Annotated in this window: 42 protein-coding genes (1 of these 42 running past the window's edge); 28 read left to right on the plus strand and 14 right to left on the minus strand. The window is 66.3% G+C overall.

Annotated elements, in window-relative coordinates; all coding sequences use genetic code 11:
• The first annotated feature begins 153 nt into the window (after nt 1-153).
• The gene (locus IEY58_RS00005) at nt 154-7,218 is read left to right on the plus strand and encodes a filamentous haemagglutinin family protein (RefSeq protein ID WP_229743360.1); all 7,065 of its coding nucleotides are present in this window, start codon (nt 154-156) and stop codon (nt 7,216-7,218) included.
• 22 nt (nt 7,219-7,240) lie between these two features.
• On the opposite strand, the gene IEY58_RS00010 is transcribed toward IEY58_RS00005, so the two are convergent.
• Complete coding sequence (locus IEY58_RS00010) at nt 7,241-9,769, minus strand: ATP-binding protein (RefSeq protein WP_189041144.1); 2,529 nt, start codon at nt 9,767-9,769, stop codon at nt 7,241-7,243.
• Nucleotides 9,770-10,229: 460 nt separating this feature from the next.
• On the opposite strand from IEY58_RS00010, the gene IEY58_RS00015 reads away from it, so the two are divergent.
• Nucleotides 10,230-10,934, plus strand: coding sequence for a PEP-CTERM sorting domain-containing protein (locus tag IEY58_RS00015; protein ID WP_189041146.1), 705 nt, complete (start codon nt 10,230-10,232; stop codon nt 10,932-10,934).
• A 154-nt stretch (nt 10,935-11,088) separates the two neighbouring features.
• Here the strand turns inward: IEY58_RS00015 and IEY58_RS34270 are convergent, their stop codons facing one another.
• On the minus strand, nt 11,089-11,337 hold the full coding sequence (locus tag IEY58_RS34270) for a PucR family transcriptional regulator (protein ID WP_229743363.1): 249 nt from the start codon (nt 11,335-11,337) through the stop codon (nt 11,089-11,091).
• A 262-nt stretch (nt 11,338-11,599) separates the two neighbouring features.
• Here IEY58_RS34270 and IEY58_RS34750 point away from each other — a divergent pair, with 262 nt between their 5' ends.
• Nucleotides 11,600-11,809, plus strand: a complete 210-nt coding sequence (locus tag IEY58_RS34750; RefSeq protein WP_407648375.1) for a cupin domain-containing protein — start codon at nt 11,600-11,602, stop codon at nt 11,807-11,809.
• Between the two features lie 18 nt (nt 11,810-11,827).
• Here the strand turns inward: IEY58_RS34750 and IEY58_RS00030 are convergent, their stop codons facing one another.
• From IEY58_RS00030 to IEY58_RS00040, 3 genes are all read right to left on the minus strand, one after another.
• On the minus strand, nt 11,828-12,769 hold the full coding sequence (locus IEY58_RS00030) for an aldo/keto reductase (protein ID WP_189041148.1): 942 nt from the start codon (nt 12,767-12,769) through the stop codon (nt 11,828-11,830).
• A 131-nt stretch (nt 12,770-12,900) separates the two neighbouring features.
• Entirely contained in the window at nt 12,901-14,385 is a 1,485-nt protein-coding gene (locus IEY58_RS00035; protein WP_229743364.1) for an MFS transporter, read from the minus strand.
• Nucleotides 14,382-15,410 carry an HlyD family secretion protein gene (locus IEY58_RS00040; RefSeq protein WP_229743366.1) on the minus strand — a complete coding sequence of 343 codons (1,029 nt, stop codon included), beginning with the start codon at nt 15,408-15,410 and terminating at the stop codon, nt 14,382-14,384. The genes IEY58_RS00035 and IEY58_RS00040 overlap by 4 nt, the downstream gene beginning before the upstream one ends.
• Before the next feature lie 353 nt (nt 15,411-15,763).
• Here IEY58_RS00040 and IEY58_RS00045 point away from each other — a divergent pair, with 353 nt between their 5' ends.
• The 9 genes from IEY58_RS00045 (at nt 15,764) to IEY58_RS00085 (ending at nt 25,322) form a co-directional block, all read left to right on the plus strand.
• A complete protein-coding gene (locus tag IEY58_RS00045) occupies nt 15,764-16,450 on the plus strand; it encodes a TetR/AcrR family transcriptional regulator (RefSeq protein ID WP_229743367.1) in 687 nt (228 codons plus the stop codon).
• An 88-nt stretch (nt 16,451-16,538) separates the two neighbouring features.
• On the plus strand, nt 16,539-17,444 hold the full coding sequence (locus tag IEY58_RS00050) for a LysR family transcriptional regulator (RefSeq protein WP_189041153.1): 906 nt from the start codon (nt 16,539-16,541) through the stop codon (nt 17,442-17,444).
• A 141-nt stretch (nt 17,445-17,585) separates the two neighbouring features.
• Entirely contained in the window at nt 17,586-18,704 is a 1,119-nt protein-coding gene (locus IEY58_RS00055; protein ID WP_189041154.1) for an alkene reductase, read from the plus strand.
• A 336-nt stretch (nt 18,705-19,040) separates the two neighbouring features.
• The gene (locus IEY58_RS00060) at nt 19,041-20,150 is read left to right on the plus strand and encodes an alkene reductase (RefSeq protein ID WP_189041156.1); all 1,110 of its coding nucleotides are present in this window, start codon (nt 19,041-19,043) and stop codon (nt 20,148-20,150) included.
• Nucleotides 20,151-20,174: 24 nt separating this feature from the next.
• On the plus strand, nt 20,175-20,576 hold the full coding sequence (locus IEY58_RS00065) for a nuclear transport factor 2 family protein (RefSeq protein WP_189041158.1): 402 nt from the start codon (nt 20,175-20,177) through the stop codon (nt 20,574-20,576).
• Between the two features lie 29 nt (nt 20,577-20,605).
• Complete coding sequence (locus IEY58_RS00070; protein ID WP_189041160.1) at nt 20,606-21,364, plus strand: SDR family oxidoreductase; 759 nt, start codon at nt 20,606-20,608, stop codon at nt 21,362-21,364.
• A 60-nt stretch (nt 21,365-21,424) separates the two neighbouring features.
• Nucleotides 21,425-22,177 carry a hypothetical protein gene (locus tag IEY58_RS00075; RefSeq protein ID WP_189041162.1) on the plus strand — a complete coding sequence of 251 codons (753 nt, stop codon included), beginning with the start codon at nt 21,425-21,427 and terminating at the stop codon, nt 22,175-22,177.
• Nucleotides 22,178-23,452, plus strand: coding sequence for an MFS transporter (locus IEY58_RS00080; RefSeq protein WP_189041164.1), 1,275 nt, complete (start codon nt 22,178-22,180; stop codon nt 23,450-23,452).
• Nucleotides 23,453-23,807: 355 nt separating this feature from the next.
• The gene (locus tag IEY58_RS00085; RefSeq protein ID WP_189041166.1) at nt 23,808-25,322 is read left to right on the plus strand and encodes an acetyl-CoA hydrolase/transferase family protein; all 1,515 of its coding nucleotides are present in this window, start codon (nt 23,808-23,810) and stop codon (nt 25,320-25,322) included.
• A gap of 159 nt (nt 25,323-25,481) precedes the next feature.
• Here IEY58_RS00085 and IEY58_RS00090 read toward each other — a convergent pair whose 3' ends face one another.
• Complete coding sequence (locus tag IEY58_RS00090; protein WP_189041168.1) at nt 25,482-27,017, minus strand: hypothetical protein; 1,536 nt, start codon at nt 27,015-27,017, stop codon at nt 25,482-25,484.
• Nucleotides 27,018-27,399: 382 nt separating this feature from the next.
• Here IEY58_RS00090 and IEY58_RS00095 point away from each other — a divergent pair, with 382 nt between their 5' ends.
• The 5 genes from IEY58_RS00095 to IEY58_RS00115 all read left to right on the plus strand — a co-directional run bounded on the left by IEY58_RS00095 (nt 27,400) and on the right by IEY58_RS00115 (nt 33,830).
• Nucleotides 27,400-28,713 carry an adenylate/guanylate cyclase domain-containing protein gene (locus IEY58_RS00095; RefSeq protein ID WP_189041170.1) on the plus strand — a complete coding sequence of 438 codons (1,314 nt, stop codon included), beginning with the start codon at nt 27,400-27,402 and terminating at the stop codon, nt 28,711-28,713.
• 227 nt (nt 28,714-28,940) lie between these two features.
• The gene (locus IEY58_RS00100) at nt 28,941-29,240 is read left to right on the plus strand and encodes a YtcA family lipoprotein (RefSeq protein ID WP_189041171.1); all 300 of its coding nucleotides are present in this window, start codon (nt 28,941-28,943) and stop codon (nt 29,238-29,240) included.
• A 16-nt stretch (nt 29,241-29,256) separates the two neighbouring features.
• The gene (gene mdtN / locus IEY58_RS00105; protein WP_189041172.1) at nt 29,257-30,285 is read left to right on the plus strand and encodes a multidrug transporter subunit MdtN; all 1,029 of its coding nucleotides are present in this window, start codon (nt 29,257-29,259) and stop codon (nt 30,283-30,285) included.
• On the plus strand, nt 30,269-32,302 hold the full coding sequence (locus IEY58_RS00110) for an FUSC family protein (RefSeq protein WP_189041173.1): 2,034 nt from the start codon (nt 30,269-30,271) through the stop codon (nt 32,300-32,302). Before mdtN ends, IEY58_RS00110 begins: the two co-directional genes overlap by 17 nt.
• Nucleotides 32,280-33,830, plus strand: coding sequence for a TolC family protein (locus IEY58_RS00115; RefSeq protein WP_189041174.1), 1,551 nt, complete (start codon nt 32,280-32,282; stop codon nt 33,828-33,830). Before IEY58_RS00110 ends, IEY58_RS00115 begins: the two co-directional genes overlap by 23 nt.
• A gap of 27 nt (nt 33,831-33,857) precedes the next feature.
• On the opposite strand, the gene IEY58_RS00120 is transcribed toward IEY58_RS00115, so the two are convergent.
• Nucleotides 33,858-34,817, minus strand: a complete 960-nt coding sequence (locus IEY58_RS00120; protein ID WP_189041175.1) for an ion channel — start codon at nt 34,815-34,817, stop codon at nt 33,858-33,860.
• 191 nt (nt 34,818-35,008) lie between these two features.
• Between IEY58_RS00120 and IEY58_RS00125 the strand changes: the two genes are divergently transcribed.
• Nucleotides 35,009-35,629 (plus strand): ParB-like protein, encoded by a 621-nt coding sequence (locus IEY58_RS00125; protein WP_189041176.1) that lies wholly within the window; start codon nt 35,009-35,011, stop codon nt 35,627-35,629.
• 14 nt (nt 35,630-35,643) lie between these two features.
• Here IEY58_RS00125 and IEY58_RS00130 read toward each other — a convergent pair whose 3' ends face one another.
• A complete protein-coding gene (locus IEY58_RS00130; protein WP_189041177.1) occupies nt 35,644-37,368 on the minus strand; it encodes a SulP family inorganic anion transporter in 1,725 nt (574 codons plus the stop codon).
• Between the two features lie 172 nt (nt 37,369-37,540).
• Nucleotides 37,541-37,894: a hypothetical protein gene (locus IEY58_RS00135; protein WP_189041179.1), complete on the minus strand. Its 354-nt coding sequence runs from the start codon at nt 37,892-37,894 to the stop codon at nt 37,541-37,543.
• A gap of 277 nt (nt 37,895-38,171) precedes the next feature.
• On the opposite strand from IEY58_RS00135, the gene IEY58_RS00140 reads away from it, so the two are divergent.
• The 5 genes from IEY58_RS00140 (at nt 38,172) to IEY58_RS00160 (ending at nt 45,981) form a co-directional block, all read left to right on the plus strand.
• Complete coding sequence (locus tag IEY58_RS00140; RefSeq protein WP_268237547.1) at nt 38,172-41,537, plus strand: ATP-binding protein; 3,366 nt, start codon at nt 38,172-38,174, stop codon at nt 41,535-41,537.
• On the plus strand, nt 41,534-42,790 hold the full coding sequence (locus IEY58_RS00145) for a YcaO-like family protein (protein ID WP_189041183.1): 1,257 nt from the start codon (nt 41,534-41,536) through the stop codon (nt 42,788-42,790). Before IEY58_RS00140 ends, IEY58_RS00145 begins: the two co-directional genes overlap by 4 nt.
• Complete coding sequence (locus IEY58_RS00150; RefSeq protein ID WP_189041185.1) at nt 42,787-43,905, plus strand: TfuA-like protein; 1,119 nt, start codon at nt 42,787-42,789, stop codon at nt 43,903-43,905. Before IEY58_RS00145 ends, IEY58_RS00150 begins: the two co-directional genes overlap by 4 nt.
• The gene (locus tag IEY58_RS00155) at nt 43,902-45,332 is read left to right on the plus strand and encodes a gluzincin family metallopeptidase (RefSeq protein WP_189041187.1); all 1,431 of its coding nucleotides are present in this window, start codon (nt 43,902-43,904) and stop codon (nt 45,330-45,332) included. The genes IEY58_RS00150 and IEY58_RS00155 overlap by 4 nt, the downstream gene beginning before the upstream one ends.
• A gap of 70 nt (nt 45,333-45,402) precedes the next feature.
• Nucleotides 45,403-45,981 (plus strand): hypothetical protein, encoded by a 579-nt coding sequence (locus tag IEY58_RS00160; protein ID WP_189041189.1) that lies wholly within the window; start codon nt 45,403-45,405, stop codon nt 45,979-45,981.
• 57 nt (nt 45,982-46,038) lie between these two features.
• Here IEY58_RS00160 and IEY58_RS00165 read toward each other — a convergent pair whose 3' ends face one another.
• Entirely contained in the window at nt 46,039-46,455 is a 417-nt protein-coding gene (locus IEY58_RS00165; RefSeq protein WP_189041191.1) for a hypothetical protein, read from the minus strand.
• A 387-nt stretch (nt 46,456-46,842) separates the two neighbouring features.
• On the opposite strand from IEY58_RS00165, the gene IEY58_RS00170 reads away from it, so the two are divergent.
• Entirely contained in the window at nt 46,843-47,271 is a 429-nt protein-coding gene (locus IEY58_RS00170) for a response regulator (protein WP_189041193.1), read from the plus strand.
• Nucleotides 47,272-47,288: 17 nt separating this feature from the next.
• On the opposite strand, the gene IEY58_RS00175 is transcribed toward IEY58_RS00170, so the two are convergent.
• The 3 genes from IEY58_RS00175 to IEY58_RS00185 are packed head-to-tail and all read right to left on the minus strand — an operon-like array spanning nt 47,289 to nt 52,315.
• Nucleotides 47,289-48,293 (minus strand): response regulator, encoded by a 1,005-nt coding sequence (locus tag IEY58_RS00175; protein ID WP_189041195.1) that lies wholly within the window; start codon nt 48,291-48,293, stop codon nt 47,289-47,291.
• 3 nt (nt 48,294-48,296) lie between these two features.
• Nucleotides 48,297-51,740 (minus strand): response regulator, encoded by a 3,444-nt coding sequence (locus IEY58_RS00180; RefSeq protein WP_189041197.1) that lies wholly within the window; start codon nt 51,738-51,740, stop codon nt 48,297-48,299.
• Nucleotides 51,740-52,315 (minus strand): YfiR family protein, encoded by a 576-nt coding sequence (locus tag IEY58_RS00185; RefSeq protein ID WP_189041199.1) that lies wholly within the window; start codon nt 52,313-52,315, stop codon nt 51,740-51,742. Before IEY58_RS00185 ends, IEY58_RS00180 begins: the two co-directional genes overlap by 1 nt.
• A 309-nt stretch (nt 52,316-52,624) precedes the next feature.
• On the opposite strand from IEY58_RS00185, the gene IEY58_RS00190 reads away from it, so the two are divergent.
• Both IEY58_RS00190 and IEY58_RS00195 read left to right on the plus strand, forming a co-directional pair.
• Nucleotides 52,625-54,574, plus strand: a complete 1,950-nt coding sequence (locus tag IEY58_RS00190; RefSeq protein WP_189041201.1) for a TonB-dependent receptor plug domain-containing protein — start codon at nt 52,625-52,627, stop codon at nt 54,572-54,574.
• Nucleotides 54,575-54,785: 211 nt separating this feature from the next.
• Nucleotides 54,786-55,475, plus strand: a complete 690-nt coding sequence (locus IEY58_RS00195) for a type 1 glutamine amidotransferase domain-containing protein (RefSeq protein ID WP_189041203.1) — start codon at nt 54,786-54,788, stop codon at nt 55,473-55,475.
• Nucleotides 55,476-55,549: 74 nt separating this feature from the next.
• On the opposite strand, the gene IEY58_RS00200 is transcribed toward IEY58_RS00195, so the two are convergent.
• Nucleotides 55,550-56,221 carry a TetR/AcrR family transcriptional regulator gene (locus IEY58_RS00200; RefSeq protein WP_189041205.1) on the minus strand — a complete coding sequence of 224 codons (672 nt, stop codon included), beginning with the start codon at nt 56,219-56,221 and terminating at the stop codon, nt 55,550-55,552.
• A gap of 152 nt (nt 56,222-56,373) precedes the next feature.
• Between IEY58_RS00200 and IEY58_RS00205 the strand changes: the two genes are divergently transcribed.
• Together IEY58_RS00205 and IEY58_RS00210 are read left to right on the plus strand one after the other, a co-directional pair.
• Nucleotides 56,374-57,372 carry an HlyD family secretion protein gene (locus tag IEY58_RS00205; protein ID WP_189041207.1) on the plus strand — a complete coding sequence of 333 codons (999 nt, stop codon included), beginning with the start codon at nt 56,374-56,376 and terminating at the stop codon, nt 57,370-57,372.
• Nucleotides 57,369-57,671 carry the 5' portion of an ABC transporter ATP-binding protein gene (locus IEY58_RS00210; RefSeq protein WP_189041209.1) on the plus strand. It continues 612 nt past the right edge of the window, so only the first 303 of its 915 coding nucleotides appear in the window; its start codon is at nt 57,369-57,371; its stop codon lies beyond the right edge, outside the window. The genes IEY58_RS00205 and IEY58_RS00210 overlap by 4 nt, the downstream gene beginning before the upstream one ends.

Consider the following 57,671-nt stretch of genomic DNA (forward strand, 5'->3'; position numbering starts at 1 on the left):
CAGCTCGGCGCCGCGGCACTCGACCAGCTCGGGGCGGGGAGCCTGCTGATCGGCGGCACCAGGAGCCCGACCAGCACGGGCGAGACGATCCATGCCACGGCGAACAGCGTCGTGGTCGCGAACGACGCCGCCGCGCCGCTGACCGGCCCGGAAGTGATCCTGGTCACCAAGGCCGACTCCACCGGCACCGATCCGAACGCCGCGACCGGCCTGCTGGTCAAGAGCGGCAGCGTGATCACGGCCGCGGGCGGTTCGCCGGGCAAGCCGGTCGCGATCACGATCGGCCAGAACGCCGACAGCACGACCGCGAACAGCACGACCGCGAACAGCACGACCGGGGCGGCGGCGGTCAGCGGCGACGGTGCGCTGCTCGCGGTCTCCAACGGCGGCCCCCTGCAGATCAGCCGCAACGACCTGCCCGCCGCGGCGCAAGGGCTGCTGACGGTCGAGGGCGGCGTGACGCTCGCCGGCGGCCAGGGGCTGACGCTCGATGCCGCGGGCAACACGCGGGTCGACCCGAGCGCGACCTTGAGCGGCCAGGCGATCGTGGCGGACAGCGGGCTCATCACCTTCATCCCCAGTCTCTCCGGCCCCAGTCTCTCCGGCATGGTGATCGGCGCCGCGACGCTCGCCCAGTTCGCGACCGCGAGCCAGGTGATCCTGCGCAGCTATGGGGCGATCGACTTCGAGGGCGGCATCGCCATCGACGTGCCGAACAGGCTGACCTTGAGCGCCGGGGCGTTCACGAGCGGCACCGCGGGCCATGCCGGCAACGTCTCGATCCATGCCGGGGTGCTGACGCTCTCGAACGACCTTAGCGTGCCGGCGCCGGCAGCACCCGTCGCCGGGGCGAGCAGCCTGACGCTGACGGCGGACGAGATCGACTTCGGCACGGTCGGGCAGGGTGCCGGCACGGCGGCGTTCTCCGGTTTCGGCGCGGTCAAGGCCACGGCAGCGAACGGCATCGTCGGGCAGGGCGTCGGGACGTTCGACTTCGGCGCCCTGCCGGTGACCTTGACCGCCCCGGTGATCGTGGCCGGCGCGGGCGGCAACGCGACGCTGAAGACGACCGGGGCGCTGGTGTTGAACCCGGCTGTGGCAGGAAGCGCCACCTCGGCGGCGGGCGCGTTCGGCGGCGCCATCACGCTCATCGGCGGCGCGGTCGCCGACAACACGCTGATCCAGGTGCCGGCCGGCAATGTGACGCTCCAGGCCACGACCGGCGATATTTCGGTCGGCAGCGGCGCGCATCTGTCGGCGGCGGGCGTGAACAAGACCTTCTACGACACGATCACCTACGCCCCTGGCGGCACGCTGACGCTGAAAGCCGATCACGGCGCCATCGCCATCGCCGGCGGCGCCACGCTCGACGTCTCCGGCGCCGCCCAGGGCGGCGACGCCGGCAGCCTCGTGCTGAATGCGGCGGGGAACGTCACGCTCGACGGCGCCCTGGCGGGCCAGGCGAACGGCGCCAGCTATCGCGGCGGCATCCTGCAGCTCACCTCCGGCGGGGCGGTCGACCTGAACCGCATTGTGGATCTCGCCAGCGCCGGCGGCATGACCGGCGCCATCGTGGTGACCAGCGGGCAGGGCAATCTCGTGCTCTCGGCCGATCGCACGCTCAAGGCACGCAACGTCTATCTCACCGCCAACGGCGGCGACGGTCATCCCGACCCGAACAACGGCAATCTGGTCATCGACGGCGTGATCGACATCTCCGGCCAGGCGGCCGGCATGGTTACCCTCTACGGCAGGAGTGGCGTCGACATCGAAGGCAAGGTGCTGGCGACGAGCTCGATCCCCGAACAGATGGGCGGCATCGTCACCATCGGGACCAGCGGTGCGCCCGACGGCACGATCAACGCCGCCTACGGCTATGAGAATTTCCAGCCCGGCGGCAGCGGCTCGATCACGCTCGGCGCCAACGCCGTGATCGACGTCTCCGGCGGCTCGGCCGACAGCGGCGGCACGGTCAGCTTCCGCGCGCCGCTGCTCGCCAACGGCGACGTGAACATCGTCTTCAACGGCGGCGGCGCCAACATCAGGGGTGCTAAGCAGGTCACCCTCGAGCCCTATGCGGTGTGGAGCACGACCGACGCCTATACCAATGCCGCCAAGCACTTCGACGGCCTCATCGATCCCTCGGGCTACTATCAGGACGGCACAGGCTCGGCACCGCAATATGTCTCCGGCACCTGGACCGACGCGACAGGCAACATCCTGCCGGCGCCCACCGACGCGGCGACGCTCGCCACCTACCAGAGCAACGACTACTTCACGCCGAATACGGCCAATGCCGACCACCAGACCTTCTATGGCTATGTGAAGGGCGACGCCGGCGCGGCGCAGCCCGGCACCCTGATGGGGTATGTCGAGAACCCCGGCTACAGCTTCGGCAACCGCTATGCCGGCATCGCCAATGCGCAGGTGGCACCCGGCATCGTGCTGGAGAATCCTGATCTCAATAACAACAAGGGCGCCATCTCGATCCTGACCAACTGGAACCTGGGCGCCGGCACCGACGACGGCCAGGGCCATGTCACGCAGGTCTTCCGCTACAACGGCGTCGCCCCGATCCTCTCCGTCCTCGCCGCCGGAAATCTCGATATCCGGGCGTCCATCACCGACGGCTTCTATCAGCAGAACGGCGGCGTCGCCCTGGCCGATCCGGTCCAGGCGCCTCCGTCGGCTTATGCCGCCGCTAATCAGGCCTATAACGCCACGTCTAGCTATTTCAATCTAAACTATTGGAGCGGCCAGACCTTCGACATAAACGGCAATCAGTACGATCTCACTGTGGATCCATACTACCAGCCACTGATTGCGCCCCTACAGGGGCAGACCCAGGCCTATTACAACAATTACATGAAATACATCGGGGACTGGGGCGCCGGACAGCCCGGCACGTTCTCCTATCTGGCCGGCTTTACCTACAATAATGTCCTCTATGCGGGCTATACCAATCCGGCGACAGAGGCGATCACCGCCACCGCGCCGCAGCCGGCGAATTTCGCCTCATATGCCCAATACGCGGCCGCCTATCAGACATGGCTTCAGAACAACTTCAACGCGACGACAACGGAAACGCCGCCGCCGTTGCTGCAGCCGCTTCTTGCCAGCAATTACACGCAGTATCAGTACACTCAGTATTCGTCGAATTACGCAATCTATGCGGCGGACTACCTCAGTTATATGAATTACGTCGCCTATCTGTACGGTGATCCAACGCAGTTCATCCCTCCGCCGGTGTTCTATGCGCCGTTCGCGCCCGCCTCCAATCCTGGCCGGCCGACTGGTGATACAGGTTATGCAACCGCGCTGCAAAATTACACTACGACGGAGGCCGGCCTCGCCGCCTATAACGTCGTTTGGAACGGTACCATCAATATCGCGCCTTACTACGGAGGGGGCACCGCGAACATTGCGGCTGATCCTTATTACAAACCCATCCAGGCGCCGCTGCAAAATCAATCGGATAATTATTACACGAACTATGATGGATATATTGCGGCGGTCGGCACTCCGGATGCCTCGGGGACCAACTGGTCTAAAGTCTATCACTTCAATTCCGGCTTCATGCCCTACGCCCCCACGACACTGGTGGCGCCGCAGCCCGGCAGTTATTCGAGTTATGCCGATTATGCGACGGCATATCAAAATTGGCTGATGGGCAATTTCAATATCAATACGTATAACAGCAGTCACCTCGGATATTATCCAACGCCATCACCAATCCTGTTGCCGCTAAACAATAGCGGCTATACACAGTACACATCCGATTATGCCGAATACATCAATGGTTATGGCGCATATCTCAATTATTTCCCCTACATTGGCGGGAGTATAACCCCATTGGCCTATGCGCCGTTCGCGCCGGCCGCCAATCCCAGCAACACGATCGACCTGGGTTCGATCCCAGTCGCGACGGTTGGCCCCAACAACAATCCGGACAATCAGCCGGTGGCGGGTAATCCGATCCCGCTCTACGCCGCGACGCTGCTCGGCGGTTCCAGCACCAGCTATCGTCTGGTCGCGGGCGCGAATTTCACGAGCGCCGATCCGCTCGCCGTCAATCCTCTGGCCGCGAACGGCTCGGTCAATCTGAGCGGCCATCTCGCGGTTCAGGACACGGTTACGGTCGATGCAAACGGCAATCCGATTTCGACCGATGAGATTTCCGGCAGGACGCTGCTCTTCCCGACGACGGTGCGGACGGGCACGGGCTCGATCGACATCGCCGCGGCGGGCGACGTCGACTGGCTCGATACCGCAGCGCCGGCGGCGGTCTATACGGCAGGCGAGCCCGCGCCCGGAACGACCGCCGACACCTCGGCTCAAGTGCTCCGGCCGTCCACGAGCAGCGCCTACCAGGGCGAACTGCTTGTCACCGGCCCCGTGCAGCCGGTGAATGCGGGCAACATCACGATCAGCGCGGGCAGGAACATCGCCGGCAGCGAGGAGGTCTACGACACGACCGGCAATGTGACCGGAACGGCGGGCACCTTTATCGCCCAGTTCTGGTGGCAATGGATGGAAACCAACAATGTCACCAATAGTACCGGCCTGGTCACGCAAAGCTCGATCAATTTCGCGGCGTTCGACCAGGGCGTGATGTCGGCCGGCGGCAACGTGAGCGTGGTGGCGAAGGGCGATATCCGAGAGCTCTCCGTCTCGCTGCCGACGACCTGGAACATTTCCAATGGTGCGGTCAATACAGCGGGCGGCGGCAATCTCGCGGTCAGCGCCGGCGGCGACATTCTGGGCGGCGCCTATTTCGTCGCGAACGGCACCGGATCCTTGACCGCCGGCGGCGAAATCGGCTCCGCCTTCACCCTCTCGACCACCGCAGTTGGACCAGCCGGGGGGTTCAACGCCTTGACACCAATGGCGCCGCTGCTCGGCTACCAGAATACGAACTGGACGGTGACCGCGCGGCAGGACGCCAATATCGGTGGCGCCTATGACCCGTCCTACTTCAGTCTCTTCGGGATAGGCGCGGGCGATTTTCAAAGTCCGAGCAGCACCTCGTCCTTGTCGATCCTCTCGACGGTCGGCAATGCAGCGCTCGACACCATGACCGCGTCGAACAGCGCGTTCCTGGGCTCGGTCGTTGCCGGTGTCCTCCTGCCCGCCTCGCTCAGCATGACCGCGCTTGGCGGCGGGATCGAGATCGACAATGCCGGTGAGCTCTATCCCTCGGTGAACGGACAGCTCACCCTGCTCGCCGATCAATCGATCAGCTTTGCGAACAACATTGCGGCCGGTTCCTACTATGACACATATTTCGGTCTGCTCGACATCGACCCGTCGACGCTGCCCTCGCCGCTCAATCAGCAAGCGTCGTTCTTCTTAACAACCGGTTCCGACCCGTTGGCGTTGACCCCGAATGGGCTCGAGCGCTACGAGCACACGGTTTCTCACGCGCAGAATGCCAATCCGGTGCGGATCTACGCGCTGAACGGCAATATCACCGACGGCTCGCAGGACAATCTCGGCTTTTACTATGACGAGCTCGTGCTGGAGCCCAACAAGCCCACCTTCATCCAGGCCGGGAATGACATCGTCAACCTGACGTTCCTCGGCGAGAATTTCTATGCCTCGGATGTCACGCGGATCGTTGCCGGGCACGACATCTACGATCCGGTGCTGGGCAGGGCAGCGATCGATCCGACGTGGGCGAACTATCTGACGCCGGCGCTGGAACTGGCCGGTCCCGGCTATTTCGACATCCAGGCGGGCCGCAACATCGGGCCGCTCACCTCGGCCAATCAATCCTATCTAATGTTTGGGAATTCAGCCGCCGGTTCGGGTTTGAACGGCACGATTGCGACCGGCATCCAGACCATCGGCGACCTCGATAACGCCGCTCTGCCCGCAGAAAGCGCCGACATCTCGATCCTGTTCGGCGTCGGCAAGGGCATCAACGATACGGGCTTCGCCGCGACCTACATCGATCCGGCGGCCGTACCGATCCCGGGCATACCGAACCTGTCTTCCGGACTCGTGACCTATGTCGAGCAGATCGAGGCGGACAAGCTCAAGCGGAGCGGCGGGAACGGTGGCATCGCGCCGCTGACGCCCGATGAAGCCTGGACCCTGTTCGAGACGCTGCCGCAGTATCAGCAGCAGGCCTTCATCGATCGGCAGTTCTTCGCGGTCCTGACCCAAGTCGGCGCCGACTACAACAATCCAGCGAGCCCCTACTACCACCAGTACATCCGTGGCTATCAGGCGATCAACACGCTGTTCCCGGCGAGCGACGGCTACACGCAGAACAACCTGGAGGGCGGCACCAACGGCGCCAATCAGCTGGTCGGCACGGGCTACTTCGACATGCGCGGCGCCACGGTGCAGACGCAGGAGGGCGGGAACATCGATATCCTCGGCCCCGGCGGCCGTGTCCTGGTCGGCAGCGCGTCGGCACCGCCCTACGTCGTCGACAGCAATGGCGACACGGTCATCGGGCCGAACCAGCAGGGAATTCTCACGCTGGAGACGGGCAATGTCTCGATCTTCAGCGACCAGAGCCTGCTCCTGGCGCAGAGCCGCATTTTCACCGAGCAGGGCGGCGAGATGACGATCTGGAGCTCGAACGGCGACATCAATGCCGGCGAGGGCGCCAAGACCACCGCCGCGCCTCCGGCGCTGTCGTACAAGGAAGACCCGGACGGCTATTTCACGATCGATACCAAGGGGGAGGTGACCGGCGCCGGTATCGCGACGCTGCAGACTATCCCCGGCGCCCCGCGCGGCAACGTCTACCTGATTGCACCGCGCGGCACGGTCGATGCGGGGGCGGCCGGCATCCGCGTCTCGGGCGACCTCGCGATCGCAGCACTCCATGTCGAGAACGCCTTCAACATCCAGGTGCAGGGCATCACGACCGGCGTTCCGACGGCTGCGGCACCCAACATCGGCGCGCTGACCACGGCCTCCAATGCGGCGGGCGCCGCGGCCGAGGCGGCGCAGGCTGCTGGCCGGTCGGGCAACCGCTCGCCCGTGCGGGATCTGCCCTCGATCATCACCGTCGAGGTCCTCGGCTATGGCGGCGGTGATGCGACGCCGACCCAGCAGCCGCAGAACGATGACAATCGACGCCGCCAGAATCAGGACAGGCGGACGCAGAACCCCAATAGCGCTGTGCGGGTGCTTGGATACGGAGATTTGAATGAAAATCAGAAGCGGCTGCTGACTGCAGGTGAAAGGGAGCATCTGTAGAGGACACACGACTGGCATGAGGTCAGCCGAACGGTCGCAACTGGCCCATCGCTGCCAAAAGGACCTCGTCGTTCCAGCGCGCCCCGACCTGGCGGCAGGTCGCGAATGTGCTCGGGTCGAGTACGCCTTCGAGCTTGAGCACCAGCGCGTCGTACGACGCCCGCTCCTCCGGCGCCCGCGCCTCGGGATCGTCGGCATAAAAGGCCTCGCTGTGTCCGAGAAGCAGGGCGGCATTCTCGGCGTCGCCCTCCGCCGCGACGATGCCGGCCAGCGTCTGCACGATGACGGCCACGCCGGCGCGATCGTCCACTTCGATCGCGATGGGCAATGCCTCGCAACCCGCTTGCCAGGCGACCGCCAGGTTGCCGCGCGCCACTTCGTAGGTGGCGATATTGCTTTGGGTCAGCTCGACCATGTAGCGGTTGCGTTCCTCTCGGCTGAGCGCCAGTGCTTCCCGAGTGGCCTCGATCGCCTCCGCCACCCGGCCGGCGCCGAAATCGTCGTTCGCCTGCCGGATGAGGCACGCGAGTGTGCCGACGGTATGGCCGGTCGCTCGATAGCGTGCCAGCGCATCGGCGTTGAGGATACGCGAACGGGCGAGTTCGCCCTCGTGATAGCACACGATGGCAAGCTGCTGGCTTGCTTCGGCGCCGCTTTTGACCGCCTCTTCGGCCTGCAAAAGCGCCGTCGCCTCGTCGAGCAACGCGGCCGCTCCGGCCCAGTCGTGGGTGCGGCGCAAAGCCTCCGCGCGGATTGTCAGCGCCCGGCCGAGCGTCGCGCGATCGCCTACCGCCCGGGCGAGCGTCTCGGCTCGCCCGCTCGCCTCGAGCCGCACGGCGACGCTCAACAAGCTCCGCGCCTCGGCGAGCGCAAGCCGGGCGGCAAGCCTGGCGTCCTCGCTCGGCGGCTCCGGCAGGGCGCGCTCGACCCAAAAACGATACTCCGCGACGAGGCACAGCCCGTGCCAGAAACGCTGCGAGGCGGCGCAGAGCGCCTGGCCGATCCGGCGCTCGCCTTCGGTCTCGAAGCTCCAGCCGAGCGCCGCGCGCAGATTGTCGATGTCGGGAAGCAGCCGCGCGAGCCAGGGCCGGGTCGGTTCGAGCTCCCAGGCCGTGGCCGCAGACTCGAACAGCTCTGTGAAGTAGCGCGCGTGTACGCATCGCGCGGCGACGGCCTCGCCCGCTTCGACCAGGCGCTCGGCAGCATAGGCCTTGGTCGATTCGAGGAGCCGATAGCGCGAGCGTGCAGCAGGTGAAACGCTCGTCACGAGCGAGCGCTCGACCAAGAGCGTCAGGTCCTCGAGCATTGTCGTATCGGCCGCATCGGGGGCCGCGAGCGCGCGTGCCGCCGCCAGATCGAAGCTGCCGGCGAACACGCTCAAAAGGCGTAGGACCCGCTGGGCGCGTAGCGACAACAGCCCGTAGCTCCAGGCATGGGCATTGGCGAGTGTCTGATGGCGCGGCGCCCCAAATCGCTGGCCTCCGACGAGAAGGCGGAAGCGTCGAGAGAGCTCGTCGCGGATCTTCTCCAGCCCCAGAATCGATTCGCGGCCGGCGGCGAGCTCGATCGCCAGCGGAATGCCGTCGAGGTTCCGGCAGATCTCCGCAATCAGCGGTGCATTGCCGCCATCGACAACGAAGCGATGATCGAGTGCCTTGGCGCGCTCGACGAACAGTTCGCACGCCGCAAAATTCATCAGCCCGATAGGAGTGACCTCTGACTCGGCCGGCGGCAGACTCAAGGGTTCGATCCGATGCACGCGCTCTTGGGGCAGGCCCAGTCGTTCGATGCTGGTGGCGAGAATGCGGACGTCCGGGCAGGTCTCGAGCACCGTCGAGGCCAATGTCGCCGCCGCCGTCAAGAGATGCTCGCAATTATCGAGGATGAGCAGCAGCTTGTACGCCTTGAGCTGCTGCGCCACCGTGCCGGCCGTCACCGCACCGGGACCGACGGCGAGGCCGAGGGTGGCCGCGACCGTGCTTGCGACCGTGTCCCCGCTGCCGAGCGACGCCAGGTCGACCAACCAAGCGCCATCGGCCATCCCATCCTGCAGGCTCAGCGCCATTGCCTGGGCAAGGCGCGTCTTGCCGATGCCGCTCGGCCCGACGAGCGAGCAAAGCCGCGTTTGGGCAAGCGTTTCGAGTCCGGCGGCCACGGCACTCGCGCGGCCGATCAAGCGGTTCGCCAGCAGGGGAACATTTCCGTGCTGTCGCCCGGGGGCGGCCGTGGCCACGCGGCCGTCCTCGGCGACCACGGGCACCGCCAAACGAAAGCCGCGGCCGGGGACGGTCGTAATGTAGCCCTCTCCGAGAGCGCGACGGAGCGCCGACATCTGCACTGCCAGGTTGTTTACGTGGACCCGAGTGCCGGGCCAAACGCGCTCCATCAGCGTGTCTCGCGACACCATTTCGCCTCGACCCTCGACGAGCGCCAGCAGCAGCTCCAACGCTCGCGTGCTGAGCCGAAGCTCGAGGCCGTCGCGATGCAAGCGACGCGCGGTGGAGGACAGTCGATAGGGTCCGAAAAGATAGTCGAGGCCCGCAATGCTCATGATCGACCGCTCAGCCTTGGCCGCTTCCGTCTCGGGTCCGCCGGCGGCCGACGGAGCCAGTCGCCAAAATACAAGGGAAGGGAGGCGAAGGCATGACGCCGACTGTCCGCGCGACGGCTGGAAAGGTCGTTACGCTCTCCTTGGTCCCCCACCGGCATAGCATATCTCTGCAACTTTACGGAGGGTTTTGGTAAAAAGTCGCATCCAGATAGAAGGTCCTTCTTCCATCCGGACTCGGAACTCCAGTGCAAGCAACCGCCGATATGCCTTTTCGGAGTCGCGCAGATGCTCATGATGTGCCGACTGTGGCGTTGCCGACGTAGATGTGTAGAGCGATTCTGTAGTATATAAATGAAATTTATAAATATTTATATTGATCGATGCAGCCTTTAATGATTGTGTTTGATGAAACTTTTCCTTGAATTCAAAAATTAACGCTCTATCTCCCGAGGAATTCATTATGAAAATTCTGAAGATCATTGCGATTACCGCGACTTTCGGGCTCGCTGTGGCGCTCGGCGCGAAACCTGCGCGAGCTGATATAATTACCTATGACGTGAATCTGAATTTTGATCCGGTAACCGGAAATCAGCCGGGGCTCGGCACCGTGACGGGAACAGTCACGATCGACACCAGCATTCCGATTCAGGGCAGCAGCAACCCGGGCCCCGTTCAGCCGACCGATGTCACCGCGGTCGATCTGACGGAGAACACGCACGGCTTCGGCACGATCGGCGGGGCCTTCGGCTCGCCGACTGAAACGAGTTTCGTCTTCAATCAAGTCGCCCCTTTCACGACCATCTTCTTCGGCCAGCCGCAGGTGTTTCAAACCTCGACGGCCGCAATCTCCCAAAAGAGCGACGAGTTCAACGGCAATCCTTTCATCACGCTGTTCTTTCGGACGGATTGCTGCACCTTCGATGCGCAGCCGATCGGGCCGACGATCACCTTCGATTTCCCGTTCCCCGATGGGGGATCCATACAGCCCGGCATTTTCGACTCGATCACATCCGAGAACCGCTACCTGTTCGGTACCGTCACGGTGGCGTCGGATGAGGGCGGGAGCACGTCGGTACCGGAGCCGGCCAGCTGGGTAATCGCCATCGTGGGCATCGGTTTGCTCGGCGTCCTGCGCGCCCGACAGAAAGGGATAGTTGCCGGATAAGGGGCAACCACAAGGTTTGTGCGCTAAACCGCGCGTAGCCGAACATAACGGGCATAGCGCACGCGACTTCGTAAAGCCGGTCGTCAGCGCTTCGAGGCGGCCGGCAGGCCGGCGTCGGCATCATTCCTCATGCAGCGGTATGAGGGAATTGCCATCATTCGGGCAGAATGCCCGCCGCCCGGCCGGCTTGCACTGCAAGCCAAAGGGCCGCGGTTCCCGAGGTCGAGGCTGGCTTCAGTCCTGTCAGCTGCTCGATCATGCGCAGCCGGTAGACGAGCGTCTGCCGGTGAATGCCCAACTTTGAAGCCGCAACCTTCCAGCCGCCGTCGTTGGCAAGAAACGTGGCGAGCGTGCGCAGCAGCGACGTATCGTGGTCGCGGTCGTACTCGATCAGCGGGCCCAAGTATCGATCGACCAGCTCGCGCGCCTCGGCGAGCGTCTTGGGCGCCAGGCCGGAGGATGTCCTCCTCGTCCCATATCTGACCAGCTGGATTTGGCTTTCGCGCGCCTGGGCGAGGGAGAGCCTGGCCTGATGGACGCTTTCCAGGAAGGCGGAAGTTACCTCCGGTCCTCTGCCCCCTGCCGGTCAACGGCCCGGCGCGGATGCGGGCGACCCGCAGCTTGGCCTGCTGAGGATCGCTCCGAACGCCGGCGGCAACATCGGCATCTGGGAATGCCAGCCCGGCGGCTGGCCCGTCCACAACCGCCCCGACACCGAGGTAGCGTTTATCCTGTCGGGCACCGCCACCATCACGGATGCCACCACCGGCATCGCCCACACCGTCACGGCGGGGGATCTCGTCGTCCTGCCCCCGGGCTGGACCGGCCGCTGGGACGTCACCGAAACGGTTCGCAAGGTCTACGCCATCTTCTGAACGCTCCGCCGCGCCCAGCTACCCTGCCCGCGGAATGAATCCGGGCACGCCGGTCTCCACCACTCCATTGAACCGGACGCTCGTCCTGATGTTGTGCCGAATCTCCCATAGGGCGTCCTCGGGCAGGCTCGAAACCGCGAAGTTCTCGCGGATCCGGTCGGGTTTGGTCGAGGTCGTGAGGAACGCCGTGCCGCGCTGCACCGCCCAGGCCAGCGCCACTTGGGCCGGCGTCTTGCGGACACGCGCCGCAATGGACGTGATCACCGGATCCTCCAGCATTCTCGGCTCCATGGCGTGTCCCAGCGCCGCGAACGCTTGAACGACGATCCCATGCTCCCGGCAAAACTCGAGCAGATCCCATTCGGGGAGATAGGGATGGGATTCGACCTGCACCACGGCGGGCTTGATCCGCGCGGCGGCGACAATCTCTTTCAGCGTCTCCAATTTGATGTCCGACAAGCCGATCGACCGGCACCGACCTTCGTCCACAAGCTGCTCGAGCGCCCGCCACGTGTCGATCAGCGTCACCCCGGAATCGTAGATTACGTTGCCCTGCTCATCCCGCGGGTCCTGGTCATCACCGGGCCGAAAGGCAAAGGGAGTATGGATGAGGTAGCAGTCGATATAGTCGAGCTGCAGGCGCCCAAGGCTCGCGTCCAAGGCAGGCTTGACCCGCTCGGGCCGATGATTGGTGTTCCACAGTTTCGTGGTGACGAAGACGTCCTCGCGCCGGACAGTCCCCGCCTTGAACACTTCCTGCATCGCCTCGCCGACGGCTGCCTCGTTACGGTAGCGCTCTGCAGCATCGAGGTGCCGAAACCCCGCTTCCAGCGCGGCCTTGGTCGCTTGTTTGGTCACGAGCGGGTCGGGGATCAGCGTGCCGAACCCGACGGCCGGGAGCGAACCCGTCCCATGGGCGAGGGGAATTCTCGTATAGCGAAGCGTGTCGGGGTCTACCATGATCATACTCCTTGGTTTCAAGGCCGGCGCCGCACGAGCGGCGGGAAGGCGGAGTGCCGCGAGACGGCAAAGAAGGTGTTTCGGTGTCCCGGCCTGGATGGGCAATCCGGCGCACTGAGGCGCCGCGTGTGTTAGTTGGCCGGGCGCGGTTTGCGTAGAACCAGGACAAGCGGGCTTACGATCAGCATGGCGATCATCAGGATCTTGAACTGGTCGATGACCGCGACGAAAGCCGCCTGGCCGGTGACCGCCTCGTTGAGCGCGGCAAGCCCCGGCTGGGTGATTGCCCCCGTGATGTGGGCGGCAGTGCGGTAGGGTGTCAGGTTCTTGGCGAGGGCCAAGTGGACCGCCTGGGTATTGTTGTAGAAGAACACCTGGACCACCGCGATGCCGATCGTGCTGCCGTAGAGGCGCGACAGGTTGAAGAGCGCGGTGCCTTCCGGGCGGAACTGTGGATCGAGCGTCGCGAATGCCGCCTTGCCGAGCGCCGGCAACGCGATGCCGAGCCCGACGCCCTGGAGCAGGCCCGCCGCGGCCACCGCGCGCCAGTCCATGGCGGGCGAATATCCCAGCATCCGCCAGTTGGCGTAGACCACGAGCGCCATGCCACCGATCACGAACAGCCGGCTGTCGATGCGGGCCGGGACGAAGCCCATCAGCACCAGCGTGCCGACGAGTGCCACACCGCGCGGAATGGTCATGTAGCCGGTGGTATCGACCGGATAGTTGAGCAGCGCCTCCAGCATTGGCGAGGTCAACGCCAGGGTCGGCAGCAGAACGAAGCCGAGGGCGAAGTACATGACCGTCGAGAGGACGAAGTTGCGGTCCTTGAACAGCGCCTTGTGGAGGAAATGGCTCTCTGCCGTCAGGACATGCACGACGAAGAGATAGAACCCCAGCACCGAGGCAAGGGCTTCGGCCCAGATCTCGGCCGAGGCGAACCATTCGAGACGCTCCCCGCGGTCGAGCAGCATTTGCAGGCCGGTCAAACCGAGCGAGAACGTCGCCCAGCCGAAGAAATCGAAGGGCGCGTTCTGCGCCGGCTTCTTCTCAGGCAGCGAAAGCGCCATCGCGAGGAAGATGAAACCCGTCATCGGCAGGCTGAAATAGAAGATCGAGTGCCAGCCGTGATATTCGCTGAGCCAGCCACCGATGCTGGCACCTGTGGAGATGCCGAACAGGACGGTCACCGCCGCCACCAGATTGATCCGGGCGTGGCGTGCCGGCGGTAGCACGTCGAGCAGGATCGCCACGGACAGCGGAGCGAGCGGGCCGCTCGCGGCGCCCTGAACGATCCGGGCGAGCACGAACTGGACGGGCGTCGTCGCGCCCATGTCGAGCACGAGGCCAAGCGCGAAGGCGGCTATGGAAAACTGATAGACCGCCTTCCGGCCATAGCGTCCCGCGAGCCGGCGCGTCAGCGGCATGGTGCCGGCGCTTGCCGCCATATATGCCGTAAAGACCCAGCCGATCTCGTCGTCGGCCATCGACAGCGTGCCCTGAATGTACGGCAAGGCCGCATTCGGGAGCGAGATGTTGACCGCCTGCATGTAGGTCGCCATCAGTGCCGCGACCGTGATCGCGCGATGGCCGCCGGGTGCGGGGGCGGCGCTCACTTGGCCGTCTCCGCCGCGAGCACGGCCTGGAGCGGGTGCCGCCACGTCCGGCGAAAGCCCGTATCGACCCGCGCCGTGACGCTGATGCCGGAGAACAGCGGCCGGTTCGGATCGACCTCGTCGAGCTCGAGGCGCACGGGCAGACGCTGGACGACCTTCACCCAATTGCCGGTCGCATTCTCGGGCGGCAGGACCGCGAAATCCGAGCCGGTGCCCGGGCTCATACTGACGACATGCGCCTTGAAGGCGCGGCCCGGAAAGGCGTCGACGTCGATCGTCGCTTCCTGGCCCGGGCGCATGTGGGTCAGCCCGGTTTCGCGGAAATTCGCCTCGATCCAGATGCGCTGGCTCGACAGCAGCGAGAACAGGGCGGCGCCCGGATTGACGTAGTCGCCGATCTGCAGGTCATCCACCTGGGTCACGATGCCGTCGTCGGGGGCCAGCACCACCGCATAGGAGAGATTGAGCCGGGCCCGGTCGAGCTGGGCCTCGGCCATGCGCACGGTCGGATGGCGATCGACCTCGATATTCGGGTCGCCGTTCAGGGCGACGACGGTATTGGCGATCTGCTGCTCGATGGACGCGATGTTCTGGCGGGCGACCTTGAAGTCGGTCTCGGCCCGATCATAGGCCGCCCTCGAGGTGAATTCGGCGGCGACCAGCACCTTCTTCCGATTGTACTCGTTCTCGTAAAAGCTGGCCGAATCCCTTGCCGACTGCAGCTCTGCCAGTTGCTGGCGATATTTCGTCTTGAGCGCACCGATTTCGAGGCGTGCGTTGCTGAGGCTCGCCTCCGCCTGCTGGATGGCAATCTGGTAGGGCTCCGGATCGATCCGGAACAACAGCTGGCCCTTCCGGACGCGCTGATTGTCCTTGACCGCGATCTCGACCACCTGGCCGGAAACCCGGGCGTTGATCGATTCCTTCGCCGCACGCACGAAGGCGTCGTCAGTCGAGACGTAAGGCTCGTCCGCCAGGTACTCGGCAGCGCCGACCGCGGCCAGCACGAGCGGGAATGCGGCCATCAGAGGCCAGCGTAGCCGCTCCCTGAGTGTCTTGCGGGGCATCCCAGCGGGCCGGGCGGCAGCGGGCCGATCAGCCAGTCCAGCGAATTGCGTATCCATCTTATGACCTGCCTTATGACCTGCCACAGTGGCGGGAATTGCTTCGACTTCCGCTGTGCCGCCACCGACGGACGATGTCGGCGCGCCAGTCTCTCTTGCTTATTTTGTACTGTTTCGTACAAATATGCTCGCCCGATCACGCCGTCAATCTTTTTGTGCGGTATGGTATAAAAATAAGCGACGCGAGGCCGGAGCACTCTGGGACGGCTGCGCGACTGCGACCCGCGGGACAAAACCGCAGACCTTCACATCTATTGAATTTCGTACTGATCCGCACAAATATGTGCAGGACAGTCGGCATTCAGAGTTTTTGCGAAATGGCACAGAACAAGAGCAGTGCGGAGCCGAGGCCTCGGGGCAGGCCCCGCGCCTATGACCCGCAGGCGGCGCTTCTGCATGCAATGGATACCTTCTGGAGGACCGGCTATTCCGGTACGTCGCTCGACGAGATCTCTGCCGCGACCGGCATGAACCGGCCGAGCCTCTATGCGGCATTCGGCGACAAGCGGGCGCTCTATCTCAAGGCGCTTGGCGATTATTGGCAGCTCACCTTTGCCGATATGCGTGAGGCTCTCGCGGGCGACCTGCCCTTGGGCGAGGCGCTCATGCGCGTCTACGAGGGTGCCCTGTCGATTTATTTTTCGGGTGACGGCCGCCCGCGCGGCTGCTTCGTGATCGGAACTGCGGTAACCGAAGCCGTCGAAGATCCTGAGATCCGGGACAGCCTTGCGGCCGGGCTCCATACGTTCGACACCGATTTCGAGGCCCGTCTCCGAACGGCGCGCGAGAAGGGCGAACTGAAAATGGATGCCGACCCTGCAGCGCTCGCGATGCTAGCAACCGCCACGATGCACACCATCGCCATCCGTGCCCGCGCCGGGTTCCCCCGTGCCGAACTGAGAGAGCTTGCGCGCAAGGCGGTCGGCGTGATCTGCGGATGACGGATCCACACGAGACGACCGGGCACGAGACGACCGGGGCATCGAGGCTCAGAACGTCAGGCGAGGCGATCTGGATAAGGGGCGGCGGGTGAAGGACATCTTCGCGCTCAAGCTTTATACGCGCGTGGCGCGGCTCGGCAGCTTTTCCGCAGCGGCGCGCGAGTGCGGCCTGTCCCAGCCGCAGGCATCGCGCATCGTCGCGGACCTGGAGGCAGGGCTCGGCGCCCGGCTGCTTACACGCACCACGCGGGCAGTCGTGCCGACCGAGGCCGGCACCGATTTCCTGGAGCGGGTCGAGATGATCCTCGCGGCGCTCGATGACGCCGAGCAGAGCGTGCGCGAAGGCAAGGAACTGCGCGGGCTGGTCCGGGCCAGCATGCCGACGAGCTTCGGTGTCCATACCTTGATCCCGCTGCTCGCAGATTTCACCGATCGGCATCCCGATCTTCACGTCCAGCTGCTGCTCGAGGACCGGCGGCTCGATCTGGTGCGCGACGCGGTCGACGTGGCGATCCGCCTCGGCAGCACGGCCGGAGCGACCGCCACCGTCAGGGCGATCGGCACCATCCCCCGCGTTATCGTCGCGGCGCCGGCCTATCTCGACCGCGCCGGCGCGCCCGAGACGCCGGACGACCTGGCCCGGCACCGGATCGTCGGCGGTCCGGCCTCGGCCGTGCCGACAGCCTGGGTGTTCGAGCGCGACGGCGAGACGACGGCGGTCGATTTGCAGCCGCATTTCTCGACCAACGAGAACGAAGGAGCGGTCGCCGCCGCCGTCGCCGGCCTCGGCATCACGTCGACCAGCCGATGGGCCTGCGCCCGGGCGCTCGCCGAAGGCGCGCTGGTGCCGCTGCTGACGGCGTGGCGCATGAAGGACATTCCAGCCCACGCCTATTTCCCCATGGGGGCAGCGACGCGCGCGGCCGCACGCGCTCTCGTCGACCACCTCGTGACCGAGCTGCGGCGAGAGGCGAAGGCCGCTCGGGGCTCCTGACGGCGCCCTGCTGGCCCATGTAGCCCTGCCGGTTTTATGTAATCGATACATAAATCATATCGGGATCCGCCCGCTACCGGGGGCAGCTGGCCGGGATGATCTTTCCTTCACCAGAAAGACAACCAGACCAGGAGACAACTCGTGTCCAGCTTGTTCACCCCGATCCGTGTCGGCGCCTTCGACCTTTCGCACCGGGTCGTCCTGGCGCCGCTCACGCGCATGCGCTCCGAACTGCCGGGCAATGTCCCCGGCCCCGCGATGGTCGAGTATTACGAGAAGCGGGCGACACCCGGGGGCCTTCTGATCGCTGAAGCCACCTTCGTGTCGCGGCAGGGCAACGGCGGCTTCGGTTCGCCGGGCATCGAGAACGATGCGCAGGCGGCCGGCTGGCGCGAAGTCGTCAACGCGGTCCACGCCAAGGGCGCCACGATCCTGCTGCAGCTCTGGCACGTCGGCCGTGTTTCCCATGCGAGCCTGCAGCCTGATGGCGGCGTTCCAGTCGCCCCCTCCATGCTCGATGCCGGGGCGGGGCTTGGCGTGCTGCTCGAAGGGCAGCCCGGTCCGGCAACGCCGCCCCGCGCGCTTCGGACCGACGAGATCCCCGCCATCGTCGAGCAATATCGGGCCGCCGCCGAACGAGCGAAGGGCGCCGGTTTCGACGGCATCGAGATCCACGCGGCCAATGGCTACCTGATCGACCAGTTCCTCCAGGACGGGTCGAACAGGCGGACCGATCGCTATGGCGGCAGCACCGAGAACCGCGCGCGCTTCCTGTTCGAGGTGGTGGACGCGGTGACGACGGTCTGGCCGTCCGATCGTGTCGGGGTCCGCGTTGGACCGAGCAATAGCTTCAACGAGATGCATGACAGCAATCCCGGGGCATTGTTCGCTCGCGTGGCTGCCGGCCTCAGCGAACGAAAGATTGCCTATCTCCATGTGATCGAGCCGCGGGTGAAGGGCAGTGCCGTGGTGAACGACCTGCCGCCGGTTGCCGCTGCCAATCTGAAGCCGATCTTCGGCGGTCCGATCATCGCGGCCGGCGGCTTCGATGGTCAAAGCGCCGAAGCCATCCTTCGATCGGGCGCGGTCGATCTGGTCGCGTTCGGCCGTCACTTCATCGCCAATCCGGACTTGCCGCGGCGTCTCAAGGAAGGCTTGGCGCTCAACCCGTATCGCCGGGAGACGTTCTACTACGGCGGGCAGAGCGGGTATCTCGACTATCCGACGTTCGATGCGCCCGAGGCAGCGTCGGCCGCCTGAGGGAGCTCGAGCGCGGGTGGAGGCGGGCGTCTGAGACGGAGCCAGTCCAGATGTCCGCCTCCCAGGCGGCGGCTCGTTCGGATTCATGTATTTGGTGCATAAATCATATGGAAAACGGCCTGCTACCGGACGCGGCTGACCCAAACGATCTTTCCTTCATCGAATAAGTCCCGAGAAGGAAGCCGAAAAATGCCGCGTTCAGCCCGCCTCGATACGCTCGGGGGCCTTGATGCGCCACGCATAGAAAACCCAGCCGCGCCCTATCGGATGATTTTCGCACCGGCCGAGACTGTCGGCCGGCCCGCTGTTTCCCGCTGATCCTTCGGGAGTACCACCATGTCCGTCCAACCGCTCTTCACGCCCCACCGCATGGGCGACCTCGTGCTGCCAAACCGCGTCGTGATGGCGCCGCTCACCCGCATGCGTGCCGGTTCGGCCGATCATGTGCCAACCGGGCTGCAGGTGACCCATTACGCTCAGCGCGCCTCGGCCGGCCTGATCATCGCCGAAGGCACGGCCATCAGCCCCGACGGCTTCGGCTGGGCCGGCTCGCCGGGCCTGTGGAGTGCAGAGCAGGTGCGCGGCTGGCAGCGCGTCACGGATGCCGTGCATACGGCCGGCGGCCGGATCGTGACGCAGCTCTGGCACACCGGCGCCCTGTCGCACCCGGACCTCTTGGACGGCCGGACGCCGCTGTCCGCTTCGGCGGTCGATCCCGAGCAGCTGTCGGCCACGGCCGCGGGACGCAAGCCCACCGTGGTGCCGCGCGCCATGACCCGGGCGGAGATCCGCCAGACCGTCGCCGACTATGCCAATGCGGCCCACAACGCCATGGAGGCGGGGTTTGATGGCGTGCAGATCCAGGCCAACTACCTCTACCTGATCGCCCAGTTCCTGAACCGCACGACCAACCGGCGGACCGACGCGTACGGCGGCGGCCACGAAGGCCGCGCGCGCTTCCTGTTCGAGGTGATCGAGGCGGTGCTGGACGTGGTCGAGCCCGGCCAAGTCGGCGTCAAGCTCAGCCCGATGCACGAGGGCGGCGCCTTCGCCGCCCATGACGAGACCCTGCCGATGGCGGAATACGCCATCCGCGAGCTCAACGGCTACGGCCTGTCGCACCTCCTGATGATGGGGGCCTCGACCGACTTCACCGGCACGCCGCTCGAGCCGCTCAAGGGCGATGGCATGTTCGAACATTTCCGGCCGATCTTCCGCGGCACGCTCATCGCCAACGTCGAGATGGACCGCGAGCGCGCCAACCGCCTCATCGAGCGGGGCGTCGCCGACATGGTGGCCTTCGGCCGGCCCTACATCGCCAATCCCGACCTGGTCGAGCGCCTCAAGACGGGCGCGCCGCTCGCGGCGGTCGACTGGGACACCGTCTATGGCGCCGGCCCCGAAGGCTACACGGACTATCCGGCGCTCGAACCTGCATTCAACTGACCCGCAACCCCAAGGAAATCCATCATGTCCAAGACCACGCCTGAGCAGAACAAGGCGCTCGTGCTCGAAGCCTTCGACACGCTGTTCAATAAGCGCGATTACGCGGCGGCCGAACGCTTCTGGTCCGACCGCTATATCCAGCACAGCGCCCATATCGGCCCCGGCCGCGACGGGCTGTTCAATCTGGTCCGCACCCTGCCGGACACGCTCAGCTACGAGAACCAGCTGATCGTGGCCGAGGGCGACTACGTCATCGCCCACGGCCGCTTCTCCGGCAGCGGCCGCCCGGCCGCCTGGATCGCGGCCGACGTCCTGCGCATCGAGGACGGCAAGTTCGCCGAGCACTGGGACGTGCTGCAGGACGAGGCGACCGAGGCCCAGTCGGTGAGCGGCCTGCCGATGTTCGGCGACAAGTTCCCTGCCTGATCCCATCCCCCTTGTCAGAGAGAGCCATCATGAAACTCAGCGGCAACACCATCTTCATCACTGGCGGCGGCTCCGGCATCGGCCGCGGCCTGGCCGAGGCGTTCCACAAGCGCGGCAACCAGGTGATCATTTCCGGCCGGCGGGCCAGCCATTTGAAGGCCACGACCGACGCCAATCCGGGCATGGCGGCGATCGAGCTCGACATCACCAATCCCGCGAGCGTTGCCGCGGCGGCCGGGCGGCTGATCAAGGCGTATCCGGCGCTCAACGTGCTCATCAACAACGCCGGCATCATGCAGATCGATAACGCGGCGGAGCCTATCGACGACGCGCTTCTGACCGCGACGCTCGCGACCAATCTCGCCGGCCCGATCCGCATGACCTCGGCGCTCGTCGAGCATCTGAAGACGAAGGACGACGCCGTCATCGCCAACGTCAGCTCGGTGCTGGGCTTCGTGCCAATGGCGGTCTCGGCGGTCTATTCCGCGACCAAGGCGGCCATCCACTCCTACACGCTGTCGCAGCGCTACATGCTGAAGAACACCAAGGTCAGGGTGCTGGAGATCGCCCCGCCCTGGGTCAGGACCGAGCTGCTCAACAGCAGCGAGGAGGAGCGCGCCATGCCGCTCGACCAGTTCATCGCGGAGACGATGGCCGTGTTCGCGACCGACGCGGACGAGATCCTGGTCGAGCAGGCGAAGCCCATGCGCGCCAATCCCGGCCCGGCCGAGCACGCCTGGGTCAACCAGTTCAACGATCTCCTCCTGTCGGGCGCCAAGGCCGCCTGACGACCGGCGCGACCGCTCCTCCCGAGGAGCGGTCGCCGTAACCAGTCGGATGTCAAAAAAATGAGCAATCTCTTGGACATCGCCGTTGCGGCGCACGGCGGCCTGGAGCGGTGGAACCGTATCCGCACCATTGGGGTCGACCTGTCCGTAGGCGGAGCGCTTTGGGCCGGCAAGGGGCAGGCCGGCGTGTTCCAGGACGGCCGCTACGAGGCCGAGACGCATACGCAGCGCGCGACGCTGAGGCGGTTCGGCGCTCCCGACTACAATGTGCGCTTCAGCCCGTCTCGCCTCGTGCTGGAGACGAGTGCCGGCAAAGTGATCGAAACCCGCGACAATCCCCGCGCGGCCTTCGCCGGGCACGTCAACGAAACGCCATGGGACCGCTTGCATGCCGCCTATTTCAACGGCTACGCGCTCTGGACCTACCTGATGCAGCCGTTCCTTTACACGTACCCTGGGTTTGAGGTCGAAGAGATCGAGCCCTGGTCCGAGAGCGGCGAGACATGGCGCCGGCTCAAGGTGACCTTCCCACGCGACACCGTCAGCCATACCCGTGAGCAGGTGAGCTACGTCGGGCCCGACGGCCTTATCCGCCGCCATGATTACGCCGTCGATGTGCTGGGCGGCGCGTTCGGCGCGCAATATGTCGAGGATTACCGCACCGTTGAGGGCATCGTCGTGCCCCATCGCCGGATCGTCTATCCGCTGGGTCCCGACAACCACAGGGTCGCCGAGCCCGTGCTCGTCTCGATCGGGATCGGCAAGGTAGATTTCGGCAGCGGCCAATTCACCGCTTCGCGATCGGAGGCGTAAATGTCGACCTCGAATTCGTGCGGGGCCGTGGCCGCCGATCGGGTGAACGCTTCGGCTATCGCCCGTCAGGACGACGCGCCGGCCGTTCACACCGGGCCACTCTACTCTCTGGCGCTCGGCGCGTTTGCCGTCGGGACGGAAGGCTTCATGATCGCGGCCATCCTGCCGCGGATTGCGGATGATCTCTCCGTCAGCCTGCAAATGGCCGGGCAGCTGGTCACCGCATTCACGCTGGTCTATGCGCTGAGCTCCCCGATCCTGACGACGATCACCAGCCGCCTTGACCGGCGCAAACTGCTGCTCATGAGCATCGGCGTGTTCGTGGTCGGAAACGTGGTCGCCGCCTCGGCCGCCGGCTACGGGTCATTGCTGCTGGCACGCGTGATCATGGCGCTCGCCTCGGGGCTCTACGGACCGAACGCGAACGCGCTCGCCGGCGCGCTCGTCCCGAAAGAGCGTCGGGGGCGGGCGCTGGCCATCGTCAACGGCGGCACCAGCGTCGCCGTCGCTCTCGGCGTTCCGCTCGGCGCCTTCGTCGGCAGCCATCTCGGCTGGCGCATGACCTTCGCCGGCGTGGCCGTTCTAGCGGTTGTCGCCTTTGCCGGCCTGTTCGCGGGAATTCCGAAAGGGGTGGCGCAGGGCCAGTCCCCGGCAACGCTCGAACAGCGGCTGGCGGTCGTTCGGCAGCCGGCCTCGCTTGCGGCCCTGTTCGTGACCACGCTCTGGGCCGTCGGCGGCTATACGGTATACACCTACATTGCCGCGTTCCTTTCCGCCGTTGTCGGGGTCGAAGGGGCACAGACGGGATATTTCCTGTTCTGCTGGGGGGCTGGAGCCTTCGTCGGGCTGCTGATCGGCGGCACGGTCAACGACAAGATCGGCTCGCACCGGGCCATCATCGTCGCGTTGCCCCTCATGGCGGTCACCCTGGCGAGCCTCTCGGTCACGGCCGCCTATGCGACGCCTGCGGTCGCAGCGCTGCCCGTGCTCCTCGCGATTGCCGTCTGGGGCTTGACGGCCTGGGGGTTCTTCCCGCCGCAACAGGCGCGCCTCATCGGGATTGCCGGACTGCAGAACGCGCCGATCATCCTCTCGCTCAACGGCTCGTTCATGTATCTGGGGTTCTCGCTCGGTGCCGCCCTCGGTTCGGCGACGCTCACCTTCGGCGGCGTCGCCGATCTCGGCTGGGTCGGCGGTCTCTGCGTCGTCGCGTCCTTCCTCTTGTTCCTCGTCACGGACCGGCACGCGCGGGCGTCCGCATTGCCGGAGACTTAAGTTGGACCGAGGCCGCTGGCGAAATCGGCGATGAGCCTCGCCAGTTCGGGCGGTGATTCCAGCGGCGACAAATGCCCGGTATCGGGCAGGACATGGAGTACGGCCCGCGGAATTCGCGGCAGCAATTCTGCTTTGAGCGTCTCAACGCTATCGACCCGATCGCATTCGCCGGCGCTTCCTTGATTCGACGCAAGAGCGCTTATCTCTCAAAGCATGCTCAGCACAATTGCCGATCGCGGAATTTGGTGGCTGGCATAGCCGGTTGTCGGCCGCAGCCGGTCGTTCGCACTCTGATTGGCCCCCAATGCGGCCCGCAGAACGAGCGCAGTGGGATGCTTGTTTCAAGGAGAGGGATATGACGGAGGCGAGCCGGATCGGCAGTGCTGCGCTGCGCGGCAAAATCATGTCGGCGGAAGAGGCGGCCGTCCTCATCGAGGCAGGCACCACGATCGGCATGAGCGGCTTTACCGGCTCGGGCTATCCAAAGGCGGTGCCGCTGGCGCTCGCCCGCCGTATCGAGGCCGAGCAGGCCGCCGGCAACCCGTTCCGGGTCAAGGTCTGGACCGGCGCTTCGACCGGCCCGGAGCTCGACGGGGCGCTGGCGCGAGCCAACGGCATCGAGCTCCGGTTGCCCTATAACTCGGACCCGATCGCGCGCGACCGGATCAACAAAGGCGAGATGGAATATCTCGATATGCATCTCTCCCAGGTGGCCCCGGTCGCCTGGCAAGGATTCCTGGGACCGCTCGACACGGCGGTCATCGAGATCTCGGGCATCCGGCCGGACGGCAGCCTCGTGCCGTCCTCGTCGATCGGCAACAACAAGACCTGGCTCGACCGGGCGAGCCAGGTCATCCTCGAGGTCAATGCCTGGCAGAGCACAGCGCTCGAGGGCATGCACGACATCTATTACGGCACGGCGTTGCCACCGAACCGCGTGCCGATCCCGCTCGTCAAGCCGGACGACCGGATCGGCGAGCAGACCTTCCGCTGCGATCCGGCGAAGATCGTTGCCATCGTCGAGACCCACGCGCCCGACCGCAACGCGCCGTTCGATGAGCCCGATGACGCCGCCCGCGCCATCGCGGGGCATCTGCTCGAGTTCTTCAGGCACGAGGTCGCGAAGGCACGGCTGCCGGCGTCGCTCCTGCCGCTGCAGTCCGGCGTCGGCAATGTCGCGAATGCCGTGCTTTCGAGCCTCGCCCAAGGGCCGTTCCATGACATGACGGCCTATACCGAGGTGATCCAGGACGGCATGGTCGAGCTGCTCGACTCAGGCCGGCTGCGCGTCGCCTCGGCGACAGCCTTCTCCTTGAGCCCCGGCGCCGCGGCCTCGATCAACGCCCGCATGGCGAGCTTCCGCGACAAGATGATCTTGCGCCCCCAGGAGATCAGCAACCATCCAGAGCTCATCCGCCGGCTCGGCTGCCTCGCGATGAACGGCCTCATCGAGGCGGACATCTACGGCAACGTGAACTCGACCCAGCTCATGGGCTCGCGCATCATGAACGGCATCGGCGGCTCGGGCGATTTCGCGCGCAATGCCTTCATCTCGATCTTCATGATGCCGTCGACCAAGAAGGGCGGGAAAATCTCCGGCATCGTGCCCTATGCCTCCCACGTCGACCACATTACCCAGGACGTGCAGGTCATCGTGACCGAGCAGGGGCTGGCCGACCTGCGGGGCCTGTCGCCGAAGCAGCGGGCGAAGGTGATCATCGAGAATTGCGCGCACCCGACCTATCGGCCGGCGCTCACGGACTATTTCAAGCGCGCGCAGCGAGGCTCCTATGGCCAGCAGTCGCCGACGCTGCTGGACGAAGCCTTGTCATGGCACCAGCGGTTCGTCGAGACCGGCTCGATGCTGTAACCGGGCACGGGGCCGCCGACGAAAGCTAGGCCCGACGATCGGAGCGCGCAGACCGACCAGCCTGACCGATCGGTCAGGCTGGTCGGTTGCCGGCGTCAGTCGGCGCCGGCGTCAGTCGGCGCCTGCGTCAGTCGGCGCCTGGGTCAGTCGGCGCCTGGGTCAGTCGGCGTAAGCGACGCCGCGATAGACCGTGCCGTAGGTCGGCCCGGCGACCGTCCGGAACGTCTCGTGCGCCGCCCAGCCGGTCAGGCTCTTGGCCGGCAGGTAATCCGTGATTACCACCACCTTGTTCGGATCGGCGCCGTTATCGCCAGACGCGCTCGAGGTCGATGTCGTGGCCCAGAGCGTCACCATGCCGTCCCGGCCGACGACGCCGGTCAGGTTGCGCAGGCCGATCGTGGTCACGGCAGGATAGGGGCCGGCCGGCCCGTTCAGATGGCTGTCGACGGCACCGATCAGGCCCTGGGTCAGCACATAGTCGAGCTGCCAGACGCCATTGACCAGGCTCCATTTCTGCAGACCGCCGTGGTTGGCGAGGTCGGTCGCGTTGCCGGTGCCTTCATCCGTGACGTACATCGTCGTGTCGTTCGCGAAGAACACGGCGAACGGCGTGAAGTTGCCGCCGGTCACCTTGGCCGAATCGGTCGGGAAGCCCGGCACGACCGAGATCTGGGCCGCCGCCGCGTTAGCGATCGTCGGCAGCGAGTTCACGGTATAGACCGTGTTGATGCCATTGCTGCCGCTGCCCTTGGTGAAATAGAGCGCGCCGCGATGCTCGGTCACGCCGCGGAAATTGTCATCCTTGCCCGGTTTGTCGAGCTTGCCGTTGGAGACCATCTGCAGCAGCGGATCGACTTCGGCCGAGGAGGCCGGCGTCACATAGGGCGTCGGCGCGTCGAGCGGAGCGACGACCTCCAGGCCCGTCGTCTCGGTAACGTCGGGATTGGTACCGTTGCTGGCGCCGAACGTCTTCGCATCGCCGTTATTGGCATTGCCGACCGAATAATAGAGACCGTTTGAGCCGAGCAGGGCCGCGCGGCCGTTATTGCCGCCATAGTTGATCGTCGGCGTGTAGGCAAAGCGGCCGTGCTTGTCCATCGAGACGATCGTGCGGGGGAACGCGTGCTCCGACCCGAACGCGAAGGTGACGGGGTTCGTCGGGTCCTGACCCGGGACGGCGTCCGAGTTCGACACGTCGAGCGCGCCGACGCCGGCCCCGGCATAGCCGACGAAGACGAGACGGTGCTCGTCCCGATCTCGGACGAGATGGAGCCCCAGCTCGGACTTCGAGGAAAAGCTGGTGACGACCGCCTCATCCGGCACGCCGATCGTGTGCTGGATGCGACCGGTGAATGCATCGAGATCGGTCAGCTGGATCGGCGAGGTGACGCCGAACGAGCCGTCGACCGACGCATTGTTCCAGACGGTCACATAATTGTTGCCGGAGACGGCCGTGGTCGTCGCCTTGGCGGTGTTGGGCAATACCGAGCCGGGCACCAACGTAGCGAGCGCGCCCCGCGTCGGGTCGTAGGTGCTGCTGCTGATCACCAGCGAATCATGCTCAATCTTGAAATGGTCTCGATCGCCGTGATCGTCGTCCCGAGCCTGGGCGGTCCCGGCCAGCAGGCCGAGCGCGAAAACACAGCACCCGGTGAGCCGTCGAATGTGATTGGTCGCCATATTGTCGGTGCGCATGGTCCCTCGGATGATTCTGTTGGTTGAATCTGCTCAAGAAAAGCGTATGGAAAATATTCCGTTAATATTTCAATTCTGCGATCGATGAGCGGCCGTTCGGCGATGGCGAGAGAAAGATTCGGGCAGGCTGGAGTCGAGTGCGAGCGGGATTATTTGCGGTATTATGCTCCCTCTCGCTACGGTGGTTGGTATGCGCCAAAGAAATGACGGTTCGCTACGGTTCAGCAGTCAGAATTCTTGCTTTATGACTATCTGTGATTGAATTATTGATCGCTGCCGCCGCAGCGCCCGGTCCTGTCGTGCTAAGCTCCGTTCTCAAGCGAATTGCGGCGGCCGTGTCCAAAGCGGGACATTTTCATCCCCGGTTTCAGCAGCGCCTATAATGCCCGGGACCAACGCGAGCCGTTTTGAGGCACTCGGGGAAACCCGCGCGGAAAATCCAATGCCAGCCCAAGCTCGGATAGACGATCAACTTGCCAATGCAACGATCGACTGGCTGATCGCCCAAACGCTTGCTGGGACAACCGAGCCGGAAATCATCGCCGGATTGTGCGGGCGTTTGGTCCAGGCGGGCGTTCCCTTGCTCCGCGTCTCGAGCGCAGCCGAAGTCTTGCACCCCATGCGCGGCGGGCAGGGAATCGTGTGGTGGCGGCGTGATGCCGTCGAGCAGGCATACTACCCGCGCCGGGCGACGCCGGAGGGGGCAGAAATACGGCGGCGCAGCCCGTTCGACTATCTGTTCGAAAACGGGTTAACCCGACTGCGCTGGCGATTGGACGACGCCGACCGATCGGAGGCGTTTCCGCTCTTTGACGAGCTGAAGGCGAAAGGTGTCACCGATTACCTCGCCATGGTCTCGAAAATCGATGCGCAGGCATCGCTAAGCGCCGCCCGGGATGTCGCCTTCTCTTGGGCCGTAGACCGGCCCGACGGGTTCGTCGACCGCGAGTTGGCCCTGTTTGAACGGCTTGCCCCAGCCTTGACGTTCGTCATCAATTCCATCCGGAGCATTGCGATCGGGCGGACGCTGCTTGAAATCTATCTGGGAACGGATGCTGCGGCCCTGGTGCTCGCCGGCAACGTCGTGCGCGGTCAGGCCGAACGCATCCGCGCGGCCATCTGGTTCAGTGATCTCGCGGGTTTTACGCGGATGTCGGACAGTACGCCGCCCCAGGCGATGCTGGCGCTCCTCAATGATTATGCGGGCTGTCTAAGCGGCGCCGTTCACGCGGCCGGCGGGCATGTGCTCAAGTTCATGGGCGACGGCATCCTGGCGATCTTCCGCGATCAGGATCCTGAGCGCGCCTGTTCGCGCGCCCTTGATGCAGCGCTGGAGGCGCTCCGCGAGGTCCAGCACCTCCACGATAAACGCGCGGCCGCCGGGCTGCCGGGGACGGAAGTCAAGCTCGCCCTTCATTTCGGCGAGCTGTTGTACGGCAACTTCGGCGGTCCCACGCGCCTCGACTTCACCGTGCTCGGGCCTGCGGTCAATGAAGCCAGCCGCATCGTGGGCCTCTGCGGCTCGCTCGATCGGAGGGTGATCGTCTCGTCCGCGTTTGCCGAAGCGGCGGGCGGCCGTCGCGCAGAGCTTGTCTCGCTTGGACGCTATGCGCTGAAGGGCGTCGGCCGGCCTCAGGAGCTGTTTGCGCTCGATCCCGAACCCCTGCCGCCGTCCGCACCCGATCGGCATGGTTAGGGAACGAGCTTGGCCTGCCGCGGTGGCGGGTTTTTATCGTGGCGCGAACCGGCGCGCCCATGCGGATCGGATCCGACCATTTCGGTTGGCACCCATTCCGCCCTTTCGATGGAGAGCTCGCCGCATCCCCCATCGTCCCGGTTTTGCCCCCCTTGCGCAAATCGCCCGACGACCGATCTGTTCGCCTAATTCTATGGTACGGTGAGGAAAAAGGAGGGGGCCGTCTGATGCACGATCGGGCGACGAGGGGGTTTGAAGGGCGACATCTATCCATTTACGCGTGTTGCGCGGCATTCTTCTCGCTCCTCGGATTGACGGGGTGCAGCACCGCGCCTTCGCAGAATATTCTCGGATCCTATTTCCCATCCTGGATGCTGTGCGCGTTCGCCGGCATCGCGGCCGCGGTGGTCGTTCGGCAAATTCTGGGTGCGGTCGGCCTCGACAAGTCGCTGCCGGCACCGCTCGTCGTCTATCTGGCGCTGACGGTCGCCTTCGCCTTCGGGAGCTGGCTCCTATGGCTGGACTGAGCCCGAGGCGGTGGCGATGACCCAGATACGCTCCTTGCTCGGACGCCTCATCGCTATTGCCGCCATCGTTGCGGCGGTCGGGCTCGGCTATGTCACGCTCGATCGGCTCGATCGCCGGCCGCGCACGCACGACGCCTTTCTCTATGCCGACAGCGCCGGGCTCGCACCTGACGTCAGCGGCCGGATCGTGGCCCTGCATGTGAAGGACAATCAGCGCGTGACCAAGGGCCAGCCGCTGCTGGAGATCGATCACGAGCCGTTCGAACTGCATCTCCGCCAGGCGCGCGCGCAGGTCGCGGCCCTGGAGGCGCAGATCGCGCTCACGACGCGGCAGGTCGCGGCGCAATCTTCCGGCGCCGACGCCGCTGCGACGCAGGTGGAGCGCGCCCGCTCGCAGCTTGCGTTCGCCCGAGACACGGTCGGCCGGCTCAGCCCCTTGCTGAGCAAGGGCTATGTCACGGCCCAGCAGGTCGATGAGGCGCGGACCAACGAGCGGACGGCCGAAGCGGCGCTCACCGCCACGACCCAGCAGGCCCAGCAGGCGCGCCAGGCGGTCGGCGACACGGAGAGCCTGCAGGCGCAGCTCGCAGGCGCGCGGGCCGCGGTTGCCTTGGCGGAACGCGACCTGCGCAATTCGACGGTGCCGGCCCCGTTCGATGGGCTGGTGGTGGGCCTCGACATTGCCGAGGGCGCCTATGCCGCGGCCGGGCATCCGCTCTTCACGCTGATCAAAACCGACGAATGGTATGCCGTCGGGAACTTCCGCGAGACGGAGCTACCGGCCATCGCGCCAGGCGATCCCGCCACGGTCTGGTTGATGTCCGATGGCAGCCACCCGATCAGCGGTCACGTCGAGAGCATCGGCTGGGGCGTTCGGCCAGCGGATGGCGGCGGCCCGGCCCTGCCCGCGGTCGGCCGGGACCTGAGCTGGGTCGTCGTCGCCCAGCGCTTTCCGGTCCGCATCCGGCTCGATGCGCCGCCCGAGGCCGCCATGCGGATCGGCACCACCGTTTCGATTCAGGTGCGCCATGACGGGGCTCGCTGAGGCGACGCGGGCGGAGCGGCCGACGCTGCTCACCTTCCTCCGTGACGAGCTGGCACCGCGCCCCGGACGGCTCGCCGCCGTCGCGCGCATCGCGGGCTGCTGCACCCTGGTCGTGGCGATCGGCATGCTCTACCAGATCCCGCTGGTCGGCTACAGCGCCTACGCGGTCTTCCTGCTCGGCAGCCGCGAGACGGTGGGCACGCTCCTCGTCGGCGTGGTGGCGGCGCTCGCCTTCACGATTGCGGTCGTGCTGTCGCTGCTGTTCTACACGCTGGATGCGGCGGAGCCGGCCCTCCGGCTGCCGCTCATGGCGGCCAGCACCTTCGTCGCGGTCTTCCTGACCCGCACGATCGCGCTCGGACCAGTCGCCTTCCTCGCCGGCTTCGTGCTCGTGCTGTCGCAGACGCTGATCGACCGGATCCCGTCGCTCGAGGCGCTGACGCGCGCCGTGCTTTGGCTTTGGGTCGTCGTGATGGTGCCGGTCACCGTCTCGATCCTGGTGAATTTCGCGATCGGCGTGAGCCCGGGCCAACTCGCGCGGCGCACGGCAGCGCGTCTGCTGCACACGCTCGCCGACGCGCTCCGGGGGCATAGCGCCGAGCCGCTCAAGCATGCCGGCGCCGAAGCCATCGAGCTGCTGGAAGTGCGGGAGCATGCTGGCAAGCTCGACCCTTCGCTCCGTAGCCGGAGCGCGATAGACACCATGCTGATCGAGACGCTGGCCGAGCTCCTGGTGCTGCTTCGGCTGCTTCCCCGCAGCACGCCAACCGCCGTGCGCCGGCAGCTCGCCGGGACGTGCGAGGCCTGTGCGGCGGCACTCGAGCAGCGCGGCGCACCGGCGTCGGCCGGCATCGATCCCGCCCCCTTCGATCAAGCTGGCCTTGCGCCGGAGGTGCTCCCAGTCGTCGTGGCGATGGCCGCCGCGGTGGAGCGATTGCGGGCCGGTCTCGTCAGCCGAACGACGACAAACGAGCCGCCGGCGCCCGCAGCGGCCAGGAAGGGCATCCTCGTGCCCGATGCCTTCAGCAACCCCGGCTACGCGCGCTTCGCCCTCAAGACGACCATCGCCGTCATGGCCGCCTACATCATCTATAGCGGTGTCGACTGGCCGGGCATCAGCACCTCGATCACGACCTGCTTCTTCGTGGCGCTGGGCAGCCTCGGCGAGACGATCCACAAGGCGACCCTGCGCATGACCGGCGCCCTGGTCGGCGGCCTCATCGGCGGGCTCTGCGTCGTCTATGTCGAGCCGCAGATGACCGATATCGGCCAGCTCTGCCTGCTGGTCGCCGCCGTGTCGGCCGTTGGCGCGTGGGTCGCGACCGGCAGCGACCTCATCTCCTATGCCGGCATGCAGGGCGCCTTCGCGTTCTTCCTGACATTGCTCCAGGGCTATGCTCCGGACACGGATCTGACGGCACCGCGCGATCGCATTGTCGGCATCCTGCTCGGCAATCTGCTCATGACGCTCGTGTTCAGCCTGCTGTGGCCGACCAGCGCCGTAGACCGGGCGCGCGTGTCGCTCGCGGCGGCATTTCGCGCGCTCGCCGGTCTGATGCGTGACGAGAGCGAGGCCAAGGTCGGATCGCGCCTGGCTGCGATCCGGGCGCTCGGCGAGGCACGCCGTTTCGTGACCCTCGCCGCCTTCGAGCTGCGCATGCTGCCGGCGCGCGCCTGGCTGGAACGCAGCGGCGGGGTGTCGCTCGAGACGCTGGACCGGGTCGCAGCGGCGGTCTTCGTGGTCGTCGATCAGCAGACGGTGCCCGATTGGCAAACAGCGCCCGAGATCGCCGACGCGGCCCGCCGGCACGACCAGGCGGTCGCGGCCTGGCTCGGAGCCTGTGCGGACCGGGTGGCGCCGGGCGGCCAAGCCAAGCCGCTGCTTCCGGAGCCCCCGCGTCCGGACATTCCGTCCGAGCGCTCATCCATGGAGGCAACGACATCGCTGCACACGGCCCTGGAAGCACGCGAACTGCTTCGATCGGAACTTGAGAATGCCATTGCCGTACCGAGCTAGACGAATCCGGCGGTACGGCCGCGCGGCATCGGCGATCGCCTGCCTGTCGCTCGCGGCATGCGCGACCGACCGGCTGGCGCTCGCCCCGGCGACGCCGGATCGACCCTGGGAAATTCCGCCCTCCTTCGACAACTTGCCGGAGCCGGGGACCCACACGGCTGCCCGCACGCCGTCGGAGGGTGGAACCGCGCCTGCCGTAGCGGCGCCTGCCTCGACGGCGGAGCGCCGGGTGCCGCGGGGAAACAGCGTACAGATCGATCCGACCCGGCGCTACGATCTGGCCGGCCTCATCGATCTTGCACAGCGCAACAATCCCGAAACCCAGGGAGCCTGGGAACAGGCACGGCAAGCGGCCCTCGCGGTCGGGCTGACGGAGACGAGCTACGTGCCGCAGATCTCCGCGGAAATCGTCGGCGGCTATCAGCACACGCCGCTGCCGATCCCGACCACCCTCGTGCGCAAGGGCTACTTCACCTCCGATACGCGGGAACTGCTCCCGACCCTGACGGCGAAATGGCTGCTGTTCGATTTCGGGCGTCGCGAGGGGAGCGTGGACGCCGCGAAGGCCAATGCCTTCGTCGCCAATGTCGCGTTCACCGGCGCCCATGAGAAGCTGATCTATGCGGTCAGTCGGACCTATTTCGCCATCGGCGCCGCACGCGGGCGCCTGCGCGTCGCGGAACAGGCGCTGAAATCGGCGGGGATCGTCCAGGACGCGGTCGAGAGCAAACGAGCGCATGAGCTTGCGACGGTCGTGGAACTCGCTCAGGCCCGGCGCCAGACCGCCCAGGCGCGCTACAATCTGGAACGGGCGAGGGGCGGGCAGAATTCGGCCTATTCGAGCCTGGTGGCGAGCGTCGGCATCGCCCCTGACGTGCCCGTCCAAATTGCGGATAGCTCGGAAATGAGCCTGCCCCCGGCGCCGTCGGGGGATGTCGAGCAGATGGTCCGGGACGCGCTCGCCAACCGGCCGGACATCATTGCGGGCTTGGGCAAGGTGCGCGCGGCCGAGGCGACGCTCAGCAGTGCCGAGTCCGCCTTCTACCCGACGGTCGGCCTCGAAGCGCAGGCCTATCAGAACATTGGCGGACTCAGCACGGAGGGCAGCCGCTATTATTCGGTCAATGAGCCCGGCGCGAACATTCTCCTGAAGTTGAGCCTGCCTCTGTTCGACGGCGGTGCCCGGGACGCCCAGATCTCCATCGCCCATTCCGAGGTGGCGGCCGCGCGGCACTCGCTCGACCAGGCGCAGGATGCCGCGGTTCAGCAGGTCACGGATGCCTATGACGCGCTCAAGACCGGCTATGCGGAGTACGAGGCGGCGCTGGCACTGACCAAGGCGGCTGAGATCGCCTATGACGCGGCGCTCGACGCCTATCGTCACGGCGTCGGCAACTACACCGACCTTGCCAACGCCCAGACGGCGCTGAGCCAGGCGCAATCCGAGCGGGAAGACGCCCATTCCAATGTCTTTACCGCCGCTGCGGCGCTGGCCTTCTCGACGGGAACCATCCTGTCGCATTCGTGACCAGGCTCGGGGCGGCGTGCAGGCCGGCTAATCCGGCTCTTCCTCGCGCTCCGTCCAGCCCTGCTCGATATAGTCTTCGCCGCTGTCCGGCTCCAGCGCGCCGATTCTGGTCAGATCCACGGCCAAGACGTCATCCGGGGTGGTGGTGATCGCATCCGCATAACGCATGCCGAAGCGGATATCTCGAGGGGTGTAGTTACGGATCTCCTGCACCGTCGTCGCGAGCATGGGGTCACTTGCCTCGACCGTCACGAAGATACGCGCGGCCCGAGCGATCGCCCGCGCTGCGTCGAAGCCGTGAAGCGGGCTGCGCTCGTCCAGCACATGCATGAGCGTCCAGGACAGCGGAAAGGCGGGTATCTGCGCCCGCTCGAGCCGCAATTCGTGCGCGCGGTGCAACAGCCTGCCGTCCGCGGTCTTGTCGCAGAGCAGGACGTTGAGCTTTGCGGTCGCGTCGGTCAGCATGCCGGCGCGCCCGTTGCCGACCCGCACCATCAACGTCGGCTTGCCCTTATACGTCGCTACGACCGGGTTGGCGGCGAAGACCATCTTGGCCCGCGGGCGCGAGAAGCGCACGAAGGTGAGGCCGGTCAGGATGGCGGTGAAGGCGAGCCCGCAGACGATCTCGCAGCCCGCGATCCAACGGCCGTAAACCGTCGCCGGATACATGTCGCCATAACCGACGGTCGCCAGCGTCTCCATGCTGAAGAAGAAGACATCCCCGAAACTTCCCGCCCGAGCGTTTGCAACCGAACCCGGCGCCAGCCAGTAGAGCATGGCAAAGACGAGATTGACGCCGGAATAGAGGGCAAATAGCGCGGCAAGGAATTGCGGCCAGGTGAGCGCGATGGCGAGATGATAGGGATCCCGCAGGTCGAAGCGGGAAATGCCCTTCTTCTCGAACTCATACGAGCCGAGACGAACGCGCGCCGATCTTTCGCGGCGCGGGCGCGCAGCTCTGATGGATGGATCCGGCCTGTCCTGCATCCCCGTTGTTTTGTCTCCCCCGACGGGCATCGGGTGCCCTGCGTCAGTCGGCAGGTTTCTTGAGTGTAATCGGCAGCTTGGATAGTGCCTGATCATTGCGGCGGCGTCATCGCGCTTTCCCGCAAAAGCCTTTGCTCCTAGGCTGCTGCGCTCGCGACCAGTCCCCGCTTCTCCAGAATGAGGGCTATCCGATGGTGCCGCATCGTGAACCTATTCTACATCCGGTCGATATCGCAGACCTGCGGCCGACCCAGATGACGGTCGGAATGCGCGAGGTCGAGGCCAAGCGCAAGGCTTGGCGCTCGAAGGAGGGCGACCAGGGGGGTGAGTTCCTGGGACATCACATGATCCCGGTGGTCCTGGGGCCGAAGGATCGATGCTTCGTCATCGACCATCACCATCTCGCCCGCGCGCTCTATGAGGAAGCGGTGAAGAGCGTGCTCGTCACCATCGTGGCGAAGCTGTCGAAGCTCGAGCCCGAGACTTTCTGGTTCGTGCTCGACTGCCGCAACTGGATGCACCCGTATGATGCCGACGGGGGCCGACGCGATCACAAGGACATTCCGAAATCCGTCAAGGACCTGGTCGATGACCCGTTCCGCTCGCTCGCCGGCGAGCTGCGCCGCATCGGCGGCTTCGCCAAGGACACGACGCCGTTCAGCGAATTCCAGTGGGCGGATTTCCTGCGCCGGCGGATGAAGCGTGCGGCGGTGGAGGCGAATTTCGACGAGGCGCTGAAGCGGGCCTACGAACTCGCGAAGAGTACGGATGCGGATTATCTGCCGGGCTGGTGCGGCCCGGTTCCGCGGTAGGCGGCCAAGGCTGATTATCCGCCCGTCGGTCGGGCTTCGAGGGGTTGCTGCTGCTGCCAGGCCCGCACGCCATCGGTCACGCGCTCATGAAAATTGGCCGAGCCGACGACGGCCTCGATGCCCGCACGCTGCATCGGCTCCCGTACTTCGTCGCGCACGCGGGCCAGGGCAAAGGAAATGCCTTGGCCTTGCAGTTCCTTGATGAAGTGCAGCATGGCATCGCAGGCGGTCGTGTCGATGAAGTTCACGGAGTCCGCATCGACGAGCACATGCGTCGCGAGCGGACGCGCGGCGGCCAATGCGGCTTTGAGCTGCCTGTCGACATGCGCGACATTCGCGAAGAACAGCTCGCCGCCGGGCCGCCAGATGAGCAGCCCCGGAAAAGTGATCGCGTCGGGATGGCGCCGGAGATCCCGATAGGCCTCCGTGCCCGGCAATTGGCCCAGCACCGCCGCCTGCGGGTGGCTGGTCCGATAGATGAGCAGCAGCAGGGCCAGCGCCACACCCAGGGCGATGCCCTGCAGGACGCCCAATGTCAGCTCGCCCGCAATGACGATGGCGGCGATCGCGAACTCCTGGCGATCGCGGACGAGCAGCTCCCGCAAATATCCGGGCTTTGACAGGTGCAGCATGGCTGCGATCACGATGGCGGCGAGCGCCGGATGCGGCATGCCCCGGAACAGCGGGGTCAGGAAGAGCAACGTCAGGAAGCAAAAGATTGCCGCGACGATATTGGCGAGCTGGGTGCGCGCGCCGCCGGTGATGGCCACGGAGGTCTTGGACAGGCTGCCGACGACGAGGAACCCGCCGAACAGCCCGCTCAGGATATTGGCGGGCCCGTGGGCGACGAGTTCCTGGTTCGGGTCGATGTCGCCGCCGATCTGCATCGCCGCGGCCTTGGCGCCGCCGAGGGCCTCGGCATAGCCGACCATGACTATCGCGAGCGCGCCCGGTACAAGCTCTCGCAATATCGCAGGGTCAAGGCTGGGAACGGCCAGGTGGGGCAGGCCGGACGGCAGGTTGCCGACGACGCTGATGCCGGCCGCTTCCCCGCCGATGAGGCCGACGAGGACCGTGGCCACGCCCGCAACGATCAGGGCCGCGGGGGCGCGGGGCATGAGATGGCGCAGCGACGCCATCGCGGCGAAGCTGAGCAACCCGGTCAGCGCCGGTGCGATGGCGACATCCGGCAGATGCGATATGACGGCCCAGAGCTTGGTGAAGAAATTGCCGCTGGCGCCCTCGATGCCGAGGAGATGCGGTACCTGGCCGATGATCGTCACGCCCACGAGGCCTTCGATGAAGCCGCGCATCACGGGCGTCGGAATGAAGGCGGCGACCCAGCCCATGCGCAGCGCGCCGAACAGCAGGAAGAAGATCCCTATCAGGATGGCGAGGGTGGACGTGAGCGTCTCGAACGCTGCGGTCCCCTGCGCCGCCACGGCGCCCACGGTCAGCGCCGAGATCAATCCCGTTGCGGTGTCCGGGCCGACCACGAGCAGGCGCGAGGTGCCGAGCAGCGCATAGGCCAGCAACGGCGGGACGAGCGTGTAGAGCCCCATGATCGGCGGCACGCCGAGGATGCTGGAATAGGCCATGCCCTCCGGCACCATGACCGCCCAGACCGCCAGGCCTCCGAGAATGTCCGGCAAGAGCCAGTCGCGCCGATAGGAGGGAAGCCAGCTGAGGACGGGCAGCAATCGCGGGGCGATCGAGGCAGAGTGGGCAGGGACAGGCATGACCGCTTTCCCCGGCTCATTGTGGCTTGACTGGGTCCGCTTTATCCGGGCGGCCGACAGCATCGGCTGCCAGCAGAGCCGCGCTCGATCTTGCTACAATTGCGTGACAGCCGCCAGCGTTGCTCCTGCGGCAGCGGGCATCAAGGGGGATATCTTCGGCGTTCTTCGCCTACTACGCGCTCAGCAACCGGCCGCTCGGCATTTCCCGTTCGAGACCCGAATCGGGCTGTTGGCCGAGAAGGCTCATGGGGAATCGCCTCGTTCTCACCCCGGGGGCGTGCGTGCGATGACGCCGTGACGTGCCGGCTTCCCTCACGTCGACGGGAACCCCCTCGATGGATTCCGGCAGACGCTCGCCTGCCGGCAAAACAGCCTTTTTTGCATAGACGGTTGCAATGATGGCACGTCGGCCCGTGAGCTTGCCGCCCGCGATCTCATACCCTGGCCGGACCGTTAGTACGCCGAGCTTCCGCAGCTTATCCAGATTGCTCGCTATGGTTTCGTCGATCTGTTCTCGGGTAAGCATACCTCGGGTCTTTCTTTTTATTTGGACATTCACCTGCCAAGCGGGCGCTTTTAGCCCACGCTAACTTGGGTGCGGGCTTGCTACCGAGCGACGGTCACGTGAACCAGGCGGGTACACCGACTTCCGGCACCGTTTCGGCCTCAACCCAAGGGCGATAGCCAATATAGGCCGTGCGATGAGCGCGAAGTGTGGGCTTGTTCACAGGCGGATTCGGGTAGGCATCCGTTGCATCGCACCCTAGAGGTGAACGGCAACTTACCCCATAATCCCGTGGCAAATTTGGGGGAGCAAGTCCGTGCGGGAATGGTTGGCATCCATCGGCCTTGGTGCGCGCGCCGATGCGTTCGTCAATCAACAGATCGAGTTTTCTCACCTCGTCGAACTGACGGACGAGGATCTGAAGGAGCTCGGGCTCACGATCGGCGAGCGCAAGCGCCTGCGCCAGGCTTTGAAGGCGCTAGCCGATGACCGGCCAGCGGGCAACCCCGCGCGCGTGGAGACACGAGGCCCGGCGGCGCCCGCCGAGCGCCGTCCGCTCACCGTCGTCTTCGTCGACATCGTCGATTCCGCGGCCCTGGGCGAAACGCTCGAGCCGGAGGATCTGCTCGAGATCATCCGGCAATATCGCGAGCTGTGCGGCCGTATCGTCCAACGCTATGGCGGCGTGGTCGCGCGCTTCGTCGGCGACGGGACGTTGGCATATTTCTCCTATCCGACCGCGCACGAGGATGACCCGGTGAGGGCGGTCCGCGCGTCGGTCGAGATCGTGCAGGAGCTCGGCGCGCTCGAAACGTCGCTCGGGTTTCCGCTGCAGGTGCGGATCGGCGTCGCCACCGGGCGGGTCGTGATCAGCGACCTGTTTGCTGGCGGTGCCCTGGAGAAAAGCTCGATCGTCGGGTCGACGCCCAACCTCGCCGCCCGGCTGCAGGCGCTGGCGCGGCCGAACGGCATCGTGGTCGCGGCGGAAACCTATGTCCGGGTGCGGCGCCGGTTCGAGTGCGAGGACCTGGGCTCGCACGAGCTCAAGGGCTTCAAGGCACCCGTCTCTGTATACCGCGTGCTGGGCGACCGGCCGACCGACCAGAAGAGCGCCCGCGAGCATCTGACGCCATTCCAAGGCCGATCAACGGAGGTCGCGGCACTGCAGAACGCCTGGCAACAGGCGGCTGCCGGGCGGGCAAATGCCGTGCTCCTCGTCGGCGACGCCGGCATCGGCAAGTCGCGGCTCGTCGCACAATTCCTCGAACACATCCCCCCGGAGGCGGCCCTCCTGCGCTTCGCCGCCTCGCCGTTCGATCTCGACAGTCCGCTGCACCCGGTCATCGAGCAGCTTCGGGAGAGCGCCGGCATCGCGCAGGACGGCACGGATGCCGGCAAGCTTGACAAGATCCGCGCCACCCTGGCCGGCAGCGCGCAGGATCGCGAGCGGGCGTTGCCGGTGATCGCCGAGCTGCTGAGAGTGCCTTGCGCGGCCTCGGACACGGCCGGGATGACGGCGGCAAAGCGCAAGGAACGTGCGCTCTCGACGCTGGTCGAGCAGGTCCTCCTCGCGGCGGATCGCGCCCCGCTGGTCGTCGTGGTCGAGGATCTCCACTGGCTCGATCCTTCCTCGCTCGAACTGTTGTCGGTACTCATCGAGCGCATAGACCGTCGGCGCATCCTGCTCCTGCTGACCAGTCGTCCCGGCTTTTCGGCGCCGTGGACCGAAAAGCCCCCGGTCGTCTGCCTCGGGCTGCAGCGGCTCGGGACGGAAGACATCCTGGAAATGGTGCAGAACCTGGCCGGGAACCGCCCGGTGGCGCTGCAGCTCGCCTATCAGATCGTCAACAAGACGGATGGCGTGCCCTTGTTCGTCGAGGAGTTCGTGCGTTCGTTGCTGCAGCGCGGACGGGGCGACCTTCTGAGTGCCGCGCTGCCGGAACAGGGGGGCATGGCGATCCCGGCCTCGCTGCACGAGCTGCTGATCGCCCGGCTCGACCGGTCCGGGCCGGCGAAGCTTGTGGCTCAGGCCGCGGCGGTGATCGGGCGGGGGGACATCCGTCCGGACCTGCTTGCCGAAGCCCTGCAGACGACCGCGGACAAGCTGCGGGACGCGCTCGCCCTGCTGGCCGAGGCGGGCCTGCTCTATCCCGACGGCGGGGCGAACGCCGTGCGCTATCGCTTCGGCCACGATCTGGTCCGCGACGCGGCCTATGACAGCCTGCTGCGCGATCATCGCCGCGACCTGCATGCGCGCGTGGCCCATGCCTTGTTGCGCCTTGCCCCGGAAATCGCCGAAGACCAGCCGGAACTGCTGGCGCTCCACCTGATGGAGGGCGGCCTGCCGGACGAGTCGATACCCTATTGGCTCACCGGCGGACGACGGAGCCTGGCGCGCTCGGCGCTCACCGAAGGAAACCGGCTGCTGCGGCGTGCGCTCCAGGCGCTCGATCTCCTGCCTGACAGCCCGGATCGGGTCGAGCGGCGCCTGGAGGTGATGGGTCTGCTCGGGCCTGTGCTGATCGCGCTCCATGGGCCCGGTTCGACGGAGGCCCATGCGCTCTACGTGACGGCCTACGAGCTCTGCCAGAACCACCGCGAAATGCGCTCCCACTACCCGATCTATTGGGGTTGGTGGCGGCTGTCGCGCGACTTTCGGGTCATGGCGGAACGCGCGAGCGCGTTGCTCACGCGCGCCTCCGACCGCGGCGACCCGGACCTGCAGCTCCAGGCGCATCATTGCAACTGGGCGAGCCACTACAACAGCGGCGATCTCGACGGCTGCCTTTCGCATATCGATGCCGGCATGGCGATCTACCGCTCTGGTTCCTACGAGGCGCACGCGAGCCTCTACGGCAATCACGACGCGCGGGTCTGCGCGCACGGCGAGCTCGCTCAGGTCTACTGGATGCAAGGACGGACGAGTGCGGCGCTGATTGAAGAGCAGTCCTCGGTCGAGGCGGCCGCGAGCCTGGGGCATCTCGGGAGCATCATTCACGCCAAGGACATGGCGCTGCTGCACCGGGTCTATCGCGGGGATCATGCCGACGTCTGGCAAATGGCCAACGAGCTCATTCGCTTCGCGTCCGATCACGGATTTTCCGATCATCGGGCGAAGGGGCTGATCTTTCGCGGCTGGGCAGCCGCCCATCTCGGCGACACGACGAGCGGCCTCGAGGCGCTGCTTGCGGGGCTCGAACGGCAGCGGGAGATCGGGACCCGCGAGGATTTTCCGATCTATGCCTGCCTGCATGCCGAAGCGCTCGCGGCCAACGGCCGAGCGGACGAGGGGCTGGATGAGTTGACGCGCGCCCGCGTCGAATTCGAGGAGATCGGGCTTCGCATCTGGCTGCCCGAGGTCCTGCGGGTGCAGGCCGAGATGCTGATGCTGGTCGATCCGCACCGGAGCGAGCGCGCGTTGACCCTGCTCGAGGCGGCGGCCCGGGAGGCGGAGGTCCAGGGCGTCGCGATGCTCGGGCTTCGCATCGCAACGAGCCAGGCCCGGTTGCTGATGTGCGAGCGGCGCGGCAAGGAAGCCTTGCAGCTCATCCGTGCGGCGCGCGCCCAGGTGCCGGACCGCACGGCTTGCCGAGAACTCGTCGCGGCGGACGCGTTGGAGGGGCGGTTGCTCGACCGTCGCTCGAATGTGCGCGTGGACCCATGAGGGCGGACGAGGCCGACGCGGGCGAGAAAGCCTGGTGGGACGGCACCCATCGAACGGTCCCTCCGGCGGAGACGCTCGCTCGATTGAAGCCGCTCCTGCCGGCGATCGGGGTCACGAGGGTCGCCTGCCAAACCGGCCTGGACCGGGTCGGAATCCCGGTCGTCAGCGCCATTCGGCCGAACTCCAGATCGATCGCCGCCCATCAGGGCAAAGGGCTGGGCGTGGAGGCCGCCAAGGCGTCCGCCATCATGGAGGCTGCTGAGGCATTCCATGCCGAAAACATCCGGCACCCGCTGCGCCTGGCGCGCTTCGAGGAACTGGCCAGCCGGGCGCTCGATCCGGCCCGCCTGCCGCTGACCCATTCGGGCAAGGACCCGCACGCGGAGCGTATCCTGTGGGTCGAAGGCGTGGATCTGCGCCGGCACGAGCACACCTGGGTCCCCTTCGAGCTCGTGAGTGCCGACTACACCTATCCGCAACCGGCGGGCAGCGGTCTGTTCCAGGCGACGACGAACGGGCTCGGCGCGGGCAATCATCCGCTCGAGGCCATGACGCACGCGCTCTACGAGGTCGTCGAACGGGATGCCATCGCACTCTGGCGCGCGGCGCCAGCGCATCTGAAAGCCAAGAGCGCGGTCGATCCCGCGTCGATTACCGATCCCTCGAACCGCGCGGTGCTCGAACGGCTCGCGGTGGCGGGCCTTGCGGTCCATGTGTGGGATGTGACGTCCGACGTCGGCATCCCGGCCTATCTCTGCCTCATCGTGCCGGAGCGGGCCGGCGACGAGACCGAGCCGGAACTGGGCTCGGGTTGCCATGTCGCGCCGGCCGTGGCGTTGAACCGCGCCATGACCGAGGCGGCACAGGCCCGCCTGACGCGGATTGTCGGTGCGCGCGACGACTTCATCCCGGACTCCTACGAGGAGACGACGCGGCAGCACAGATACGATACGGCCCGGCAATGGCGCGACCTGGCCCGGGCCCCCCGGCGCCCGATGGCGGAGGCGGCTCTTCGGGCAACCTTGCGGGACGACCTGGACCACGGCCTCAGCCGCCTCGAAGCCGCGGGCCTCGGCCGTGCCGTCTGGGTGGATCTCAGCTGGCCGGAAATCGGCGTTCCGGTCGGGCGGCTCGTGGTCGAAGGGCTGGAGGGGCCGTGGACGCCGCCCGGGGGCGGCTACGTACCGGGCGCCCGCGCGCTCATGATGGGGCAGGGGACATTGGGGCCGGGGACATGGGGGCAGGGGCCATGACGACGCTCGTCTTTCTCGGCCCGACGCTGCACGTCGCCGATGCCGCGCGCATCCTGCCGGCGACCTACCTGCCACCGGCGGCACAGGGCGACGTCTATCGCGCCGTGCGGGCCCATCAGCCGAAGGTCGTAGCACTGATCGACGGGCAGTTCCTGACCTCGGCCGCCGTCTGGCACCGGGAACTGCTCTGGGCGATGGACCAGGGCGTCCGGGTCTATGGGGCGGCGAGCATGGGGGCGCTGCGCGCCGCGGAACTCCATGTCTACGGCATGGCTGGCGTGGGCCGGATCTTCGCTGCCTATCGCGATGGGCGGTTCGCCCCCTATGACGACCCGTTCGAGGATGACGACGAGGTCGCGGTGATCCATGGGCCGGCGGAGCTCGGCTCGCAGCCGCTATCCGACGCGATGGTCGATCTTCGGGCGAGCCTCGCTACGGCAACGGCGGAGGGCGTGATCGAGTTCGAGGCGCGGGACGCGCTTGTGGCCGCGATGAAGTCGCTGCATTTCCCGGAACGAAGCTTCGGGCGGCTGATCGAGGCAGCCGCCGAGGTCATCGGCCGGTCCCAGGCTGCCGATCTTGGGGAGTGGCTCGCGGTCCGGCCGGTTTCGCAGAAGCGGCAGGACGCCATCGCCCTGCTGGAACGGCTGGCGATGCCGGCTTCGCCTGCCCCACCGATCCCCTTCCGGTTCGAACGCGCCCTGGTGTGGGAACGGTTCGTTCTGTCGGCGGCGGCGCTCAGCGCTGAGGAACGCGCCGTACTGAAGAGGCTTGGCGAAGACAAGGCCGCGTGGGAGCATGCCGCTACTTTGGCGCGTGCGCGGCTCGCACGTCTCGGCGCCGCCGAGGATGGCGATGTCGCGGTCAACGGAGATGCGCTTGCTCGAGAGTTGGACCGTCTGCGCGAAACCTTCGGCCTCAACCCTCGGGCGCGGCTTGATCAGTGGCGCCGGGACAACGGGCTTTCGGGCCATGGTCTCGCCGCTCTGCTGGAGCGCGAGGCCCTCATCGCGGAAGGCCCCGAACCGCCGGGCTTCGAACAGGCCTTGCTCGACGTGCTGCGCATGACCGGCGGATACGAGCGGCTCAGTACCGAAGGACGGGATCTCCGATGACCGGTATCACGACCGGCACGCGGTTCCGCCTGTTTCCGAAGTTCGCCGAGGGCTATGCGGAGCCGGAGACCGTCGTCCTCAGTCCCCCGCGGGGCACCGTCGGCATCGGCCCGTCCGACAGCACGATGTATGCGATCAACGCGCTCGACAAGAGCTCGCCCTATGATCCGCCGGTCTACATGCCGCCTTACCAGGGGCCGCAGCTCGCGCCGGCGCGCCCCGGCCCCGACGGGAACTTCGACCACATCCCGGTCGAGTCTCCGGAATTCCCGCCGGCGCATCTCTATGGCGTCACCCGCTTCACGCTCGACGTCTGGGAACGGTACCTGACCCGTCCCGTGGTGTGGTGGCATGCCGCCGTCTATCCGCGGATCGAGCTCGTGCCGGTCGTGCACTGGGACAATGCCCATTCGGGCTCGGGCTTCATCGAGACGGGCTTCCGGCGGAACTACCTCGGGCGACTCGAGCCCTTCTGCTTCAATCTTGACGTGATTGCGCACGAGACGGGCCACGCCATCCTGTTTTCCGAGTTGGGTGTGCCGACGCCCGCGGACATCCATGCCCACTTCCTCGCCTTCCACGAAAGCTTTTCGGACCTCATCGCGCTTATCACCGGGCTGCATTTCCCCTCGGTTGCGGTGCGCCTGCTCGAGCAGACCGGGGGTAACCTCTACATCACCAACCTGGTCAACCGCTTCGGCGAGATCTCGAAGAGCGAGCAGATCCGCATCGTATCGAACGATGTCGTCATGGCGGACGTGGCCGGCCTCGTCGTTCGCCCCGACGGGACGTGGGTCGATCCGCTCGGCCTCTACCGCGACGCCCATGCGTTGGCCCAGCCGCTGACCGGCGCTATCTTCGATATCCTGGTCGAGATCTTCCAGGACGAGCTTGCCGCCCGTCGCCTGATCGCGCCCGAGCTTGATCCCAGAGGCTGGACCCGCGCTGATGTTGCCGAGGCGCTTGAGCCCATCAGCCACGAAACGGCCGCGGCGTTCGCCCGTTTCCGCGCCGGCTTTCATCAGGCCCTGGTCCACGCCCGCGACGTCGTCGGCGCCAGCATGGCGTTCGCCATCCGTACGCTGCACCCGGAAACGCTCACGTTCGACCGCGTGGCCTGGCGGTTCGTCCAAGGGGCGGCGCGGGCCGGGGCCGGCAAGCACCTGCCGGCGATCGTGCAGCATTTCCTCGACCGCGGCATCGATCCGCTGATCGGCGAGCGTGCCGATGCCGTGGCGCCAGGGTCTCCGCTTTGGCATCGGCTGCCCTATGCCGAGCGAATGCGGCGCATGACGGCACTGCGGCAGATCTGCTGCGGCGGTATCGCCGGATGCGGTTGCCGCAGCATGCATGATTTCGTCCATGCCCGGCGGCTGCTGCGCCACGATCAACGGGCCGTCGGTACCGCGATCGGTACTTTGTCGTAGCGAGCGTAGGCTCGGACACTATATGGTTGTGGCCGCTGGATTTTAGGTGGGCAGCAGGGGAACCGAGCTCATGGCAAAGAATGTGAAGACGCCAGATTCTTTGGCGAGTTTTGGGGAAACTCTAGCTTCCCCGTCGCTGGTCCGGCTGTTCGGCCGCCGTTTCACCGGCCTCGATGTCAATCTGGACGAGCTGCAGGCGCTGCGGGCACAGCCGGGCCGCGGTGCCTTGCGCGCCCAACTGGATCCGGATCTCGATCCCAAGCTCGCTCGCATCTACGGCTTCAGCTACCAGGGAAACTATTACAAGCTGAGCGTTGCCACGGTGTTCCTCGTCCACGGCGATGGCGAGCCGGTGGTTGCGGGCCAGACCCCGCCGATCGACCTCAGCATTCTCGGCGTCGAATTCAAGGACGAGGTCTTCGCCGAGAGCGTGCGCATGTGGGCTTATGATCAGCTCGACGCCGCGATCCGCATCGACATCACGAACGGCTGGCTGCAGGACGTCCTGCTGAATCAGGAACTTGGGTCCTCGGGGAATGTCACGGGCGGCGATCTGGTCGGCCGGTCCGATCTGGTGGGGCGGTCCGACCTCGTCGGCCGTTCGGACCTTGTGGGGCGCTCCGATCTGACGTCGCGTACGCGACGCTGACCGGCGGCGGGAAACGCGACCGCCATAGGGTGCGGTGCGACGCCCGCCAAACCCATCTTACGCGCGGAATAGACAGCGACGCGCTTGATAGGATGCGCGGCGGCCTGAAATCGCCGTGGTCGCCGCGCCTTTCAAGCCGCCACGCGCGAGTTCATTGAGACTCTCGTCCGGATAGCAGATGACGCTCCGATCCGTGTTGGCGCATTGATGCGGCCGGGCCGCCCTGCCGTCTGACGGCACGGGCCCGAAACCGAAGCGGGCCGGTCCGCGCTCGACATTGCCGTCCGCGGGCTTGGGGGGAACTGACCCCCACACCAGATAGGCGCACAGCGTCTCTACGATATGGGCGGCAATCTCCGATGCCTGCTTCTCGGAGATGGTGCCGTCGGGCGCCGGGTCCACGCCGTGGATCGCCATCCACAGTGACAGGTAGCCGGCGATCTCGCCCATCGAGTAGTCGGGACTTTCGCTCATTGCTCCTCCTAACCGCGCGTGCCGCCATGAAGGCTTGACCATGGTGCGCGCAATGGGCCGCGGCGCTCCGGAGGTCGAGAGGTTCGGGTCGAGCGATCGCCGCTTGGCCGGGACGGCACCGGCCTGGGCTTGCGGGTACTATCGGGCAGCCGGCGGCGGCCGGCCGATGAAGCTGTTCACACGACCGTCACGTTCTTGTCGCTGATGGTCTCGTCTTCAGCGTGTGGCCGAAAAAGGCGAGCTCGCGCCCGCTCAGTCGGCCAAGCCATCCACCGTGGACGCGATCCCGCAAATGAGCTGCGAACGCTCGATTTGAGTGCGATGATTGCAGCAGTTTCGTTGTGCCGGCTTCGGCATGCGGACGGAGCCCCGACAACCGAGGTCCTAATGCCTGATCAGCCCGATGGCTCGAACGTTGAGGCGTCCCAGCGGTCGCGGCAGATCCTGGTTGCCGACGACGACCCGGTGATGCAGGTGCTGGTCTCGGCCTTTCTCGAGAAGGCCGGCTATCGCGTGACGCTCGCCGACGACGGTGCCGAGGCGGTCGCGGCGGCGGCCAGGCAGACGTTCGATCTGATTCTGATCGATCTCAACATGCCGGTCATGGACGGGGCGACAGCGGCGGCCTGCATTCGTGCCGGCGAAGCGCACGGGCGGCGCGTCCCGATCGTTGCTCTCACTGCGGCGGTAGGCACCGCCGAGCAAGCCCAGGCCCTGGCGTCCGGCGTCGATGCGTTCTTGGCCAAGCCGTTCGACCGCGATGGGCTGCTCAGCACGGTTGCGCGCTATGCCGGGCCGGCGCCCGCCGATCGATAGCTCTGGCCGACAGGTCGTTACGCGGCGACCGCGCCCACGGCTTCGCGGCTGTCCCAAAGCGCCTTGAGCTCGACGATGCGCGGCAGGATCTCGATGAAGCGATCGATGAGGCGTGGCTCGAAATGCTTGCCCCGGCCCGCGAGCATCGTCTCGATCGCCCGTTCGATCGGCCAGGCTTCCTTGTAGGGCCGCTTCATGGTGAGCGCGTCGAACACATCGGCCACGGCAACGATGCGTGCCGATTCCGGAATCGCCTTGCCGGCGAGGCCATGGGGATAGCCGCTGCCGTCCCATTTCTCGTGATGTGCGAGCGCCACTTCGGCTCCGACCCGAAACAGCGGCGCCTCGCTCTGGCTCAGGATATGGTGCCCGATCGTCGTGTGGGTCTCCATGATCCGCCATTCCTCGGGGTCGAGCTTGGCGGGTTTGCGCAGGATCGCGTCCGGGATGCCGAGCTTGCCCGTGTCGTGCAGCGGGGCTGCGAGCTCGAGCAGAATGCAGCGCGCCGGGTCCCAGCCGCACGCGTCGGCAAGCGCCCCCGAATAAGCGGCCATGCGCCAGATATGAACGCCGGTGTCGGCATCGTTGAAATGACCGGCGGTACCCAGCATGTAGACGGCGCCGCGGTGGCTCTTCTCGAGCGCCGCGGCGCCGACCAGCGACAGGTGCGTGCGCACGCGCGCCCGGACGATTACCGGCGTCACCGGCTTCGTGATGTAGTCGACCGCGCCCGCGTCGAACCCGGCCGCTTCGTCGCCGGCTTCGCTCAAGGCCGTGACGAAGATGACGGGGATCGCTTCGGTCCGTGGATCCGCCTTCAGCCGGCGGCAGACCTCGTAGCCGTTCATGTCCGGCATGCTGATGTCCAGGAGGATCAGGGACGGCTGATGCTTGGCGGCGGCGGCGAGCGCCTCGACGCCGCTGCGGGCGAATACCAGCCGATAGTCGCTGTCGAGCACCTGACGGAGGGCCGAAAGGTTGGCCGGTTCATCATCGACAATCAGGATCGGACCATAAGGCATGTTCTAATCCTTTAACGAAATGCCAAAGTCGGCGGCGAACTGGTGGACGAGTTCCTCGGCGCCACGGAAATTGAAGTCGTCGAGGCGTGCCTGAATGGCGGCGACAACCGGGGCCGGAATATCGTTTGGCGACGATCCGAGCAGACGCTCCGCGCCATCCGGATTGTCGGTGTCGAGCGCTTGCAGCAGCTCCAGCAGCAGCGGGCGTGCCACGGCCGGGTCGACCGTGATCGCCGACGACACCGGTGGCGGTGCAACACGGGGGGCCAGGACCGAGATCGCTTCGAGGGTTTCCGCGAGGACGGTCCGCAACCGATCGTAGGTCGGCCCGATATCCGCGCCATCCGCCGTCGCTGCCTCGGCCGTGGCTGCGAGCTTGGCGATCTCGGTCAGCACCAGGCTGCCGGCCGTGCCCTTCAGCTTGTGCAGCAGGGCGGCGGTGGCGGCCTCGTCGCCTTTGGTGCGGAAGGCGTCCAGCCGGTCCAGGCAGTCGGCATACTCGGTGGCGAACTTCGCCAGGACCTTGTGGTAGATCTCCGGCTCCTGCCAGATGCCGAGCGCTTTCTGGATGTCGATGATCGGCGCGCGCTCGATCGCGGCTGGCGGCGTCGCATCCGTCTCGCCATTCGGCGTGGATGGCTGCAGCTGGGCCTCGGCATGACCGGTCAGCCGGCGGATGGTCTCGATCAATGTTTCGACATCGAACGGCTTCGCCACGAACCCGTTCATGCCGGCGTTGCGCGCGGCGTCCTGCTGCGTCTTGAAGGCGCCGGCGGTGAGCGCCACGACCGGCAGGTCTGCAAACGCCGGTCGCTGGCGGATCGAGCGCGTGGTCTCGTAGCCGTCCATCTCCGGCATCTGCACGTCCATCAGCACGATGTCGACCGTGTCCGGATGGGTGCTGAGCCAGTCGATCGCGGCGCGACCGTTCGCCGCCAGATGGACGATGGCGCCGTCGGCGGTGAGGATGCGCTCCGCTACCTCGCGGTTGATCTCGCTGTCGTCGACGACCAGCGCGCGGATGCCGGGCAGCCGCTTCTGCTGGTCGGGCGAGGGCAGCGGCAGATGGTCGGTGCCGCCGCGGCGACGGCAGGCTTCCGCCACGGCATTGTAGAGGTTGGAGCTTGTCACCGGCTTGCTCAGCACGGCATCGACCAGTGCTACTTTCGGCTGCTTCACCAGCTCCTCGCGCGAATAGGCGGTCGCCATGACGACGATCGGCAGCGGCTCCGGCGACAGCGTGCGGATCGCCTCGGTCGCGGCGAGGCCGTCCATCCCGGCCATGCGCCAGTCGAGCAGGATCGCCTCGAAGTTCCGCCCGCTCTCGAGACGGGCCGCGACTTTCTCGACCGCAGCCTCGCCGGACGAGACGGCGGTCGTGTGCCAGCCGATGGCGGCAGCCGTGCGCACGAGGGTGTCGCGCGCCACGGCGCTGTCGTCGGCGACCAGAATGTCGAGGTTGCTCAGGTCCGGCGGCGCATAGGTCGCGGCGGCGTTCCATTCGAAGGGAAGGGTGAACCAGAATTCGCTGCCCTTGCCGGGCTCGCTCACGACACCGATCTCGCCGCCCATCTCGGTGACCAGGTGCCGGCAGATGGTGAGCCCCAGCCCCGTGCCGCCGAACCGGCGGGTGGTCGACACGTCGGCCTGCGCGAACGCCGAGAAGATCTGCGGCTGCTTGTCCAACGGAATGCCGATGCCGGTGTCGCGCACGGAGAAACGGAATGTCGCGCGTCCGCGGCTGTGGTCGACCATCGTCACCGTCACGACCACCTCGCCGCGCGGCGTGAATTTGATGGCATTGCCGGTCAGGTTGATCAGCACCTGCTCGAGCCGGTGCGCGTCGCCAATGAGCGTGCCGCCGAACGACGGCGGCGGATCGATCACCAGCTCCAGATCCTTGTCGCCGGCGTTGGCCGACATGATCGTCGCCAGATTGTCGAGCACGTCGCCGAGCCGGAACGGGGCGGATTCGATCTCCAGCCGGCCGGCCTCGATCTTCGAAAAATCGAGGATGTCGTTGATGATGGACTGGAGCGAGCGGCCGGCGTTCCTGATCTTGCGGACGAGGTCGCGCGCATCGTGGCTGAGCGGGGCTTGCTCCAGCAGGTAGGCCAAGCCCAGGACCGCATTCATCGGCGTGCGGATCTCGTGGCTCATGTTGGCGAGGAAGTCCGCCTTGGCGCGACTCGCGGCCTCTGCCTCCTCTGTCCGGCTGACGAGCGCCCGGTTCGAGATCTCGAGCTCGCGGGTGCGTTCCGCTACCCGCTGCTCGAGCTCCGCGTTGAGGCGCCGGACCTCGCGCTCGGCCGCGCGCCGGTCGTCGACGTCGATGATCGAGCCGATCCATTCGGTCACCTCGCCCGTCTCGTCGGCGAGCGGCACCGCACGCAGCGTCACCTCGCGATAGCGCTCGGCGGCAGCGTGCCAGAGCCGCGCGTCGAACTCGAACGAGGCCGGATCATGGAAGGCGGCCGACCATCGATGGTCGAGCTCGTCCTGGTCGTCCGGGTGGAACGCCTGGCGCCAGCCGAGCCCGAGATAGGCCGAGGGATCCTGCCCGGTGAAGGCCGACCACGACTCCTGGGGTTCGCCAAAGCCGCCGTGCGCGTCGCCGACCCAGATGACCGACGAGATGGCCGCGACGAGCGTGCGGTTGCGCATCTCGCTCACCTGGAGCGATCTCTGGATGTCGCGGCGCTCGACGATCTCGCGCTCTAGCGATTGCTTGGAGGATTCGAGCGCTTCGGTCCGGGTGGCGATTTCCGCCAGCATGCCGTTGAACGCGTCGACCAGATAGCCGATCTCGTCGTCGGTCGTCTTGGTGGCGCGCAGATGGAAATTGCGTTCCTCGATCACCCGCTTGGCGACCGCGGTCACCGACTGGATCGAGCGCGTCACATAGGCCTGCAGCGAGCCCGAGATGCCGAGCCCGACCACCAGGCTCGCCAACATGACCGCGCCCAATATGCGCAGATATTCCCAGAGCCGCTGCTCGAGCCCGTAGTGGGCCCGGAGATAGACGGTCCCCAGGATTTCGCTCTTGCTGGCGATCTGTTTGAACAGCGTCAGTTCGTCGTTGTCGATGCTGTACCCATCGGCTTCGGGCAGACCGGCGAGGGTTGCTTCCGGCGTACCCGGGCGCAGGTACTTCGCGAAGAGCTGGCCGTTTGCGGTATAGATCGCCGCGGCGATGATTTCAGGCTTGGCCCGGAGCAGCGCCAGATTCTCGGCGCCGACCTTCTCGTCGTTGAATTCAAGGGCCGCGACGCTCGCCTGGCCGATGATGTCGGCGTGGGTCGTAAGCTCGGTCACAAGCGCGCGGCGATATTCGTGCAAGTCGTTGTAGAGCAATGCTGCGCCTGCCACCAACACGGTGCAGAAATTGACCGCCAGCACCATCAGCAGCCATTTGTAGCGGATCGAGCGCAGGCCGACGTTCGGCATCACGAGCCTCCGTTCTGGACCTGGAGGGCGACGCTCAGCAGGCGCGAGCTCACCTTGAGGCCGTTGCGCTCGGCGCCGGCGAGAGAGATCTCGAAGCGGACCTTGTTGTCAGCCAGAACGAAATTGATGACGCTGCCATCGCCAAGCCCGCCCGTCGCTTCGGTGACGGTCAAGACCGGCCGCGACTGGACCGCGCTCAGGAGCCGCTTCAGATCGCCGTTCTCCTCGCGGCCGATGAACAGGATCTGCGTTCCGCTCGCCGCCTGGCCGGGCTTCAGCGGGGCGACGACAAGGGGATGGCCGTTCACCGAAAGGCCGGCCAGCTGCTGCTTCAGCTCGGTCATGAGCTTGTCGGCGCCGATGACGCCGATGACCATGGGTTCGCTGGCGTCGTGGAAGGCCGAGGCAGGCCATTCGACATAACCGGCGAATTTGTAGAGATAGGCGGCCTTGACCGCATATTCGACATCGCTCGCATCGGCGGCCCGGACGCCGGCGGGCTGGCAGAACAACAAGCTCAGCGCAAGCAGCGCAGGCTTGATTCTGCCATCCCATGGCGAGTCGGACCGGCCCATGCGGAACCACCTTGGCGTGCGGAGCCCCCGAGCCATGGTTCGCGGCCGAGGCGCGACTTAATCGTGCAATGTAGCGCGACCGAACTCCCCGCGCGCGTCGTAGCTTAGCATCATCCGAAGCCGATTAACGGATGATTGAGAACTCCCGCGATAAGCAGTTGAAGTGCTGCGCCGCAGCGAGCGCTGCACGGGCGAAAGCACGAAATTTCTGCTATGTTTAGCTGTGCAACCGGGCAATGTTTTAAACGAGCAATACCCCGTCCCGCGTAAACGCGTAGCGACGAAGCCGTCGCGAACTGGGAGCCGCTCATGCCTTCGTTCCTTCGGCGTCTCGATCGCGGGACGCTCGGCGCCGCGGCGGCGTCGGCTTTGCTGGCATCTTGGACGTCCGTCGGTTGGGCGAACGACGCCCCGCCGCTCTCGACGGCGAACCTGAGCGGCCTTTCGCTCGAGGAACTGGGCAACATCGACATCACCTCGGTCTCCAAGAAGGCGGAGCCGCTCAGCGACGCGCCGGCGGCGGTCTACGTCATTACCCACGACGACATCATCCGCTCCGGCGCCATGACCATTCCGGAAATGCTGCGCCTGGCGCCGAACCTGCAGGTGGCGCAGATCAGCGCGCAGAGCTATGCGATCTCGGCGCGCGGCTTCAACAGCGTCGACGCCGACAAGCTGCTGGTGCTGATCGACGGCCGCAGCGTCTACACCCCGCTCTACGGCGGGGTGCTGTGGGACGAGCAGGACGTGCTGCCGCAGAATGTGGAGCGCATCGAGGTGATCAGCGGGCCGGGGGCGACGCTCTGGGGCGCCAATGCGGTGAACGGCGTCATCAACATCATCACCCGGAAATCGGAGGACACGCAGGGCGGCAGTCTCACGCTTCAGCTCGGCAACCGGGACGATCGCGCGAGCCTGCAATACGGCGGGACCCTGGAGCCTGACCTCAGCTACCGGGTCTATGTCGAGGGTTTCTCGACCCGCAGCGACAAGCTTTCGACCGGCGAGAACGCCAACGACGGCTGGTCGAAGTCGCAAGGCGGCGTTCGGCTGGACTGGACGCCGGCCAACGACCGCGTGACCGTCGAGGGCGACTACTATCGCGGGACCGAGGAGGTGACCCGGACCCTCGACACGGCCATCTCCGGCGGCGACCTGCAGGCCACCTGGCAGCATCGGCTCGCCGACGGCTCCCAGCTGCAGCTCTTCGGCTACTATGACGGGACGAACCGCTCCGTGGGCAGTACCCTCGGCTATTCGCTCAACACCTACGACCTCGAGGCGCAGCACAGCTTTACGCTCGGCGAGCGGCACGACATCGTGTGGGGCGGCGGCTTGCGGGTTTATCAGGACCAGTTCAACGCCGCGACCGGCGCTCTGGCCTTTGTGCCCTCCCGGCGCGTCCAGTCGCTCTCCGACATTTTTGCGCAAGACACGATCGCGCTGACGGAGCGGCTCAAGCTGACGGTCGGCATGAAGCTCGAGGACGACCCCTATTCGGGCTGGGCGCCGCTGCCGAGCGGGCGGCTGTCGTGGAAGGCGGACGACGGCGTGCTGCTATGGTCGGCAGTTTCACGCGCGGTCCGGGCGCCGACCCGGTTCGATCGGGACCTGCTCGCGGTCGAAGTGCCCGGCGTGCTGCTGCTGACCGGCAATCACGATTTCCAGTCGGAGAAACTGACGGCGTACGAAGTCGGCACCCGGGTCCAGCCGACCAGCACGACGTCCTTCTCCGTTTCCGGCTTCTACAACGTCTACGACGATCTCCGCAGCGTCGAATTTGTGCAGAGCAACGGCCTGCCGTTGATCACGGCCTGGGGCAACATGATGGAGGGTGAGACCTACGGCGTCGAGATCTGGGGCGACTATCGGCCGACGCCCTGGTGGCGGCTCAGCGCCGGGTTCAACGTGCTGCATGAGGCGCTGCATTTCAAGGCCGGCGCCAGCAGACTGAACAATCTTGGCGAGGCCGGCAACGACCCGCATCACCAGGCGTCGGTACGGTCGTCGATTGACCTCGGCGACGACATTACCTGGGATCTCGACCTGCGTCAGATCGGCGCGCTGCCCAACTCGCCCGTGCCGAGCTATTTCGAGCTGAATGCCAAGATCGCCTGGCGCGTGTCGCAGGCCGTGGAATTGTCGCTTTCCGGCCTCAACCTGCTGCATGCGCATCATCTCGAGTACGTGCAGCCCGGTGCCACGATCGGCGCCGAGGTGGAACGGACGGTCTATGCCGGCGCGACCTGGCATTTCTGAGGCGCTCATCAAGCTGCGGCGCCGGATTGATCCGCGGCGCTCATCGCCTACCTGATGCTTCTGCGCCTCGACGACCTGTCACTGCATTGAATTGGACGAGGCGTACCCTGGTTCGAAACCCGGTCGGGAGATGGGTCTTCTGACCCCGTCCTTTGAGCGGTCGGCACAGTCCCGCATGCCGTCCCTTTCCTGCCAAGCAAAGGAGCGAGCTATGAAAATCCTGATGGTCCTGACTTCCCACGACGAGCTCGGCAACACCGGGCGCAAGACCGGCTTCTGGCTCGAGGAGCTTGCAGCACCGTACTACGTGTTCAAGGACGCCGGTGCCGAGATCGTGCTCGCGTCGCCGAAGGGCGGCCAGCCGCCGCTCGATCCGAAGAGCAACGAGCCGAGCTTCCAGACCGAGCTGACACACCGCTTCGAGGCCGATGCCGGCGCCAAGGCGCAGCTTGCGTCGACGGTCCGCCTCGACAGCGTCAAGCCGCAGAACTTCGACACCGTGTTCTATCCCGGCGGTCACGGCCCGATGTGGGACCTGGCTGAGGACCCGAACTCGATCAAGCTGATCGAGGGCTTTCTTGCCGCTCACAAGCCCGTAGCCCTGGTCTGCCACGCGCCGGGCGTGCTGCGCCATGTAAAGACGCCGGCCGGCCGGCCGCTGGTCGAGGGCAAGAACGTCACCGGCTTCACCAATACCGAGGAAGAAGCCGTAGGCCTGACCCATGTGGTACCGTTTCTGGTCGAGGATGAGCTGAGGTCGAAGGGCGGCCATTTCTCGAAGACCGAGGACTGGGGCGTCCATGTGGTCACGGACGGCCTGCTCATCACCGGGCAGAACCCGGCTTCGTCGGGCCCAGCCGCGACGGAGCTTCTGGGACTGTTGGCGAAGCTCAGCCGATAGCCGCGAGGAGCCTGAGGTTCGGGAGGTGCGGCACCTGCGCCTCCCACGCGGCCGCCGGCTGGATGGCCGGTAGCCTATGCGCCTGTCGCCTTGTCGGGCAGTTCGACGCCCGCCTGGCGCAGCAACCGGATCAGGTAACCGCGCAAAGCCTCGGGCGTATCGCCGGTCGAGGGGGTGATCACGACGCGCTGGACGAGTGCGCCGATCAGCATGTCGGCGAGCAGCTCCGGGTCCGAGGCGGCAGGCACCAGGCCGGCCTCGCGCATGCGGACGAGCGCCCGAACGAAGGCGTTGCGGCGCGGCAGAAGATAATTCTCGCGATAGACCGCCATCAGGCTCGGGCAATCGGCGATCGAGCCGATCAGCCGGGTCAATAGCTTGCGCACCTGTGGCCGCGCGATCGCGCCGCACGCATCGATGAGCAGGGCAAGGAACATATCGGGCGGCGTCCTGTCCATGACCTCGACCGAGGGGCCGATCGTGCTGCGAAAGACCTCGATCGCTTGCGCCAGCAGCACCTCCCGGCTCGACCAGCGCCGGTAGATGCTGGTCTTCGCCACACCTGCACGCTTGGCGATCTTCTCAATGCTGGCGCCCTGAACGCCGTGCTCGAAGAAGAGCTCCATGGCGGCGCGCAAAATCGCGTCGTCGACGGCACGGCTGCGCGGCCGCCCCTGGGGTGCGGGGGCCGCTTCCGTTAAAGCCGCGGCCGGAGACGTGATCTCGCTCGTTCTCGAAGTCGCCATCGTGCGGGTGAGCCTAGCACACGGTCGTTGTTTCCATAGCCCGACAAGCCACTTGCGTCGCGAATAAATACGATCCAGTATCGTATTGTAAATGACGCCACATTGCCAGCGGCCATGCGTCCGGCAGGTTCTTGCGAAGGGCAGGGACGAACATGCGGTGGATCATCATCCTGATCGTCTTCGGCGCGGCCGCTGCGACGCTGTGGTGGTCCGAGCAGCGCGCCTCCGAGGCGCCGGCCTGGCAAGGCTATGCAGAGGCCGACTACGTCAAGGTCGGACCGGTCTTCGAGGGGCAGCTGACCCGGGTTTCGGTGGCGCGCGGCGATGCGGTCGCGGCCGGCGAGGCGCTCTTCCAGCAGGACCCGATGGCGGAGCTTGCGCAGCGGGACCAGGCGGCTCGCCAGCTGGGGCAAGCAGAACAGCAGCTCGCCAATCTCGAGGCCGCGAGCAAACCGACGGAGATCCTCCAGGCCGAAGCCAACCTCGCGGACGCGCGCGCGACGCTCACCCGCAGCAAGGCCGATCTCGAGCGCAGCGAAACCCTGCTACGGGGTGGCCACTCGACACAGCAGACCGTGGATCAGCTGCGTGCCGCCTACCTTTCGGCCGAGGCGAGAGTGCGGGCGACCGACGCGGCTCTCGAGCAGGCGCAGGCACCGATGGGCCGTGAGGCCGAGATCAAGGCGCAACGCGCCGCCGTCGATGCCGCGCGCGCAGCGCTCGCCATGGCGGAGTGGCGGCTGGAACAACGGTCCGTGGCGGCCCCCGTCGCGGGCCGCGTCGCCGACGTTCTGGCACGGCCGGGCGAGACCATGGCGGCGGGCGCCCCCGTGGTGTCGCTCCTGCCGCCGCAAAACATCTTCATCCGTTTCTTCGTCCCGGAGAGTGCCGTCGGCGGTCTCCATCGCGGCGACGCCGTCGCGTTTGCCTGCGACGGCTGCCCGCCTGATCTCGTCGGCACGATCTCGTTCATCGCGCCGCAGGCCGAATACACCCCACCGGTCATCTACAGCGAAGCGTCGCGCACGAAGCTCGTGTTCCTGATCGAGGCCCGGCCGCGGCCGGCGCAGGCGGCAAGCCTCAATCCAGGCCAGCCGATGGAGGTTCGGCCGGTGGCGCCCGGCCCGCAGGCGGCGGGAGGTCGGAAGTGAGCGGCTTCGTCATCGACGTGCACGGGCTCAGCAAGAGTTTCGGCGAGCGCAAGGTCATCGACGGCCTCGACCTCGCCGTTGCGTCCGGTGAGATTTGCGGCTTCCTCGGCGCCAACGGCAGCGGCAAGACGACGACGATCCGCCTGCTGTGCGGGCTGCTGACGCCTGACGGCGGCCATGGCACCTGCCTCGGGCTCGACGTCGTCAAGGACGCGCCGCTTATCCGCCGCAAGGTCGGCTACATGACGCAGCGCTTCAGCCTCTACGAGGATCTGACCGTCGCCGAAAATCTCGAGTTC

Origin of the sequence: Aliidongia dinghuensis (assembly GCF_014643535.1) — a bacterium.
In the GTDB taxonomy this organism is placed as follows: Bacteria; Pseudomonadota; Alphaproteobacteria; order ATCC43930; family CGMCC-115725; genus Aliidongia; species Aliidongia dinghuensis.

What these genes read in the sequence shown, in the direction of transcription:
- IEY58_RS00010 (WP_189041144.1), bottom strand. Translation starts at nt 9,769, where the DNA reads ATGAGCATTGCGGGCCTCGACTATCTTTTCGGACCCTATCGACTGTCC.
- IEY58_RS00015 (WP_189041146.1), top strand. Translation starts at nt 10,230, where the DNA reads ATGAAAATTCTGAAGATCATTGCGATTACCGCGACTTTCGGGCTCGCT.
- IEY58_RS00030 (WP_189041148.1), bottom strand. Translation starts at nt 12,769, where the DNA reads ATGGTAGACCCCGACACGCTTCGCTATACGAGAATTCCCCTCGCCCAT.
- IEY58_RS00040 (WP_229743366.1), bottom strand. Translation starts at nt 15,410, where the DNA reads ATGGCCGCATTCCCGCTCGTGCTGGCCGCGGTCGGCGCTGCCGAGTAC.
- IEY58_RS00060 (WP_189041156.1), top strand. Translation starts at nt 19,041, where the DNA reads ATGTCCGTCCAACCGCTCTTCACGCCCCACCGCATGGGCGACCTCGTG.
- IEY58_RS00065 (WP_189041158.1), top strand. Translation starts at nt 20,175, where the DNA reads ATGTCCAAGACCACGCCTGAGCAGAACAAGGCGCTCGTGCTCGAAGCC.
- IEY58_RS00070 (WP_189041160.1), top strand. Translation starts at nt 20,606, where the DNA reads ATGAAACTCAGCGGCAACACCATCTTCATCACTGGCGGCGGCTCCGGC.
- IEY58_RS00075 (WP_189041162.1), top strand. Translation starts at nt 21,425, where the DNA reads ATGAGCAATCTCTTGGACATCGCCGTTGCGGCGCACGGCGGCCTGGAG.
- IEY58_RS00080 (WP_189041164.1), top strand. Translation starts at nt 22,178, where the DNA reads ATGTCGACCTCGAATTCGTGCGGGGCCGTGGCCGCCGATCGGGTGAAC.
- IEY58_RS00085 (WP_189041166.1), top strand. Translation starts at nt 23,808, where the DNA reads ATGACGGAGGCGAGCCGGATCGGCAGTGCTGCGCTGCGCGGCAAAATC.
- IEY58_RS00090 (WP_189041168.1), bottom strand. Translation starts at nt 27,017, where the DNA reads ATGCGCACCGACAATATGGCGACCAATCACATTCGACGGCTCACCGGG.
- IEY58_RS00095 (WP_189041170.1), top strand. Translation starts at nt 27,400, where the DNA reads ATGCCCGGGACCAACGCGAGCCGTTTTGAGGCACTCGGGGAAACCCGC.
- IEY58_RS00100 (WP_189041171.1), top strand. Translation starts at nt 28,941, where the DNA reads ATGCACGATCGGGCGACGAGGGGGTTTGAAGGGCGACATCTATCCATT.
- mdtN (WP_189041172.1), top strand. Translation starts at nt 29,257, where the DNA reads ATGACCCAGATACGCTCCTTGCTCGGACGCCTCATCGCTATTGCCGCC.
- IEY58_RS00110 (WP_189041173.1), top strand. Translation starts at nt 30,269, where the DNA reads ATGACGGGGCTCGCTGAGGCGACGCGGGCGGAGCGGCCGACGCTGCTC.
- IEY58_RS00115 (WP_189041174.1), top strand. Translation starts at nt 32,280, where the DNA reads ATGCCATTGCCGTACCGAGCTAGACGAATCCGGCGGTACGGCCGCGCG.
- IEY58_RS00120 (WP_189041175.1), bottom strand. Translation starts at nt 34,817, where the DNA reads ATGCAGGACAGGCCGGATCCATCCATCAGAGCTGCGCGCCCGCGCCGC.
- IEY58_RS00125 (WP_189041176.1), top strand. Translation starts at nt 35,009, where the DNA reads ATGGTGCCGCATCGTGAACCTATTCTACATCCGGTCGATATCGCAGAC.
- IEY58_RS00130 (WP_189041177.1), bottom strand. Translation starts at nt 37,368, where the DNA reads ATGCCTGTCCCTGCCCACTCTGCCTCGATCGCCCCGCGATTGCTGCCC.
- IEY58_RS00135 (WP_189041179.1), bottom strand. Translation starts at nt 37,894, where the DNA reads ATGCTTACCCGAGAACAGATCGACGAAACCATAGCGAGCAATCTGGAT.
- IEY58_RS00145 (WP_189041183.1), top strand. Translation starts at nt 41,534, where the DNA reads ATGAGGGCGGACGAGGCCGACGCGGGCGAGAAAGCCTGGTGGGACGGC.
- IEY58_RS00150 (WP_189041185.1), top strand. Translation starts at nt 42,787, where the DNA reads ATGACGACGCTCGTCTTTCTCGGCCCGACGCTGCACGTCGCCGATGCC.
- IEY58_RS00155 (WP_189041187.1), top strand. Translation starts at nt 43,902, where the DNA reads ATGACCGGTATCACGACCGGCACGCGGTTCCGCCTGTTTCCGAAGTTC.
- IEY58_RS00160 (WP_189041189.1), top strand. Translation starts at nt 45,403, where the DNA reads ATGGCAAAGAATGTGAAGACGCCAGATTCTTTGGCGAGTTTTGGGGAA.
- IEY58_RS00165 (WP_189041191.1), bottom strand. Translation starts at nt 46,455, where the DNA reads ATGAGCGAAAGTCCCGACTACTCGATGGGCGAGATCGCCGGCTACCTG.
- IEY58_RS00170 (WP_189041193.1), top strand. Translation starts at nt 46,843, where the DNA reads ATGCCTGATCAGCCCGATGGCTCGAACGTTGAGGCGTCCCAGCGGTCG.
- IEY58_RS00175 (WP_189041195.1), bottom strand. Translation starts at nt 48,293, where the DNA reads ATGCCTTATGGTCCGATCCTGATTGTCGATGATGAACCGGCCAACCTT.
- IEY58_RS00180 (WP_189041197.1), bottom strand. Translation starts at nt 51,740, where the DNA reads ATGCCGAACGTCGGCCTGCGCTCGATCCGCTACAAATGGCTGCTGATG.
- IEY58_RS00185 (WP_189041199.1), bottom strand. Translation starts at nt 52,315, where the DNA reads ATGGGCCGGTCCGACTCGCCATGGGATGGCAGAATCAAGCCTGCGCTG.
- IEY58_RS00190 (WP_189041201.1), top strand. Translation starts at nt 52,625, where the DNA reads ATGCCTTCGTTCCTTCGGCGTCTCGATCGCGGGACGCTCGGCGCCGCG.
- IEY58_RS00195 (WP_189041203.1), top strand. Translation starts at nt 54,786, where the DNA reads ATGAAAATCCTGATGGTCCTGACTTCCCACGACGAGCTCGGCAACACC.
- IEY58_RS00200 (WP_189041205.1), bottom strand. Translation starts at nt 56,221, where the DNA reads ATGGCGACTTCGAGAACGAGCGAGATCACGTCTCCGGCCGCGGCTTTA.
- IEY58_RS00205 (WP_189041207.1), top strand. Translation starts at nt 56,374, where the DNA reads ATGCGGTGGATCATCATCCTGATCGTCTTCGGCGCGGCCGCTGCGACG.